Raw genomic sequence first — 55,813 nt, 5'->3', positions numbered from 1 at the left:
AACGCGCCGCGTGGCGGTATCCACCGTCGAGTTAAAAGAAAGGAGCGTTTTCACGCCGGGTGTTTCCAGAATGCGCGCCTGAATGGCGAGCTGATAAATCTCCGGTTTCTGTTTCCCGAGCACATTCTGACGCCAGGGCGTGCCTTGTGTGGTATCGAGGAACCACTCGCCGGACCAGAGTTCAAAGCGGGTTTTCACCGCCTGGGCGACGGCTTCCGGCGAACTCACAAGCCAGGTGTTTTCGCCCCGTCCGAAGGTGTAATCACCTTCATTATCTTCACGTCGGTATCTCATTGTGCTCTCCCCGTGTTGCTGCCGCCCGACTGCACCCCTGGGTGCGTATGGCTGACAAGGCTAATGCCTGCGGCTTTGACATCGGTCTGCACGCTCATCGGCCCTTTCAACGTCGCGCCGCCGCCGTTATCGCCCATCCCCTGGGTCAGGCTGCCGTTAATAGTGACGTTGCCGTTGAGGATGATAGAAGGTGACGTAATCACGGTGCCGCCCTGCGCGCTGGCGGTAAGCCTGCCGGGCGTGCGCAGCGAGATGTCATGCCCCACGGCCAGTTCAATGACCGCCGCGCCGTCATCAGTACGTAGCTGCGTCGCACTAACGCTGATATTGCTGATTTTTCGCTGTTGCGACATCGGCCCCACCAGCGCGAACGCATCGGAAAGATCGTGCATACGCGGGTCGACGGGTTCCTGAACGTCGCCGCTCTGCCACCAGAAATCGATACAGCGGTCGGCGAATATCACCAGGCATTCATCGCCGGCTGCGACCGGAAACGTCAGCGTGCAGCCGCCGCCGCGAGGAAACACCACTGGTACATCCACCAGCAGCGGCAGCTTCACGCTACGCTCGCTGCCATCGTCGTCGCTGCGTTTGCCGCGGATAGCGGGCTGCACCACGCAGGTTACCGCCTGCGGGTTAAAAGACTGAATAATGCCGGGCAGCGCCACGCGCAGCCCGGCGCTGATATAATGCGCCAGCGCGGCGGCAAACTCCTGCTGGCCGCCAAGCCGCGCTTCTGTTGAAACAGGCATAAAGACTCCAGGTGCCGCCGCCCGCAGGCGAACGGCGAGAAAAAGAAGAAAGGAGAAATGTGCTGGGAGGTATTAGCCGTTTTGCAGTTCACGCGCGCCGCGCGGCTCGCACGTCAGTTTCATATACCAGTCCTGACCACGGGTATCGCCTTGCCACTCGATAGCCTTAACGATATACACGCCGTCGGCGGCAAGCGCGGCAGGCTGTGTGACCGGTTGAGTGAAAGCGCCGTCGCGCGTAATGACCCCGTCGCGTTCCACTTCACGAAGCGGTCCCTTGCTTGCGCCGAGCGTTGATTCTTCATACGCGACGCGCTGTACTGACGCCTGATCGAGCTGCACCAAACCGTTTAAACGAATGTTGGGGTTAATCAGGCATTGCACATCAACACCGTCTTTCAGGGTCTGCTGTGCCGCGCCGATAAGCCCGGTGCGGCTGTTGAGCAGCACCGCCTCATGCACGTAGTTTGCCTCTGGCACCATCCGTAGTTGCCCGTCACTCAGTTGCCAGGAAGCGTCGCACTGCCCCGCCACATTTTCCATGACCTGCCGCGCCGGTAGCCACAGCGTACGGCCACGCGGAAACGCCATACCAGGCATATCACCGGTCGCTCCCGTCGATATGCCATATTGACCAAAACTCTGCGCCGCCAGTTGATGCACATCGCGGACGCGATACCCCGCCGCCAGCGTTTTTTCTACAGTGGCGTAGAGATACGCCTGATGACCGCTTACCGCTTGTATTTTCACCCAACTGTCGACCTGCGCCGTTTTACCGGTCAGCGAAAACCGAATATCACCGGCGAAAATCATTTCACTGCCTGGCGCGTCGTCGTGAGCCTGATAACCAGCAAAAAGCCTGATTTGACTGAACTCTCTGAGCAGGATCCGGTTGCGGGTATGCGGATGCAGATTGTAAATAGTGACGTTGGCGACAGACGTCGCCGCCGTCGCTTTACTGCTCACCATGAACTCCACTTTAAAATCGTTAAGCTGCAACCCGCGTCCTTCTTCCGTCAGCAGTTGAAGTTCAAAATAACGCATCCAGTTTCGGGTCATAGTGGCTCCGTCAGTACATAGAGGCGACTGGTGATGCCCAGCGTATTTTCGCCAGGCGGCGCGCCGTCATCGCTGACGACACGCAGCGCAAAGCCAAACGCCAGGTGGCTGTGCTGCGCCAGGAGATCGACGCCCGGCAACAGCGGCAGCCCGTTTAACCGCCGTTGTCCGGCGGTGTCCTCAATGTCCATAATCCAGGCGCCGTCACGCCAGATAAGCCGCAACTGGTACGTCGAACCGTTAAGGTCGATGGAAAAGTGCTGGTTATCAGGCGTAAGCGGAATTTCATAGTTCCCCATCTAGCCTCCTGTCGCCGCATTCAGGCGGCCAGCGCTGACCGGCACCGTCGATTTAACGCCGTTGTTGCTCACCCCTGTTGTCGAAACGCCTGTTTTCATTTGCGACTTTGTCGCCACCTGCACATTTTCCCGGTGCGAAATGATCACCTCGGTCAGGGTCAGCGTGCAGGAGAGGACATATTCGGTGGTGGCATCGGTCGCTACATCAATACCGGTCAGCAGCATGTTCTGGTAGATGCGCTTACCGGTGACGACATCCAGCAGCGCAGGTGGATCGAGCAGATCCCGCAGCGCCTGGTAGATCTCCTGAGGGCTTTTGCCAGACTGGTGCCACGCCGTAGCGTCGCTGGCGAAATCCAGCAGCGCGCCGCCGCTGCCGAAACCGCATTTCATGGTCAGCGTCGCGGGAGAGCGCCAGGCGTGATCGGCAATTGCCGCGCCGAACTCGACGGGGTGGGTGGTGACGTTAAGCGTATCTTTATGGGTTTCCGAAATAACCACATCCGGAACCAGCACGCCAATACGCCGTTGATTGTTGCGAAGTAACGTTGAGAGAAAATCCATTAGCGCACCCCCGTTGACAGGGTCTGAACCAGGCGGCCGTTAACATCATTCATCTGACGGGCGACTTCTTCGCCGAGTCGGGCTGCGTCGCCTGTGCCGTAGACGTTGATATGCGTCGTCTGGTTAAGGTTCGCGCCCTCGCGCGTTAACGCACCTGAGCCGTTGCCGGATGGAAGCGCTGCCCAGTCCATGAGTAGCGGAGAGCCCATCGTCTGCTGCTTCTGCTCAAGGTCCCAGACGCCGAATGGCATCTCGTCTGGCTCCAGTTTGCCGGACAGCCAGCGCGAGGCCTCAAGCCCCTTATTCATCAGCGCGTAGACGGCTTTTTGCTGCAACTGCATCACCGGATGCTGAGCAAAGGCTACCGCCGCCTCCTGGAGCGATTCCCACGCGCCGGAAAAATCGCCCTGTGTCACTTTCGTGAGCGCATCCAGCAGCGATCCCAGCGTGCGAATACTGCTGCGCACGCCTTCAATGATCTGATCGAAAAGCCATTTCGCGTTGAATGTTGACGTGTCGATATTAAGAAACTGCATGAAGGCGGAAAACGCCTTCCCCAGCGCGGTGCCTAGCGCCACGATTTTGTCGGTGAGGAACTGAAAATCCATTTTCAGGCTGCCGATGCCTTTCAGCGCGTCCTGTATGCCCGGCGCCCATGTCGACCAGTCAATCAAGCTGTCGCCGCCACTTTTCCATTTCTGATAGTCATCCCAGAGCAGCGCCAGCGCGCTGACAAGCCCAAGGATCATACCAAGTGGTGTGGCGAGAAAGCCTGCGTTAAGTACACGCCACGCCGTCAGCAACCCGCCGAGCACGCTTATCACTATCTGGCTTTGTGAATCGAGCTGACCCCAGAGGGTGATAATGCCGCCCACCGCGTCCAGCACATTACCGACGATGGTAATGAGCTTATCCAGCGCGATAACGATCCCATCGGCCGCCTTGCCCGTCAGCGTCATGATTTGCGGCAGGTTATCCATCACTTTGCCGAGCAGTTTTTCAAGCGGCCCGGCAAGACCTGCCGCGAGATCTCCGCCAACCTTTTGGGTCACGATATTCTGCACGGTTGTCAGGCCATTAACCGCCGTCATATAGCGGTGTCCGGCCGGGGCAGAGGCACCTGCGTCGAACCCCACCTGCGAAGCCATTTTGCGATAATCCTGCAGATAGCCGCTAAACCCCTGTCGCATGGCGTTCAACGTGTCGCCGTCGATACCCAGCGCTTTTGAAAGCTTTTGCGCCTTATCCAGCGGTAGCGCGGCCAGCTTCTGGCTGAGCGCGTCGAAAACCTCTACGGTATCGCGCAGATTGCCCTGCGCGTCGCGCGCGTTAATACCGAGTGAGCCCAACAACCCGCCCGCCCCGGTTGCGTTTTGCATCAGTTTGCCGACGTTTTCGAGCGATGCCTGGACATTTCCGGCATCCACGCCTGTCTGCTGAAACGCATAGCCCAGCGCGCTTATTCCTTCAGCGGAAGCGCCGCTGCGCTGGCTGGCGCGCCAGAGCTCATCCAGCCCCCGCGCCGTCTGTGTCGTAAAAGTCAGTACGTTCGCGATGGCGGGCGCGACGGCAAGGCTTAACCTGCGCATGCCCGCCGCCACGTCCGTCGCTACCTGACCTATGTTTCGCAGGCCCGTCTCATCAAGGCGGGCAGCGACATCGGTATTGGCGTGCGCCAGTTCTGTGGCCATTAATTTTCCCTCCAGCGTTCGAGGCGCGCCTGGTTATCCGCTTTCAAATCCAGCCAGTCGTTCATCAGCGCGATATCGCACAGATCCACCGCGCCGGATTTCAGATCGCTCCAGGCGATTCGGAAGGCCTCCGCCGGGCGGAGAATGAATTCCTCCCCGCCTGGCAAGATATCCAGCGTTACGCCGCAGCAGCCCCGGGCGTCGGCGCGCCGGGGAGTTCTTGCAAAAAATTTCCCAGCGAATCGGCCACCACCCGGGCCGCCAGTTGCAGCAGCGTCATCAGGCAAATATCGTCAAACGCCAGCTCGCCCTGTCGGAACACCGGTACCCAGGCTTTCATATGGTCGCGCGACACCGCTGCGAGACAGGGGTGAAGTATGGCGTTGCAGTCTTCATCACTCAGCGCGCTGACGGCTTCGGCTATCTTCGGCAGTAGCGCGGTAAACAGCGCGCCTTCGCCAGCAGCCGATGACTGGACGTCGCGAAAATCCGCCGCCATGCCAGCGAGCACCGGGAGCAGTTTGCGGGAGACTCTCAACTGGTCGAAAACGCTGAGCTTAGCGATACGGTAATTCGCGCCTTTAATCGTGATTTCCATGGCTTAAAACTCCCCCAGCACCTGATCGATTTTGCCGCAATCAAATTTCCACTCGACCACGCCCGCGTCTTTGGCATTCGCGTACTCCGGCATCTGCTGAAAGGCGACAGAACGCGCGGTGGTAATATCACCGGAAGCGGCATTACGAATAACGATGACGTTGTTGCCCCAGAGCGTTGAGGATTGCGTCTGTGCGTTATACGCCAGCGACAACTTTTTATTGGCAGGCGACGTTTTCAGCAGTTTGACGCTAATCGTGCCGCTTTTACCTGGGCGCAGGCTGTGCATGACCTCGCCATCGGCACCTTCGGTCATGGTGTTTTTCGCGCCGGTCATGGTGACCGTGATCCCCTCTTCCGCGACGGAAGAACCGCTACCGAGATCAATAACGCCGGTCGGGCCGGCAAGCGTTGCAGTGACATCAAGAAATGAATAACCAGACATAATGGCTCCTTAGCGAACGACGTTAATCAGGACATCGGCGTAGTGCACCGCACCCGCCAGTTTGCAGCCCACCTGAATGACCGGGGCTTTGCGCGCTTCACGTTCCGACGGCGCCTGGTCGGCGACCGGCGCGGCGTAGACGTAATAGCCTTTAGTCAGGGTATCGCCGGAGGCCAGCTCGCCGACGTCGCCGCCATTCCAGACACCCGGTGCGATAAGCCCACTGGACAGCGCCTGATCCAGCGACTGCTCGACATTCGCCAGCAAGCGCGTAACACCCGCGTCGGTCTGCGGGATTTTGGTGGTACTGGTGTACAGAAGGTTAAAAAGGTTGGTCTGCACGTAGTTTTGCAGCCAGTCGAGGCCGTGGCGTTCGTCGATGAAATCGCCGTTGCTCATTACGCCTTCCTGAATGATGGCGGTGTCATTGTTGTAGTTAACAAAGACGTTGCAGTTTTTACTGCGCAGCGCGCTGGCCGCGTTCTGCGACAGATTCTCGGCCGTAATGCCCGGTTCCTGTTTGAATTTCAGCGTAATGGCCGTGTTATTGCCGTTGAAATTAACCGTAAAGACGCGACCAAACAGAGAGGCGGCCGCGAACGGTTTACTGCTGGAGTACTGGATAAATGTCCGGGCGAACTTTGCGGCTTTAAGCTTCGAGGCCAGATCGGCCTGGCTTGCGGCATCCAGTACACGGGTGTCGGCAATCGTGTGTCCGAAAATACGCGAGACGGAATCCGTCTCGATCACGTCCGCCACTGCCAGTACGTCTTCAGATGTCACGTCGGTATCTGCGGCCACCAGGCCGTACCAGTCGCCGGAACGCGCGGCCAGCGTGCTGACACACTGCGCCAGCGTTTCGTTGTTCTGGCCTGCCACTATCGTGGCGCCTGCGCTTTCGCTAAGCCCAAGAAGTACGGCAAGATCGTTGCCGGTCGCGGGCGCTTTGGCAAAGCCAACGGCGCTGCTTTCACCCGTAGTGGTTGAAGCCATAACAAAGCGACCTGCGCTGGGGTCCCAGCGAATAACCGCGCCGGTCAGCGCCTGCTGAATACGTGCGGCAACGCCGGACAGCGTAGTTTCTTTCGTAAGATCGATACTGCTAAGCGTTTTGTCTTTACCATCCACCGTCAGCGTCATGCCACCAGCCGAGATCGCGGTAAAACGCGCCAGCGTTTGTTGCTCTGGCGTCAGGATAGCGCCACGCAACCGGGCAGCGGCGGCGGTTTTCAGCCAGCGGCCGATCCACAGACGCGTCGGGCGCGGCGCCTGCTGGAAGTAGAGGCTGGCGGCCTGATATTCCGGCGTCTCCAGACCAAAATCGGCACTCACGCCGCTGATATCGGAATAGGCGCGCAGACGCTCACCGCTGTCGATAACGTCGCTCGCGCCGACAACCAGAAGCGCGCCGAAGCTGCGGGTCTGTGCCGCGCGCGCGGCCATGCTCACCGTCACATTGACGATGTCAGAAACAGGTAAACCCTGTGACATAGTTTTATTCTCCAAAGAAAGCGACCGGAGCGGTCGCCAGGGATTTGATGTGATACGTGCGGGTATAAATGCGGCTCAGGGTGACCGTAATCCGGTAACGCCGATGCCAGTGGTTATCGATAAGCTCAGGAACACAAATGACGGGCGTACACGCGCAGACCGCGAGCCCCGACCGGTTAAGCTCATCCTGATTCTGCGTGACCGCCAGACCGTCGCGAAACTGCGTGGCGAAGGCGGGCGCGCCTGCGCCTGAAAAAAGACACTGCACCTGAAGCTGCTCACTGACGGTAAGCAGATCGTCATCGGCATTGAGTGGCGCCCAATATGGCGGCGCGGCGTGGATCTCCGTAATGCCGAAGGCGCAGCCTGGCGTGTCTGCAAGCGCAGCGGTGTCTTGCCATAACGGCGTTACCGCCGCCTCTGACAGGCCGCTGACGCCCGCGATCCATCGCGTCAGTTCCCGATTAAGCGTGCTCTCCCAGGCGGGCGGCGAGCCGGTGGGCGTCAACCATCCCGCAGCAGTGGTATCATTGCTCACTTACTGCTCCTTTTGTGAGGTAACCGGGCATTCCCGCCTGACATACTCCTGAAGGCCGCCGAGCTGGCGCGTGACGACGGCGATGGCGGTTCTGAGACGGAAATAATCCCGTTCAGCGGCGTCAGTAAGTCGGGGGCTGGCGCCATCATCCACGCGGGTGGCGGCGCCGGAGGCACGCAGGCAGGTGGCGTTGAGGCGCAGCCGCTGACGACCAACAGCCACATCGCGCTCAAGCGTATCAATCGTTTCCCGGGCATGGTTAAGTTCTCTGGTGTAGCGAGTATCGAGCTGCGCCGTCTGACGCAGGCTCTGCTGAGTGTGTGAAAGCTGGCGTTGCGCAAGAGAAAGCGCGACGCGGGACTGTATTAGCTCGCTGCGGGCATGATGTAAGGCAAGCAGCAAACTTCCCACCAGCGCCAGGAGCGTAAACCAGGGAAACAGCCGACTCGTCAGGGCGCGCCATAACATAGCTGCCGCTCCATTTCCCGACGCGTGATAAGCCCCTGCCACTGGCGCCCTCCCGCCCAGGTCCAGCGGCGCAGCTCGTCGCAGGCGCCGGTCAGATCGTGACGATTAAGTTTCGCAAGCAGCGTGGAACGACGAAATGCGCTGACGCCGACGTTGTACGTAAACGAATAGAGCGCGGCTTTCTGGTAATCGTTAAGCGTTACCCGAACCCCGCGGTTTACCGCCTCGACAGCAGGCTGCATATGCTTTGCCAGTAGTACCCTACATTCACGCTCGCTGTAGGTTTTGCCGGTGATGACATCCACACTTGTTATACCGGCGCAGATCGTCGGAATGCCCACCGGGTCCCGATAAGGCGTAAGCGACACGCCCTCTTGCTGCTCAATAAATGCGCTGGCTATCGCCACTGGCCCGCCAACCGAGGCAGCAATCAACGCCTTGCGAAGCGCTTCAGGCATTTTCATCGCGATCCTCCGTGCGCTCTGCGCCCTCGTTAAAGATGGAAGCTATCGCCCGGCGATCCGCCGCCAGGGGCTGCGCTGCGCTTTTCAGATACTGCCTCAGGAGCGCGGTTCGTTTACGCTCCTCCGCCAGCCGCGCCTGTTGTGCCCGGCGTCTGGCGTTATAGGTCTTAATAGTGAAAAAAGCAGAGAGCGCAGCCCCCAGAGTGAAAACGTAGTCCTGAAGCGAAAGCACAGAGAAAAAGCCGAGCAGCACGCTCCACCCATACGTCAGGGCGTGCCCTTCTCCTGGATTCATTAATGCCTCCCTTCATGGGAAGAAAAGATAAGAGATCGCTACAGCCACATTCGGTGCTGGTAGCGGTTGTCAACCTGGGGAGCCCGACGGGTTTCGGGAAGCAGCACCGCGACCACCCAGTGCAGGTAGTCGGCGCTCAGCTGCCGGACGGTTTCTACCCGCCGCGCGTGGTATAAAGAAATAAGGTCATCAGCCTGCTGGCTGGTCAGATCATGGTAATAAAACCACGTTTTACGCATGTGTCCCCCTTGCGCCCTTTGCCGGGCGTGCTGGTGATTTGAAGGCGCAGACGCGCCACTCAACCGAAAGCGAGGGGAAAAGTGAAACCTGCGCCTTCGGAAAACCCGATAAAAGGCGGCAGGGGGAGGAACACTCCGGGCAGCCCGTAGCGGGTATTTACGCCAGATTCATCGTGTGTGAAATCAGGCGTATGGCTTCTCAGCCACGTTTAATACCGCGTTGTCGGCGGCCCGGATTGTTAAAGAGCGGTGTCGTGTTGAAGAGGCTTTATAAACGCTCTTTCGCAGCGACAAATTCACTCTATCAATCGCTTTATCGATTTGCAATCGCTTTTTCTATTGATTGTCAAAAAATCGCTCAGGCGATACACTGAAGTCAGAAGCCACGAGGATCTGACAATGAATTTTTCCGAGCGCCTTGCGAAAGCGATGGCCGACGCAGGGTATACACAAGGCGCGCTGGCGAAGGCTGTCGGCATGGCGCAAAGTAGCGTCAATAAACTGCTCAATGGGGCGAACGGCTCGCGTAACACTGTCGCGCTGGCGAGGATACTGGGCGTTAGCCCCGAGTGGCTCGCTGATGGGCAAGGCCTGATGCGTCCGCTTACGACAGAGCGCAAAAGCGCCGCCGCATCGGGTGCTGATGTTTATCGCGTGGAAGTGTTTGATGTCCGTGCCAGCGCGGGTAGCGGCGTGATGATTCGTGACGAGTTTATCGAGACGATTAAGTCGATTGAGTATTCTTCAGAAGAGGCTCGCTCGTTGTTCGGCAGCCGTCCGGCTGACCACATTAAGATGATTGCCGTGAATGGCGATTCGATGTCAGGCACCTTTGAGCCACGCGATCAGATCTTTGTCGACGTAAGCGTCGATTTTTTCGACGGTGACGGAATCTATATCTTTACGCTGGATAATTATGTTTATATCAAACGCTTACAGCTTCAGCATAAGCGTCTGGCGGTTATCTCGGATAACAAAAAATATGAAACCTGGTACATCACAGATATTGATGAGTCAGGGCTAAATATTCGCGCTAAAGTGCTGGTGAGCCAGTCCCGCGCGTATAAATTTCACGGCTAACCCCTGCTCACGCCGGAGACCCTTTTTTCTTCGGTGCTCTCCATCGCTCTGATTACGCCATCAACCCGCGCCAGTCGGGTGTCAATCACTTTATCTGCAATATATCATCGCTTTTACGATTGAAACCGGTAATCGCCTTATCTATATTTACTGAATATATATACAGTAAATCGGCGCATAACGCGCCTGTAATTCAAAAAGGAGGGTTGAATGGCAGAGATTCATTTTGGCGCAAGCGTGAATGCAGATAACGCACGGGCACGCAGGCATCAGCGACGTCGTCTGGCGGCGCAGGAAAAAGAAACGATGGAAAGGATCATGGATGAGATTTTTGGCGCAATACAGCCGCCACTGGCGTATACCACGGCGCGGCAACCGGTAAACCGGATAGATAAAGCGACTCGCCTGCCCACTTTGCGCGAAATGCGCAGCCAACCATCGTCCGTCGAATCGCAGCGTAAGGTCAGGCGAACGTCCGGGACGAGCACAGGCAGAGCGCATGAAAAACGCCAGCGTTTCAGCCGGCCGCTGGTTTGACACAGCTCCGTTTTAATGAGTACAGAAATGGCTAAAGGCTTTTCAGGCGTTGTTAAGAGGCGGTGCTACCACATTCTTCATCGATAATCGTCTGAACGTAGAGCGATAACCTGAGGGTATTCTGGAGCGGGCAAAGCATAATCTTCCTGCTCCAGCGCTTTCGTTATCTTACAGCCCAGAAAAAGGTCAGACATATTGCAGCAAAATTTGCAGGTGGAATGGCAACGTTTTCAAATGTGTATTCGTTAAAAATGCCAATAACGTACGCTCACTATTTTTGACAAGCCATACATTTACCTGGAACTAACAAATAAGGTAGGGCTTCAATTGATTCAGCCCCTGAAGCGTGCCGCACAGGGCAAAAACCGGGGCATTTTCCGCACGATAAAAAGCGCCTCGCGGGAAAGCGTCGCCAGAGGGTCGTTTATTGACATCAGATTGTTTATTCTCAGCGGTTCAACGCCAAAAGGAGAGGCTTTATAGCTGGAATATTCTACGTTAATGGAATTGATACGAAATTGAGTTACCAGGGAACCGGGAGGCTTGCCGACAACGTTCTTATTATCTCTGCCAATGCTCAACCGTTTGGGAAACACGACCTTCACTGTGATCTTTCGAATCCAACACTTTCAAAGTGTTACTATTATCAGACCAGCCCGCAACCGGAACCCGTAAAAGCAAACATAACAATTACCTGGCGGGATGAGAAATTTATTGAGTTAATCTGGACTGAAAATGCAACCAGATGGGAAATTGAGGGAGGATTGCCTGACGCTGTTACGTCTGAAAATAGATCAAGTGGACAGCGCAGGTTGACCTTATCCCTCTCAGAATCGGAGCCCGGAATTACCGCGGCAGCAAGAGCGGATTATCCGTTTTTGCTGCATCTTGCGAGCCTGGATTGCATTCCTCTTTAGTTCCCGGAAGATAAAAATTGCCGTTCTCATCAGGATCCGTTCCTCCGGGACATCCTGCGCGCCCCGATGAATGATTGGTACTGCCGCCATCCGAACCATTTCCGCCATCGGCACCCTTTGCAGCACTGGCGGAAACAGCAAATAGCGCGAAAAAGCAGATCAAAATGTGTTTACTCATGTGTGCATCTCCCTGGTTGAATCTCTGTCGCCTGTATCTGTGTAGGTATACTCTGCTACGTAGCGTGACAGCATTACTTTGGTTCAGAAGCACGCCCTAAAACTATTAAAGGAGATGTTCCCTGAAAACCGTCGAAATACTGCAATACACCTTACGCAAAGGCACAGGTCGTGCTTTTCACACCATCATGCAGGATAGTAGCGTTCCTCTCCATCAGCGGCACGGCATCGATGTGGTGAGGTTTGGTCATTCATTGCATGACCCGGACTGCTACTGTCTGATTCGCGCCTTTTCCGATCAGGAAAACATGGCGGCGGCGCTGGAAGCCTTTTATGCCAGCGATGCGTGGCGCCATGGGCCGCGAGAAGCGATTGTGAATAGCATAGAAACCAGCCACAGAACGCTAATGACATTGCCCGCCGCAAGTGTCGAAGGGCTCCGTAACGTGTAGCTGGCGTTGCAGGCTCTGTATCACATGTCGGGGGAAGCAAATGTCGGCAACGTTAGAACGCTTCGGCGCGCAGCCGGAAACGCGCCCTTCATTTATTCAGCGGGCGCGTAAAAACCCAGGAGAGTGAGATAAAAAATTGATACCTCTGGCGTGATTCGTATGGCTCTGGACTCCTGATGGCGCCGTTAATTATTCAGCATTAGTCTGATGCCGCAGTAAATTATTCAGCATTAGAATGGCTACCGAAATCCCCCCCACTTCCCAGAGAAACGCTATGAACACCAGGACACTGCTTGTAGGTTTTTTTCTGTTTGCTGGCTCGCTGAATAACGCGATAGCAGACAACTGCAGGGCCAATATTTATGGCGGAGAGGATTGCCGCTATGACAATGGAACCACATCAAGCAGCAGAGCCAACATTTTCGGCGGGCAGAACACCAAATATAGCGACGGCAGAAGCTCAAGCAGCCGTCCCAATATTTTCGGCGGAGAGGATACCCGAAACAGCGATGGCAGCTCTTCAAGTAGCCGCGCCAATATCTTTGATGGTCAGGAAACGCAGTACAGCGACGGCCGCTCTTCCAGCAGCCGCGCCAATATCTTCGACGGCCTGGACACGCAATACAGCGACGGCCGCTCTTCCAGCAGCCGTGCGAATATCTTCGACAGCCAGGACACCATAAATAATTAATCGCTATTGGGCATCAGCGCTGACAGGCGATGGCCGCCTCTCTGCTGGTGCCGCGAGCTTAATCAAGCCGCAGCGATGGCGAACTCATGCGCTATACAACGTCATTGCATAATGATGTGGCGGGGATTATTACGTACGAACGGAAAGTTAGAGAGATTCTGGAGCGGGCGAAGGGAATCGAACCCTCGTATAGAGCTTGGGAAGCTCTCGTTCTACCATTGAACTACGCCCGCGATGAGGTGCGTTAAGCATTATAGGCCTTAACCCATTGCTGGCAAGCCCCTGGCTCGTTAACTGACGGATTTATAAGCAACCGCCCGCACGCAGGCGGGCGGTATAACGTTAACAGGAAGGCGATTTGCCCTGCGGCGGCAGGTAACGCAGCGGATCGATAGCGGTCGCACGGTAGCGCAACTGGAAGTGCAGACCGACGGAATCCGAGCCGGTGCTGCCCATCGTCGCGATTTTCTGCCCCGCCTTCACCTGCTGGCCGTTGTTCACCAGCATCGTGTCGTTGTGCGCGTAAGCGGTAATGTACTCTTCATTATGTTTAATCATAATGAGATTCCCGTAACCGCGCAGCTGGTTGCCGACATAAACCACCCTGCCCGCCGCTGAGGCGTAAATCGGCTGACCACGGCTCCCGGCGATATCAATCCCTTTATTGCCGCCGTCGGCCGTTGAATACCCCATCACCACTCTACCGCTGGCTGGCCAGCGCCAGCAGCGTTGGCCCGGCGGCGGCGCGTCCACTTTCGGTAGCGAAGCGGTTTTGCGCGCAGGCGTTGTCTGTCGGGAGGCGGTTTTACGCGAGGAGGATGCGCCGGAAGTATTGCTGACGCGCAGCCGCTGCCCGACCTCAATCGTATAAGGCGCAGAGATGCCGTTCAGACGCGCCAGGTCGCTGACGCTGGTACCCGTAATGCGGGAAATGCGATAGAGGGTGTCGCCTCGTTTCACCGTATAGACAGAGCCGCTGTAGCCGCCTTTTGTCGCGTCCGAAACGCCCGCCTTGTTGCTGGAACAGGCGGTCAGAAACAGGCAGAACAATAAACACAGCGTGTTAAATATCGTGCGGGCGGGCGGCCAGTCCGTGTTCAAAACGGCTCCTTAATTCAGTGACACCTCGAAATAACGGCGCTTATCTTAACAGCTCCCTCCGGATGACCCAAACCCGTATCCATAAAAGAAAAGCCGCGCCCCCTGATAGAGAGCGCGGCTTTAACGGTTACGCCAGACGGCTTATTTTACCGGACGCATGGCCGGGAAGAGGATCACGTCGCGGATGGTGTGGCTGTTGGTAAACAGCATGACCATACGATCGATGCCGATGCCGAGGCCTGCGGTCGGCGGCAGGCCGTGTTCCAGCGCGGTCACGTAGTCTTCGTCGTAGAACATCGCTTCGTCGTCGCCTGCATCTTTCGCGGCAACCTGATCCTGGAAGCGCTGCGCCTGATCTTCAGCGTCGTTCAGCTCGCTAAAGCCGTTGCCGATTTCGCGGCCGCCGATGAAGAATTCAAAGCGGTCGGTGATTTCCGGGTTTTCATCATTGCGGCGCGCCAGCGGAGAAACTTCTGCCGGGTATTCGGTAATGAAGGTGGGCTGAATCAGGTGCGCTTCGGCCACTTCTTCGAAGATCTCGGTCACAACGCGGCCCAGGCCCCAGCTTTTCTCGATTTTAATGCCGACCGCCTGGGCAATGCCTTTTGCCTTCTCGAAATCATCCAGATCCGCCATATCGGTTTCCGGGCGATATTTCTTGATGGCTTCGCGCATGGTCAGTTTTTCAAACGGCTTGCCGAAATCAAACGTCTCTTCGCCGTAAGGCACTTGCGTGGTGCCGAGCACCTCTTGCGCCAGGGTGCGGAACAGAGATTCTGTCAGCTCGATCAGATCTTTGTAATCTGCATACGCCATATAGAGTTCCATCATGGTGAACTCAGGGTTATGACGTACAGAGATGCCTTCGTTACGGAAGTTACGGTTGATCTCAAACACGCGCTCGAAACCGCCCACCACCAGACGTTTGAGGTACAGCTCCGGCGCGATACGCAGGTACATGTCGAGATCCAGCGCGTTGTGGTGCGTCACGAACGGACGCGCGGACGCGCCGCCCGGGATCACCTGCATCATCGGGGTTTCAACTTCCATAAAGCCGCGGCCGACCATGAACTGACGGATACCCGCCAGGATCTGCGAACGCGCTTTAAAGGTCTTGCGGGATTCATCGTTAGCGATGAGATCAAGGTAGCGCTGGCGGTAGCGCGCTTCCTGATCCTGCAGGCCGTGGAATTTATCCGGCAGCGGGCGCAGCGCTTTGGTCAGCAGACGCAGCTCGGTGCAGTGAATGGAAAGCTCGCCGGTTTTGGTTTTAAACAGTTTACCGCGGGCGCCCAGGATATCGCCGAGATCCCATTTTTTGAACTGTTCGTTGTAGACGCCTTCCGGCAGATCGTCGCGCGCCACGTAGAGTTGAATACGGCCGCCAACATCCTGCAGCGTAACGAAAGACGCTTTACCCATAATACGACGGGTCATCATACGGCCTGCCACGCAGACCTCGATGTTCAGCGCTTCCAGCTCTTCGTTTTCTTTACCATCGAAGTCAGCGTGCAGTTGGTCTGAGGTATGGTCGCGACGAAAATCGTTCGGAAACGCGACGCCGTGTTCGCGAAGCGCAGCCAGCTTCTCGCGACGCGTTTTCAGTTCGTTATTAAGATCGACCGCCGCTTCTGCGCCTTGTGCTTGTTGTTCAGACATGTTGGTTCCTCATAACCCTGCTTTCAGACTTGCTTCGATGAATTTATCCAGATCGCCGTCCAGCACCGCCTGTGTGTTGCGGGTTTCAACGCCGGTGCGCAGATCTTTGATACGGGAATCGTCCAGCACGTAGGAGCGGATCTGGCTGCCCCAGCCGATGTCGGACTTGTTATCTTCCAGCGCCTGCTTCTCAGCATTTTTCTTCTGCATTTCCAGCTCGTACAGCTTCGCCTTCATCTGCTTCATGGCCTGGTCTTTGTTTTTGTGCTGAGAACGGTCGTTCTGGCACTGCGTGACCGTACCGGTCGGAATGTGAGTAATACGCACCGCGGATTCCGTACGGTTAACGTGCTGACCACCCGCACCTGACGCGCGGTACACGTCGATACGCAGATCCGCCGGGTTGATTTCGATATCAATATCGTCTTCCACTTCCGGGTAGACAAACGCGGAGCTGAAAGAGGTGTGGCGACGGCCGCCGGAGTCGAACGGGCTCTTACGGACCAGACGGTGTACGCCGGTTTCCGTGCGCAGCCAGCCAAACGCGTAATCGCCGGAGATTTTAATGGTGGCGGATTTCAGGCCAGCCACTTCGCCTTCGGACTCTTCAATGATTTCTGTCTTAAAGCCGCGCGCTTCGGCCCAGCGCAGATACATACGCAGCAGCATGCTAGCCCAGTCCTGCGCTTCGGTGCCGCCGGAGCCCGCCTGGATGTCCAGGTAACAGTCGGCGCTGTCATATTCGCCGGAGAACATGCGGCGGAATTCAAGCTGCGCGAGTTTGGCTTCCAGCTGGTCCAGCTCGACCACGGCTTCATTGAAGGTTTCTTCATCGTCCGCTTCAACGGCAAGTTCAAGCAGGCCCGCTACGTCATCAAGCCCCTGAGACATTTGATCCAGCGTCTCGACGATAGCTTCAAGGGATGAACGCTCTTTACCCAGCGCTTGCGCGCGTTCGGGCTCGTTCCAGACGTCCGGCTGTTCCAGCTCGGCGTTTACTTCTTCAAGACGCTCTTTCTTAGCATCGTAGTCAAAGATACCCCCTAAGAACGTCTGAGCGCTCCGTGAGGTCCTGAATGCGGTTCTTTACCGGGTTAATTTCAAACATGGCTGTAGAATCTTTTAGTGATGAAGATGGGCAAAATGCGGTCGTAAAACGGAAAGTTTACCGGATTTACGCCGCCTTTTATAGTTTATCCTGGCGCTAAACGGGCCAGAGATGGTCGATAATTAATTGCAGGCTGCGGTTGCCGCGAAACTCATTCACATCAAGCTTATAGGCAAGCTCCACTTCGCGCACGCCAGGGTCGGGCCAGCAGGTGGTATCGACGTTAAATGCGATGCCGTCAAGCAGCGGCCCGCCGCCGACCGGCTCCAGCATCAGCTTGAGGTGACGCTCGCCGACCAGTCGCTGTTGCAGAATGCGAAAACGCCCGTCAAACAGCGGCTCCGGGAACATCTGCCCCCACGGGCCCGCGTCGCGCAGCATTTCCGCCACTTCCAGGGTCATCTCCTGCGGCGCAAGCGCGCCGTCGGACCAGATTTCGCCCTGCAGCATCGCCGGATCTAACCAGTCGTTAACAAGCTCCGCAAAGCGCGCCTGAAACTCCGGGAAACGCGCCTCTTCAAGGGAGAGCCCCGCCGCCATCGCATGGCCGCCGAACTTCAGCATCATGCCAGGATAGAGCGTGTCGAGGCGCTCCAGCGCGTCGCGCATATGCAGGCCTTGCACCGAACGCCCCGAGCCTTTGAGTATTCCCTCGCCTGCGGGCGCGAACGCGATAACCGGACGATGAAAACGCTCTTTGATACGCGAGGCGAGAATGCCAACCACGCCCTGATGCCATTCGGGATGGAAAATCGCAACGCCGCTTGGCAACGCTTCACCGCTGCGTTCAAGCTGCTGGCAGAGCGTTAATGCTTCCGCCTGCATCCCCTGCTCAATCTCTTTGCGGGTCTGGTTCAGCGCGTCCAGCTCGTTTGCCAGCATGCGCGCTTCGCCGATGTTGTCGCACAGCAGCAGCGCGACGCCGACGGACATATCATCCAGCCTGCCTGCCGCGTTAAGCCGCGGCCCCAGCGCGAAGCCGAGATCGCTTGCCGTCAGGCGGTGCGCCTCTCGGTTGGCTATCTCAAGCAGCGCGCGAATGCCGGGACGGCATTTCCCGGCCCGGATGCGGCTCAGCCCCTGCCAGATAAGAATGCGGTTATTGGCATCCAGCGGCACCACGTCTGCGACGGTGCCGAGCGACACCAGATCGAGAAACTCCGCGAGATTCGGCTCCGGGATACCCTTTTCAGTAAACCAGCCGACGCTTCGCAAATGCGCGCGCAGCGCCAGCATCAGATAAAACGCGACGCCGACGCCTGCGAGCGATTTCGATGGAAACGTACACTCCGCGAGATTCGGGTTGATGATAGCGCCCGCGGCCGGGAGCGTATCGCCGGGTAAATGGTGATCGGTAACGAGCACCGGAATGCCCAGCTCATGCGCGCGCGTAACGCCCGCGTGGGAGGAGATGCCGTTATCGACGGTCAGGATCATCTGCGCGCCGCGCGCGTGGGCCTGATCGACCACTTCCGGGCTAAGACCATAGCCATCATCAAACCGGTTAGGCACCAGGTACGCTACGTTGCTGCCGCCCAGCGCGCGAAGCGCCAGCACGCTCAGCGCGGTGCTGGTAGCGCCGTCAGCATCGAAATCGCCGACCACGATAATGCGCAGCCCTTCGCGCAACGCGTCGTGCAGCATCGCCACCGCGTCATCAATACCGCAGAGTTGCTGCCAGGGCAGCAGGCCTTTTACGCTGCGCTCAAGCTCCTGCGCGCCGCGCACGCCGCGGCTGGCATAGAGCCTGCGGAGCAGCGGCGGTAAGGTATCCGGCAGCGTAATGGATTCATCCGGGGAGCGCCTGCGAAGTTGTGTCTGTTTGCTCACCCGTTACTTTCCGCTCGCCTGAAGCTGTTTTTGATGCTCATCCAGGAATGCCTTCATCTCTTTGGGCCCCTGATAACCCGGCACCATCGCGCCGTTGCTCAGCACAATCGCTGGCGTGCCCTGTACGCCAAACTGCACGCCGAGCTCGTAATGTTTCGCGGTGTCAACATCACAGCTTGCCGCCGCGACTTTGCCGCCGCCCATCGCGTTATCGAAGGCTTTATTGCGGTCTTTCGCGCACCAGATAGCCTGCATATCTTTCGCAGGCTCGCTGCGCGGCCCCTGACGCGGGAAGGCCAGATAGCGCACGGTGATGCCCAACGCGTTGTAGTCTTTCATCTCTTCATGCAGCTTATGGCAGTAGCCGCAGGTGATATCGGTAAAAACGGTGATGACATGTTTTTCCTGCGGCGCTTTATAGACGATCATCTCTTTTTCGAGCGCGTTGAGTTTGGTCATCAGCATCTGATTGGTCACGTTGACAGGCTGGCCGCCGCTGACGTCATACAGCGGGCCCTGGATGATATGTTTGCCGTCCTCGGTGACATAAATTACGCCGCTTTCGGTCAGCACGGTTTTCATGCCTGCCAGCGGAGAGGGCTGAATCTCGGCATTCGCCACACCCAATTTGGTCAGCGACCGCTTGATAGCCGCGTCATCCGCCTGGGCAAATCCTGAGAAAGCCGCCAGCGTAACGGAGAGCAGCGCAATAGTTTTTTTCATAACGTGTCCTTAAATTCTGCACTCACGCTCTGGGGTGGTGCTGTTGATGAAGTTGCCGCAACCGTTCCGTCGCCACGTGAGTGTAGATCTGCGTGGTGGAAAGATCGCTATGGCCTAAGAGCATCTGTACCACGCGCAAATCGGCGCCATGATTTAACAGATGCGTGGCGAACGCATGGCGTAAAACGTGCGGCGAAAGCTTTTCACTATCGATGCCCGCCAGTTGAGCATAATGTTTGATGCGATGCCAGAAGGTCTGACGGGTCATTTGTCGGGCGCGGTTGCTCGGAAAGAGGATATCCAGCGACTGCCCGTTAAGCAGCCATGGGCGGCCGTGCGTCAGGTATTGCTCAACCCAGTAAACGGCCTCTTCGCCAAGCGGCACCAGCCGCTCTTTATTGCCCTTACCGATAACGCGTACCACGCCCTGTCGCAGGCTCACGTCGCTCATGGTCAACCCAACCAGCTCAGAAACGCGCAACCCGGTGGCGTACAGCACTTCCAGCATGGCTTTATCGCGCAGTTCGATAGGCTCTTCAACCGTCGGCGCCTGCAGGAGCCTGTCTACCTGAGCCTCGCTTAAATCCTTCGGCAAACGCTGCGGCAACTTTGGCGACGCCAGCAGCGCGCTCGGATCGTCATCGCGAATTTTTTCACGGTAGAGATGCTGAAACAACCGACGCACGGCGCTGAGCATTCGTGCGGTGCTGGTCGCTTTGTAGCCGCCCTCGACGCGCTCTGCGAGCAACGTCTGGAGGTCGCCACTCTGTACCGTCGCAAGGGACAACCCGCGATGGTGCAACCACTCCACGACCATGCTGAGATCCCGCCGGTACGCGCTCAGGCTGTTCTCGGCCAGGTTGCGCTCAAGCCAGAGCGCATCGAGAAATTGTTCGATACGGGCTAAATCCTGTTCCACTGCCACCTCACTGACGTTCTCGTCGCTGCATTATGCCTGACTGGAAGCGGGATCTGATACACTGGCGCTTCTGCACAATAGGAAATGAGACGTTATCGTTATGAACATTGGTCTTTTTTATGGTTCCAGCACCTGTTACACCGAAATGGCGGCTGAAAAAATCCGCGATATTATTGGTTCCGAACTGGTCACGCTGCATAACCTTAAAGACGACTCGCCGACGCTCATGGAACAGTATGATGTGCTGATCCTCGGCATTCCTACCTGGGATTTCGGCGAACTCCAGGAGGACTGGGAGGCCATCTGGGAACAGCTGGATGCGCTCAACCTCGACGGAAAAATCGTGGCGCTGTACGGCATGGGCGACCAGTTGGGTTATGGCGAATGGTTCCTTGACGCGCTCGGCATGCTTCACGATAAATTGAGCCCTAAAGGCGTGAAGTTTGTCGGCTACTGGCCTACAGAAGGCTATGAGTTTACCAGCGCGAAACCCGTTATCGCAGATGGCGAGCTGTTCGTCGGCCTCGCGCTGGATGAAACCAATCAATATGATCTGAGCGACGCGCGTATCGAAAGCTGGTGCGAGCAAATCCTTGGCGAAATGGCGGCGCACTTCTCCTGAGTTTGCCAGGGCTTCGTCAGCGGTTGTCGCCTACGGGCTGTTGCAGCAACAGCCGACGTAAATCGCGCCACTCCGCCGCCGTCATACTGTCTGACGCCAGCCACACATGATGGCTGCGCGTCGTTTTCGGATGACGCAGCCGCAGCATCATTCCACTACGCAGCATCCAGGGCGTGGCGCAGATATGCCAGTCGACGCCCTGCCAGCGCAACTGATAATCAGCTGTCAGGCTGACCTCTCCCTGAAACGCATTGATACGCCGCTGGCTGCGCACGCAGTCAAACACTACCAGAGACAGCAACAGCATCCAGACTGGCAGATACCGCAGCGGCCACGGGAGCAGTAAAATAATAACGGCCACGGCGCCATGCAGCAGCAGCGATACCCACTGCGAGCGCCATGACACGCGAAGATCAGAGTGCCACAGGACCACGTGCCTGATTCCGCTGTTGGATCAATTCCACCATCCGCGCCAGTTCCGCATCGGCAGGTTTACCGTGATTCATTAGCCAGTTGAATAAATCAGGATCATCACACTCCAGCAGGCGGACGAAGACGCGCTTGTCTTCCTCGCTGAGGGAGTCGTAGTCGTGCTCAAAGAAAGGCATGATGGAAATATCCAGCTCGCGCATACCTCTGCGACATGCCCAGTGAATACGGGCTTTATTATTAATATCCATGTCTCTTACCTGCTAAACCACCATTGAATGACGATGGGTAGTGTAACCCGTTTTTCATGCATCCTTCAGCCCAATATGAGTATTTGCGAGGCGTTATCCTGAATATGACTTTCCCTGTGCAACCGACATTTTTTCTTTCGAGCCGTCTCGAAGAATGCGTTAACGGCACAAAAGGGGATGCTAAAAGGCTTGCAAACTCCGCTGGCTCTTTAACAATATGAAGCTATCTCTCCACTCGCGTGGACCATTATTGCGATAGCACACTGGGACTTTATTTATGGCATTCACTCCATTTCCTCCCCGTCAGCCAGCCGCCAGCGCGCGTCTGCCGCTGACGCTCATTTCGCTGGAAGACTGGGCGCTGGCGACGATAACCGGCCCGGACAGCGAAAAGTATCTGCAAGGCCAGGTGACGGCGGACGTTACCGAACTCGGCGAGAATCAGCATCTGCTGGTAGCGCACTGCGATGCCAAAGGCAAAATGTGGAGCAACCTGCGCCTGTTCCGTCACGACGACGGTTTCGCCTGGATTGAACGTCGTAGCGTGCGTGACACCCAACTCGCGGAAATGAAAAAGTACGCGGTTTTCTCAAAAGTGGCCATCGCGCCGGACGACAACGCCGTGCTGCTGGGCGTCGCGGGTTTCCAGGCGCGCGCGGCGCTGGCGAACCACTTTACTACACTCCCGGATGAGCAAAACCCGCGTGTGGTGGACGGCGCTACCACGCTTCTGTGGTTCGGCCTGCCGGCAGAGCGCTTTATGGTGATTACCGATGCTGACACCGCAAGCCAGCTTACGGAACAACTGCGTGGCGAAGCACAGCTCAATGCCAGCGCGCAGTGGCTGGCGCTGGACATCGAAGCCGGTTTCCCGGTAATTGACGCGCCTAACAGCAACCAGTTCATTCCGCAGGCCACCAACATTCAGGCGCTGGGCGGTATCAGCTTCAAAAAAGGCTGTTATGCAGGCCAGGAGATGGTGGCGCGGGCGAAATTCCGTGGCGCTAATAAGCGCGCGCTCTGGTATCTGGCGGGGCATGGCAGCCGCGTGCCGCAGCCTGGCGAAGATATTGAAATGCAGATGGGCGAAAACTGGCGTCGTACTGGTACGGTGCTGGCGGCCGTGCAGCTGGATGATGGCCATCTGCTGGCGCAGGTGGTCATGAATAACGATCTGGAGGCCGGTACGCTCTTCCGAGTCCGTGAAGAGACCGGCGCGCATACATTACACATTGAGCCGCTGCCCTACTCGCTCGAAGAGGCATAACCGCCTTATGCCTGTATAAGGGCAGTCACGCCGCCAGGTGGCATCAGCCGCCTGGCGGACAGTTTGTGAAGAAAGCAGAAGTCAGTGACAACGGTTAGCGCGGCGCGCAAGCCTCAGCGAATGTAGAGGTAGATGGCCAGAAAGTGACAGACGCTACCGCCCAGTACGAAACCGTGCCAGATGGCGTGGTTATATGGGATCCGTTTGCAGACGTAAAAAATGACGCCCAGCGAATAGATGATGCCCCCGGCGGCAAGCAGCGTCACGCTGGCAGGCGCAAGCTTCATCACCATCTGATAAATCACAACCAGCGACAGCCAGCCCATCAAAAGATACGTCACCAGCGACAGCACCTTAAAGCGATGCGCGATGGTGAGCTTAAACAGGATGCCGAGCAGCGCCAGGCCCCAGATAACGACCATCAATCCATGCGCCAGCGGAGATTTGAGCCCCACCAGCAAGAACGGGGTATACGTGCCTGCAATCAATAAGTAAATCGCGCAGTGGTCAAACTTTTTAAGCCAGATTTTGGCGCGCGCGTGCGGTATAGCGTGGTACAGGGTAGAGGCGAGGAACAGCAAGATCATGCTGCCGCCATAGAGGCTATAACTGGTAATGGCGATGGCGCTGGCATTGCTGTCCACGGCCTGGATGAGTAACAGGACCAGCCCGACTATCCCGAACACCAGCCCTATCCCGTGACTGATGCTGTTGGCTATTTCCTCAGCCAGTGAATATCCCTGCGCAAGTAATGGTTTACGAACCATGTGGCGACTCCGGTAAAACTGAATAAAAAAAACGCAGCCCACATAGCCTAACTGAGAATGATTCCAGTGAACACCTGTTCGCTAAAATAAATCTGTGGCAGTCCGTAAACCTCTGGCGCACCGGCTATCGCCGCCCTGCTTACCGCCTGCCGCTGATCGATAATTCACTCAGCAACCTTTTTAAAAGCAATCACATAGAAATCGTTAAGCCCAGGGTAAATCGCTGTGATGACATGTTTAAGTTCAGCCAGCGTCATGTTCTCCTGACGCGCGTGTTCATCGTTCAGCTCAGCAAGGGTGACCGGCGTCACGCTCAGCACCTCAAGGGTGCAGAAATAGCCGTTATCTTCATAGCGCCCGGTGCGCAGCCGCTGGCCTGGGGTGAAGTGCGCTTCACTGCCGTCACGAATGGTGATCGTTTTGGTCCCGGCGAGGATATCCTGCTGGAAACGGGTATAGAAAGTGATGTCGTTTTTCATCATGCGTCCCTTAAAAGTAACGGCTCATCATAAGCCTGACGCCGCACGGGCGCTATCCGCAGACACCCCCAACACGCATAAAGAGTGGCGCACGTCGGTGTGATTTATGGCAGCATGAGCGAGCCGATGCCGCTGACGCCAGCGCCGGAGCCCGAACGCATTAACCAAAGGATGTTGTGCCGTGACGATGTTTACCCATTCCGCTGTCGCCAGCCTCAATAATCTTGAGATGATGGTTTACAATTTTGTGGTCAAAAACCGCGATAAGGTGATGTACATGACCATTCGCGAACTGGCGGATGCGGCGGGTGTATCCACTACCACCGTGCTGCGTTTTTGCCGCAAGATGAATTGCGAGGGGTACTCCGAATTCCGCGTGCGCTTTAAATTATATCTGGAACAAAATGAACCGCAGCAGGCAAATTTTGGCGCCAGCGAAATAATTAGTTTTTTCCGAAGCGTGAATAATGACGAATTTGATGCACTACTGGAGCAGGCGGCGGAAATAATTTTACAGTCTGAACGTATTATTTTTGTCGGCGCAGGAACATCCGGCGCGCTGGCAAAATATGGCGCAAGGTTTTTCTCAAACGTCGGAAAATTCAGTAACCATATTGACGATCCTTATTTTCCGGTAACCAGCGACATGGCTAAAAATGCGCTGGCGATTGTGCTGTCAGTTTCCGGTGAGACGGAAGAGATCCTGCGTTTCGCCAGCCAGTTCAGCCTGCACAACTGTAAAGTACTCTCTGTGACCAGCCACGAGAACTCATCACTGGCGAAGCTTGCTGACTTCAATCTCTCCTGGCATATCCCGCAAACGCGCATTGCGGGCGTGTATGATATTACCACGCAGATCCCCGTCATCTATATTCTCGAAACACTGGGACGCAAGCTGGCGAAAAAACTGGCATAAAAAAACATCCTGTTTTTCATTTGTAACAAGTCACGCCATACGCTATTTGTTATAGCGTGACTTTTCACTTCCCTTTGTTAGACTCGCAGCCAGCCTCAATTAATTTATCGTTATTATTCCCCTTTACTATTTCTGTTAATGAGATGACACGATGAAAAAACTTACATTACCGAAAGACTTTTTATGGGGCGGCGCGGTTGCGGCGCATCAGGTAGAAGGCGGCTGGAACCAGGGCGGCAAAGGGCCGAGCATTTGTGACGTGCTGACCGGCGGCGCGCATGGCGTACCGCGTGAAATTACGCAGAGCGTCGTGCCGGGCAAATATTACCCGAACCATGAAGCCGTCGATTTTTACGGACATTATAAAGAAGACATTAAACTCTTCGCCGAAATGGGCTTTAAGTGTTTCCGCACGTCGATCGCCTGGACGCGGATTTTCCCCAACGGCGATGAGACGCAGCCCAATGAAGCGGGGCTCCAGTTCTATGACGATATGTTCGATGAGTTGCTGAAATACAACATTGAGCCGGTGATTACCCTCTCTCACTTTGAAATGCCGCTGCATCTGGTGCAGCAGTATGGCGGCTGGACGAACCGCAAAGTGGTGGATTTCTTTGTCCGCTTCGCCGAGGTGGTGTTCGAGCGCTACAAAAATAAGGTCAAATACTGGATGACCTTTAATGAGATCAATAACCAGCGCAACTGGCGCGCGCCGCTGTTTGGCTACTGCTGCTCCGGCGTCGTCTACACCGAGCACGACAACCCTGAAGAGACGATGTACCAGGTGCTACATCATCAGTTCGTGGCAAGCGCCATGGCGGTGAAAATCGGCCATCGCATTAACCCGGCGATGAAAATCGGCTGCATGCTGGCGATGGTGCCGCTCTACCCGTTCTCGTGCAAGCCGGAAGACGTGATGTATGCGCAGGAATCGATGCGCGAGCGTTATGTGTTTACCGATGTTCAGTTGCGTGGCTATTACCCGTCTTACGTGCTGAACGAATGGGAGCGTCGCGGCTTTAACATCAAGATGGAAGCCGGCGATGATGCGGTTCTGCGTGAAGGCTGCTGCGATTATCTGGGTTTTAGCTATTACATGACCAACGCGGTCAAAGCCGAAGGCGGCAGCGGCGATGCGCTCAGCGGTTTTCAGGGTAGCGTGCCGAACCCGCATGTGAAAGCGTCTGACTGGGGCTGGCAGATTGACCCGGTCGGCCTGCGTTACGCGTTGTGTGAGCTCTACGAGCGTTATCAGAAGCCACTGTTCATCGTGGAAAATGGCTTTGGCGCTTATGACACCGTGGAAGCGGACGGCAGCATTAACGACGATTACCGCATCGATTACCTGCGCGCCCACATTGAACAGATGATGAAAGCGGTGACGTATGACGGCGTCGATCTGCTGGGCTACACGCCGTGGGGCTGCATCGACTGCGTTTCTTTCACCACCGGTCAGTACAGCAAACGTTACGGCTTTATTTATGTGAACAAACACGACGACGGCACGGGCGATATGTCACGTTCGCGCAAGAAGAGTTTTGCCTGGTACAAAGCGGTGATTGCAAGCAACGGCGAGACGCTCTGAGTCCCCTATCCCCTGATATTCGCGCCCGGTTTGCCGCCGTGGCGCGGGTATCTGGCGGGCGCGCTGCGCTTACCCGAAACACCCCGGCAGCGCCCCTATTTCCCGCCCGCCAGATCGAGAAAACTCCCCGTCACGTACGAGGCTTTGTCGCTCAAAAGCCAGGCGATCGCTTCTGCGACCTCTTCCGGTTGTCCGCCGCGCTGCATCGGCAAGGCGGATTTCACACGGTCAACGCGCCCGGGCTCGCCGCCGCTGGCGTGAATATCGGTATAGATAAGTCCCGGACGCACGCCGTTAACGCGAATACCCTGCGCCGCAACCTCCAGCGACAGCCCAATCGTCAACGAATCCACCGCTCCTTTTGATGCCGCGTAATCGACATATTCGCCAGGCGCGCCAAGCCGCGAGGCGGCAGACGACACATTCACAATCGCGCCACCCTGCCCGCCGTGATGATGCGCCATTCGCTTCACCGCCTCACGGCAGCACAGAAAATAGCCCGTCACGTTGGTAGCAAGCACCTTGTTGATACGCTCCGCGGTCAGATTCTCCGTCATGCATTGGGTAAACAGAACGCCCGCGTTATTGACCAACGCGCAGAGCGGCTCGTCCTGCTCGTCAATCGCCCTGAACATCGCCATCACCTGCTGCTCGTCACTGATGTCGGCCTGAATGGCAAATGCGCGACCGCCGCTGGCCGAGATCCGCGCCACTACCTCCTGCGCCGCCGCGGCGTTATGCAGATAATTCACCGCCACGGTGTAGCCCTGCGCGCCCAGCAGGAGCGCCGTCGCTTTGCCAATGCCGCGGCTCGCGCCGGTGATAAGTGCAACGGACATACTTCTCTCCTTTTCATCGTGTGGGATACAGAAAGCTTGCAGTACCTTACCCATCCGCGTGACACAGGGACACTCTACCAATCAGGTAGTGTGGCTATAAAAGCGGGCAGCGCGTAATAAAAAAGGGCGCCGAAGCGCCCTTTGTGATGTGACTTCTTGTGCCTGATGTTACTGGTATTCGCTCATCGGCACACAGGAGCAGAAGAGATTACGGTCGCCGTAGACATCATCGAGACGCTTCACGGTCGGCCAGTATTTATTCTCAAAGCCCGCCGGGAAGGCCGCCAGCTCGCGGCTGTAAGCATGGTCCCACGCCTGCGCCAGTTCGCGCTGTACATGCGGCGCGTTTACCAGCGGGTTGTCGTCCTGCGGCCACTCGCCCTGCGCCACGCGGTCGATTTCACTGCGGATCGAAAGCATCGCGTCGATAAAGCGGTCCAGCTCGGTTTTGCTTTCCGATTCCGTCGGCTCGACCATCAGCGTGCCCGCCACAGGGAAGGACATGGTCGGCGCGTGGAAACCGTAGTCGATAAGGCGCTTGGCGATATCCAGCTCGCTGATACCGGTCGTCTCTTTCAGCGGACGAATATCCAGAATGCATTCGTGCGCCACGCGGCCATCGCGGCCGGTGTAGAGCACCGGATAGGCGTCTTTCAGGCGGCTGGCGATGTAGTTCGCATTGAGAATGGCCGTCTGGCTCGCTTTTTTCAGCCCCTGCGCGCCCATCATGCGGATATACATCCAGCTTATCGGCAGGATCGACGCGCTGCCGAACGGTGCGGCGGAAACCGCGCCCTGCGAAGTCAGCATGCCCTCAATCTGCACCACGCTGTGGCCCGGTACGAACGGCGCCAGATGCGCTTTCACGCCAATCGGGCCCATGCCCGGACCGCCGCCGCCGTGCGGAATGCAGAACGTTTTATGCAGGTTAAGGTGCGACACATCCGCGCCGATGTAGCCCGGCGAGGTGATGCCCACCTGGGCGTTCATGTTGGCGCCGTCGAGGTAAACCTGGCCGCCGTATTGATGCACGATGTTACACACTTCGCGGATGGTTTCTTCATACACGCCGTGGGTGGACGGGTAGGTCACCATGATGCAGGAGAGCTTATCGCCCGCCGTTTCAGCTTTGGCGCGCAGATCGGCGAGATCGATATTGCCCTGCTTATCACAGGCGACCACCACCACCTGCATCCCCGCCATCTGCGCCGACGCCGGGTTGGTGCCGTGCGCGGAGCTCGGGATAAGGCAGATATCGCGATGGCCTTCGTTGCGGCTCTCGTGATAATGGCGAATCGCCAGCAGGCCCGCGTATTCACCCTGCGCGCCGGAGTTTGGCTGCATGCAGAGCGCGTCGTAGCCGGTGAGTTTCACCAGCCAGTCGGAGAGCTGGCTAATCATTTGCAGATACCCTTCCGCCTGATCCGCCGGACAGAACGGATGCAGCTCGGCGAATTCCGGCCAGGTGATGGGGATCATTTCCGCCGCCGCGTTAAGTTTCATGGTGCAGGAGCCAAGCGGGATCATCGCCTGATTCAGCGCCAGATCTTTACGCTCCAGGCTGTGCATATAGCGCATCATCTCGGTTTCGCTGTGGTAGCGGTTAAAGACCGGATGCGTCAGGATCGCGTCGTCGCGAAGCATCGCGGGCGGAATCGAGCGGCTGTCATGCGCCACGTCTTTATCCAGCGCGTCGATATCCACCGCCGCGTCGTCGCCCGCGATCGCGCGAAGCAGCGCCAGCACGTCGGCGCGGGTGGTGGTTTCATCAAGCGTGATGCCCACCGCGCCCGGAATATCGCTGCGCAGGTTGATTTCACTGGCTTGCGCGCGCGCCAGCACAGCGGCTTTATCCGCCACGTCAACGCACAGGGTATCGAACCAGGTGGCGTGACGCAGCTTCAGCCCTTTCTGTTGCAGGCCCGCGGCCAGGATATCGGCGAAACGGTGAATGCGGCTGGCGATGCGCTTCAGCCCTGCCGGGCCGTGGAATACGGCATAGAGGCTCGCGATATTGGCCAGCAGCACCTGAGAGGTACAGATGTTGGAGTTCGCTTTCTCGCGGCGAATGTGCTGCTCGCGCGTCTGCATCGCCATACGCAGCGCGGTGCGTCCGGCGGCGTCTTTCGACACGCCGATAATGCGCCCGGGCATAGAGCGTTTAAATTCATCGCTGGCGGCAAAGAACGCGGCATGCGGGCCGCCGTAGCCCATCGGTACGCCGAAACGCTGGGCGGAGCCGAAGACGATATCGGCGCCCTGTTTACCAGGCGCGGTCAGGAGCACCAGCGCCATAAAATCGGCCGCCACGCTCACAATCACTTTGCGGGATTTCAGCTCGCTTATCAGTTCGCGGTAGTCATGCACTTCACCGGTAGTGCCGACCTGCTGCAACAGCACGCCGAAGAGATCCTGATGATCGAGCGCCTTTGGCGCGTCATCGACGATCACCTCAAAGCCGAACGTTTCGGCGCGGGTGCGGACTACATCCAGCGTCTGCGGATGCACATCGGCGGCCACGAAGAAACGGTTGGCGTTTTTCAGTTTGCTGACGCGTTTGGCCATCGCCATGGCTTCCGCCGCCGCGGTGGCTTCATCCAGCAGCGAGGCGGAGGCGATATCCAGCCCCGTCAGATCCAGCGTTACCTGCTGGAAATTCAGCAGCGCTTCAAGACGCCCCTGCGACACCTCTGGCTGATACGGCGTATAGGCCGTGTACCAGCCCGGATTCTCCAGCATATTGCGCAGGATAACCGGCGGCGTGTGCACCGCGGTGTAGCCCATGCCGATATAGTTTTTAAAGCGCTTGTTGCGCCCGGCGATGGCTTTGAGCTCCGCCAGCGCGGCGAATTCGGTGGCGGCGTCGCCGACATCGGGCGGCGTCTCAAGCTGGATATCCGCAGGAACGATTTGCGAAATCAGCGCATCCAGCGAGTCCGCGCCAACGGTGCGCAGCATCTCCTGCTGCTGGTCAACACCCGGTCCGATATGGCGCTCGATAAAAGCGTCGCGATTTTCCAGGTGGCTCAGGGTCTGGGTCATGGGCGATATTTCCTGAAACGTGCAGTGAGGCAAATAAATGCGATGGTAAGTCGTGCTCCCGCCGGGAGCGGCGCGGGCGAATGCGGTGCCCGCGCGTGCCCCTGACGTTACGCAGGGGCGTGGTCCCGTGAATTACTCGTCTTCTAACAGCGCTTCATACGCGCTGGCATCCAGCAGCGCGGCCACTTGGGTCTCATCGCTGGCTTTGATTTTGAAAATCCAGCCCTGGCCGTACGGCTCGCTATTGACCAGCTCGGGTGAATCGCTCAGCGCGTCGTTGACGGCCACGATCTCGCCGCTGACCGGCGCGTAGATGTCGGAAGCGGCTTTGACGGATTCCGCGACAGCGCAGTCGTCGCCCGCGTTAACGGTCGTGCCCACATCCGGCAGGTCGACAAACACCATGTCGCCCAGCAGCTCCTGCGCGTGCTCGGTGATCCCGACGGTGTAAGTGCCGTCAGCTTCTTTACGCAGCCATTCGTGTTCTTTGCTGTATTTCAGTTCGTTTGGCACATTGCTCATTGCTTCTCTCCTGATAACAAAACTTACTGCGTGACCGGCTTCCCGGCGCGCACGAAAACGGGTTTAGTGACTTTCACGGGCATTTCGCGGTTGCGGATCTGCACAATGGCAGTATCGCCGATACCCGCAGGAACGCGAGCCAGCGCAATGCTGTAGCCAAGCGTCGGCGAGAAGGTGCCGCTGGTGATAATGCCTTCGCGGGCGTTGCCCTGGTCATCGGTGAAACGCACCGGCAGTTCGCCGCGCAGCACGCCTTTTTCCGTCATCACCAGACCAACCAGCTGTTCGGTGCCGTTTTCACGCTGGGCTTCCAGCGCGTCGCGGCCGATAAATGCGCGATCTTCTGGTTGCCAGGCGATTGTCCAGCCCATGTTGGCGGCGAGCGGCGAAACGCCTTCGTCCATCTCCTGGCCGTAAAGATTCATGCCCGCCTCAAGACGCAGCGTATCGCGCGCGCCAAGGCCGCACGGTTTTACGCCCGCTTCCACCAGCTGGCTCCAGAATCCGGCCGCTTTTTCATTCGGCATCGCGATTTCATAGCCCGCCTCGCCGGTGTAGCCGGTAGTGGCGATAAACAGGTCATCCGCCTGCACGCCAAAGAAGGGCTTCATGCCGTCTGTCGCTTTACGCTGCGCGTCGTTAAAGAGTGTGGCGGCTTTCGCCTTCGCGTTCGGCCCCTGGACGGCAATAAGGGAGAGATCGTCGCGCACGGTCACGGAAACGCCATACGGTTCGGCGTGCTCATTGATCCAGGCGAGATCTTTTTCACGGGTGGCGGAGTTCACCACCAGGCGGAAATAGTCTTCTGTCATGAAATAAACAATCAGATCGTCAATCACGCCGCCGGAGGCGTTGAGCATGCCGGTGTAGAGCGCTTTGCCCGGCTGGGTCAGCTTCGCCACATCGTTCGCCAGCAAGTAGCGCAGGAATTCGCGGGTACGCGCGCCGCGCAGGTCGACAATGGTCATGTGGGAGACATCAAACATCCCCGCGTCGTTACGTACCGCATGGTGTTCATCAATCTGCGAGCCGTAATGCAGCGGCATCATCCAGCCGTGGAAATCCACCATGCGCGCGCCGCAGAGGTTGTGCTGTTCATACAACGGGGTTTGTTGAGCCATCTTTTCCTCATCCTGTCAGCCGGGTTGGTGTGGGTTTCAGACGGCGCAACGCCCTGAATGAAACCCGGCGTCGACGCCGATCCCGGCGGCAACGCAAACGTTATCTTGCGTCTGAACTTATCACCGAACGGGGGCGTAAACCATAAGGCACGCTGGGCCATCAGATTAGCTTATGACCAGAAATCGTTTTACATCCCGCAGCATGAAACACTGCCTGAAAGGTTTCAGGCGCGACCAAAACGCTAACGCTTTACCGTGTTTTCAAAATAAGCGGGCAGAAATCGCTGTTTTGAGGGGAAATTCATGGAAGAAAAAATTTCGAGAGATTAAAAAAACTAATCCGAAAAAGAGAGTGAAATTAGAATATTTCAAACGGGGAGAGACTTCTCTTTCCGGGGACCGGAAAGAGAAGTGTGACGTAGTTAACGCAACCACTCCGGCAGATCGTTAAGCCCCATCGCCTGGCGAATCAACTGTGGTTTAACACCTGGCAGTTTATCGGCAAGCGTTAAGCCCAGATCGCGCAGGAGCTTTTTCGCAGGATTCGTGCCGGAGAAAAGCTCGCGGAAACCCTGCATACCCGCCAGCATCATCGCGGCGGCGTGCTTGCGGCTGCGTTCGTAGCGGCGCAGATAAAGATGCTGCCCGATATCTTTGCCCTGCTGATGCAGACGGCGCAGTTCGCTTATCAACTCCGCGGCATCCATAAAGCCGAGGTTAACGCCCTGCCCGGCCAGCGGATGAATGGTGTGCGCCGCGTCGCCGACCAGCGCCAGACGGTGCGCGGCGAACTGGCGCGCGTAGCGGCCGGTAAGCGGAAAGACCTGCCGCTCACGCTCAAGCGCGCATAAGCCGAGGCGATTATCGAACGCCACGCAGAGCGCCTGATTAAACGCCGACACCGGGGCCTGCTGCATCCGGTCGGCTTCCTGAGGAGAAAGCGACCAGACGATAGAACAGAGATGCGGGTCGCTGAGCGGCAGAAACGCCAGAATGCCGTCGCCGTGGAACGCCTGGCGCGCCACGCCGCCATGTGGTTCATCGGTGCGGATCGTGGCGACCAGCGCGTGATGCTGGTAATCCCAGGACGTCAGCGGGATTTCCGCCTTCGCGCGCAGCCAGGAGTTTGCGCCATCGGCGCCGACAACCAGACGCGCCGTCAGCATGTTGCCGTCTTCCAGCGTGATAAAGGCTTCGTTTTCGCCCCAGGCGACCTGTTGCAGCGTCGCGGGCGCCATCAGCGTCACCGATTTGCACTGCTGCGCTTTTTGCCACAGTGCGTAGTGAATCACCTGATTTTCGATAATGTGCCCGAGATGGCTGAAGCCGAACGCCTCGTCATTAAACGCGATGCGCCCGAAGCTGTCTTTTTCCCAGACTTCCATGCCGTGGTACGGCGCGGCGCGCTGGCGAATAATGGCGTCCCAGACGTCGAGCCGTTTGAGCAGGGCTTCACTGGCGGCGTTAATTGCCGACACGCGCAGCGCCGGAGGCGCGCTCGCGTCCAGCGGTTCCGGCGCGCGCTGCTCCAGCACCGCGACGCGCAGCCCGCTGCCTTCCAGCCCGCAGGCCACCGCCAGCCCGACCATGCCGCCGCCGACAATCGCTACATCTACACTTTGCACATTCGACTCCTTAGCGCGGCACCCAACCGAGGGTGCGTCTGGCCAGCGCGTCACGCGCCGGGGTAAATAAATCCATGGCCATCAGGCCAAGGTTGCGCCCGACCACCAGCGGCGACCAGCGGTTGGCGAACAGCTGCACCAGCCCGTCGGTAACGCCGATCGTCGCGGCTTTATCCTGCTCGCGGCGTTGTTGATACGCGCCAAGCACCGGATACGCGCCGATATCCTCGCCGCGCGCGAAAGCCTGCGACAGCGTCTCGGCGAGCGTCATCACATCGCGCAGCCCAAGGTTAAACCCCTGCCCAGCAATCGGGTGCAGCGTCTGGGCGGCGTTGCCGACCAGCGCCGTGCGGTGCGAAATCACGCGCGACGCGAGGCTTAACGCGAGCGGATAACCGCTGCGCGCGCCCGCGTGTGTGATACGCCCCAGCCGCCAGCCAAAGGCGGCCTGGAGTTCCTGGCAAAAACGCGCATCGCTCCAGCCAAGCACTTCAGCCTGTTTGTCGAGAGGATGGCACCAGACGAGCGAACTGCGACCGCCCGACATCGGCAGCAATGCCAGCGGGCCGTGTTCGGTAAAACGCTCAAAGGCGCGCCCCTGATGCGGCAGCGCAGTCGCGACATTCGCAATGATTGCCGCCTGATGGTAAGGCTGCTGGCGCCATTCGATGCCGCACTGCGCGCCAATCGAGGAGCGCGAACCGTCGGCCGCGACCAGCAGTTGCCCTTCCAGGGTGTCGCCGTTATCAAGCTGTACGGTGACTGCTTCTTCACGACGGGTAATGCTCGTCACGCGCGCCGGGCAGTGCAGATGAACGCCCGGCGCCTTGCGCAGCAGGTTGAAAAGCCGCTGACCGGCGTCGTGCAGCTCCACGACATTCCCCAGCGCCTGTGTCTGGTAGTCGCGCGCGTTCAGCGTCACAAAACCGGCGTGACCGCGATCGCTGACATGAACGGTGGTGATAGGCGTAGCGCAGGGCGCGAGCGCCTGCCAGACGCCAACGCGCGCCAGCTCGCGGCAGGTGCCGTCGGCAAGCGCGATGGCGCGAGCGTCAAACCCTGGATGCGCGGCGGATTCCGGCGCGCTGGCTTCCACCAGATGCACCGGCAGCGCGCCATGGGTAAAGCGGGAGATCGCCAGCGCAAGCGTCGCGCCAGCCATACCGCCGCCAGCGATAATCACGCTCATGAGCGCGGCGCTGCCGCCATCAGCGCTTCGATATCGTCCGCCGATTTCACCACGCTGGCGGTCAGGTTTTCATTGCCGGTTTCCGTGATGACGATGTCGTCTTCGATACGAATACCGATACCGCGGTATTCTTCAGGCACGTCGGCGTCCGGCGCGATATAAAGCCCCGGCTCAACGGTGATGACCATGCCTGGCGCCAGGATACGCGAGCGATCCGGGCCGTAGAAGCCGACATCATGCACATCCAGCCCCAGCCAGTGGCTGAGCCCGTGCATAAAGTACGGACGATGCGCGTTTTCCGCGACCAGCTGCTCTACGTCGCCTTTGAGAATGCCAAGCCCAACGAGCCCTTTCACCATCACGCGCACCACGTCGCCGGTCACATCCTGAATAGAGGTGCCTGGACGGAAGAGACGCAGCGCCGTTTCCAGCGATTCCAGCACGATGTCATACACCGCACGCTGGGCAGGCGTGAATTTACCGTTGACCGGAAACGTGCGGGTGATGTCGCCCGCGTAGCCTTTGTATTCGCAGCCCGCGTCGATCAGGACCAGGTCGCCGTCGCGCAGCTGGCTTTCGTTTTCGGTGTAATGCAGGATGCAGCCATTTTCGCCGCCGCCCACGATGGTGTTGTAGGAAGGAAAGCGCGCGCCGTGGCGGGTGAATTCATGCAGAATTTCGCCTTCCAGCTGGTATTCATACATGCCCGGACGGCACGTCTGCATGGCGCGTATATGCGCCAGCGCGCTGATTTCACCGGCGCGGCGCATGACGGCCAGCTCTTCCGGGGATTTAAACAGGCGCATTTCATGTACCCAGGGGCGCCAGTCGGTGAGCGTGGCGGGCGCGGATAGATTCTGACGTGCGCCGCGGCGCAGTTTATCCAGCGCAGTGAACACGATGGCGTCGGCGTAGGGGTATTCGCCCTGCGCGTGGTAGACCACATCCAGCCCGTTCAGCAACTGATAAAGCTGCTCGTCGATTTCGTTGAACGCCAGCGCCCGGTCGACGCCAAGCTTCGCCGGGGCCGCCTCCTGGCCGAGACGACGGCCAAACCAGATCTCCGCGGTTTTATCGCGCAGACGGTTGAAGATAACGCTATGACTGTGCGTTTCATCGCTTTTGATAAGCACCAGCACCGCTTCGGGTTCATTGAAGCCGGTGAAGTACCAGAAATCGCTGCTCTGGCGGTAAGGGTATTCGCTGTCGGCGCTGCGCGTCGCTTCCGGCGCGGCGAAAATCAGCGCCGCGCTGGCCGGGGCCATTTTCGCCAGCAACGCCTGACGGCGTCGCAGAAACTCTTGCTGTGTCATTGCACCTCCTGAGTAAACGAATTTTAGTGAAGCGTGGGCTTTTTCACTTCCGGCGCGGTCGGTGACTGGCGCGTAAAGGTGTCGTGGCAGAGCAGCGCCGCGACGCGCACATACTCGATGATCTCCTCAAGCGACATCTCCAGTTCCTCCTGATCTTCGCCTTCGTCATAGCCGAGCTGGGCGATGTTGCGCAGATCGTCGATGGCTTCGCCGGTTTCGCCAGTGATTTTGTCGAGCTTCGGCTGCGTCACGCCGAGGCCCAGCAGGAAATGGTTCACCCAACCTGCCAGCGCGTCAGCGCGATCAAAGACCGACACGTCGTCGCCGTCCGGCAGCCAGAGCTGGAACATAAAACCGTCATCCTCCAGCGTATCGCTGGTGGCGGCGTGCAGCTGACGCAGCGCCTGAGCGAGCTGCTGGCCGAATGCCAGCCCCTCGTTGGTCAGGTCGTGCAGCAGCGGTTGCCAACTGCTGTCATGATTGCCGCCGCACAGGATTCCACTGATAAGGCCGTGCATTTCTGCGGGGGTCAGGCCCACGCCTTGCTGATTGAGCAACTGGCCGACCTCGTCGTAACCAGGCATTTCGTTCTGTATAGACATGCGCATTCGTCGTCGTTGGGAGGAGGAGTTCGTGTTATGCTACCACTTCGTGCCCTGGTGATACCAGAAAAGGGCTTGTGTCTTCATATCAGGGTAGCTATAGTGTCGCCCCTTCGCAGCCCCGGCGCGAATGGTTGGCGAGTCAACAGCAGGAAAGTGGAATGTCTGCACAACCAGTCGATATCCAAATTTTTGGGCGTTCACTGCGGGTGAATTGCCCGCCTGAACAGCGAGATGCACTGAATCAGGCTGCGGACGAGCTGAATCAACGGTTGCAAGATCTGAAAGTTCGCACTAGAGTCACCAATACTGAGCAGTTAGTTTTCATCGCAGCATTAAACATCTGTTATGAACTGGCTCAGGAAAAAGTGAAAACCCGTGACTACGCGGCCAACATGGAACAGCGTATCCGGATGCTCCAGCAGACCATTGAACAAGCATTACTTGAGCAAGGTCGCATAAGCGAAAGAGCGGAGCCAAAGTTTGAATAACGCTTCAGGGTTTACTATGGTAGAGTGACCGTGAAGTAAAAAATTTCTCTGAGATGTTCGCAAGCGGGCCAGTCCCCTGAGCCGATATTTCAAAAAAACAGAATGTGACGCTCCACGGTTGGTGAGCATGCTCGGTTCGTCCGAGAAGCCTGAAAACCGTGACGACGCATTCACCTTGAACCACGGGTTCAAGGGTTACAGCCTGCGGCGGCATCTCGGAGATTCCTCCTTCTTTTACTACCATGACACAACGTCCCGTTACTTCAGACCTTCGTCAGAAAATCCGTAAAGAAATCCGCGATAAGCGCCGTGCGCTGACGGCCGACCAACAGGCGCATTTCGCCGAACAGGCTGCCGCGCGTATGCTGGGCTTCGCCCCCGTGGTGGAAGCGAAAAGCGTCGCGGTGTTTCTCTCTTTTGATGGCGAGCTCGATACCCGCCCGCTGATTGAAGGATTATGGCGCGCCGGAAAACAGGTTTGCCTGCCCGTGCTTCACCCTTTCAGCCCCGGCAATTTGCTGTTTCTGCGTTATCTGCCGGACAGCCTGCTCGCCACAAATCGTCTGAAAATCCTTGAGCCTGCGCTGGATGTGCGCCATGTGCTGCCTTTAGACCGCCTCGACGTGCTGATAACCCCGCTGGTCGCGTTTGACCGCGCAGGACAGCGCCTCGGCATGGGCGGCGGCTTTTACGATCGCACGTTGCAAAACTGGCGCGCGCACGGATTCTTGCCGGTCGGCTACGCGCACGATTGTCAGCAGGTGGAAAGCCTCCCGGTGCAGGAGTGGGATATTCCGCTGCCCGCGATGGTGACGCCGACGAAAACCTGGCGCTGGTGAAATAAAAAACCGGGTCGCTTACGCTAACCCGGTTCAAAATGTGTTTCAGCAGGCCGGATAAAATTCCCGGCCATGTAACATCAGTAAAGCAGGCGCGCGCGGATCGTACCCTGAATCGCCTTCATGCTTTGCAGCGCGTTGTACGCGATATCTTCCGGCGCATCCACATCAATCACCACATAGCCCATCTGCGGCGTGGTTTGCAGATACTGCGCCGCGATGTTAATGCCCTGCTCGGCGAAAATCTGGTTGATGGCAGTCAGCACGCCAGGACGGTTTTCGTGAATGTGCAGCAGACGGCTGACGCTGCCGCCGTGCAGCGGCAAAGAAACTTCCGGGAAATTGACCGCTGAGAGCGTCGAGCCGTTGTCGGAGTATTTCGCGAGTTTGCCCGCCACTTCCAGACCGATATTTTCCTGCGCCTCCTGGGTTGAACCGCCGATGTGCGGCGTCAGGATCACGTTATCGAACTCGCACAGCGGCGAATTAAACGGATCGCTGTTGGTCGCAGGCTCAACCGGGAAGACGTCAATCGCCGCGCCCGCCAGATGTTTGCTGGAAAGCGCTTCGCACAGCGCCGGGATATCCACCACCGTACCGCGTGCGGCGTTGATGAGCAGCGCGCCGGGCTTCATCAGCGCCAGCTCTTCCGCGCTAATCATGTTTTTGGTCGAGGCGTTTTCCGGCACGTGCAGGCTCACCACATCACTCATGTTAAGCAGATCGGAGAGATGCTGGACCTGGGTGGCGTTGCCGAGCGGCAGCTTGCTTTCGATATCGTAGAAAAACACGTTCATCCCGAGTGATTCCGCGAGGATACCGAGCTGGGTACCGATATGGCCGTAGCCGATAATGCCCAGTTTCTTACCGCGCGCTTCAAACGAACCCGTCGCCAGTTTATTCCAGATGCCGCGATGCGCTTTGGCGTTCGCTTCCGGAATACCGCGCAGCAGCAGCAGCAATTCGCCGATCACCAGCTCGGCCACTGAGCGAGTGTTGGAGAATGGCGCGTTAAAGACCGGAATGCCGCGCTTCGCCGCCGCGTTCAGATCCACCTGGTTGGTGCCGATGCAGAAGCAGCCGACCGCGACCAGTTTTTCCGCCGCGGCAAAAATCTCTTCAGTCAGATGAGTACGGGATCGCAGGCCGATAAAGTGCGCATCGCGGATGGACGCTTTCAGCTGTTCGCTGTCGAGCGCGCCCTTGTGATATTCAATGTTGGTATAACCTGCAGCGCGCAGATTATCGATGGCTTTCTGGTGAACCCCTTCCACCAGCAAGAATTTAATTTTGTCTTTCTCCAGCGATACTTTTGCCATTTCCCGACCCTGTCTTGTCTGAACTGTTATGAAGCTGAAATAAGCCAGCCTTCTGCCAACATATCAAAATTTGCGTTTCCGGCAATATGAACGTTTGCGTCGCGACGTTGAAGAAACATCACGCAGAGATAAAAGGCAGGAGAAAATGTTGCATGGCAGAAATATGACGGAAGGATTAACAGGATGGAAACAAAAATGTGAGAGATGTCACCAAATTCAGGCGGGGAATTTTTTTTAACCGCAGGGGCGCCGAAGCGCCCCGGTCAGATCATTTCACGATGGTTTTCACGCCGTCGGCGGTGCCGATCAGCGCCACGTCCGCGCCGCGGTTCGCAAAAAGCCCAACGGTGACAACGCCCGGAATGCCGTTAATGGCATTCTCCAGCGCAATCGGATCGAGAATGGCCATACCGTAGACATCGAGAATCACGTTGCCGTTATCGGTCACCACGCCCTGACGATACTCCGGACGCCCGCCGAGCTTCACGAGCTGACGCGCGACCGCGCTACGGGCCATCGGGATCACTTCCACCGGTAGCGGGAAGTTGCCGAGCACATCCACCTGCTTGGACGCATCCGCAATACAGATGAACTTTTTCGCCACCGACGCGATGATTTTCTCGCGGGTCAGCGCCGCGCCGCCGCCTTTGATCATCTGCATCTGGCCGTTGATCTCATCAGCGCCATCCACATAGATGCCGAGAGAATCCACCTCGTTAAGATCGAAAACGGTAATGCCTAAGCTTTTGAGCTTTTCGGTAGAGGCGTCAGAGCTCGAAACCGCTCCTTCAATCTCGTTTTTCATGGTGCCCAGCGCGTCGATAAAATGCGCAGCGGTGGAGCCTGTGCCTACGCCGACAATCGTGCCCGGCTCGACATACTGAAGTGCGGCCCAGCCGACGGCTTTTTTAAGTTCATCCTGCGTCATGAGAATTTTGCCTGTGGTGTAAAAACTGTGACGCATTATAAAACAACCCGTCACGCAATGGGCGAGTCATTCTGCGGCACAGCTCCGATGTTTGCGTTTGGGTCTGTATCCGGTGCAAATTTATGTCATAGTGCGAAACATAACGAGACAGGGAGCACACCACAGAGATGAAACGCCCGGACTACAGAACACTACAGGCGCTGGATGCGGTGATAAGAGAGCGCGGGTTTGAGCGCGCCGCACAAAAGCTGTGTATTACGCAGTCCGCTGTATCGCAACGTATTAAACAACTGGAAAATACGTTCGGTCAGCCGTTGCTGGTGCGTACTGTGCCGCCGCGACCCACCGAGCAGGGGCAAAAGTTGCTGGCCCTGCTGCGCCAGGTCGAGCTGCTGGAAGAAGAGTGGCTGGGCGATGAACAGACCGGCTCGACGCCGCTGCTGCTGTCGCTCGCGGTTAACGCCGACAGTCTCGCGACCTGGCTCCTGCCCGCGCTGGCACCCGTGCTGGCGGATTCGCCGGTACGCCTCAATTTGCAGGTCGAAGATGAAACCCGCACCCAGGAGCGGCTGCGCCGCGGCGAAGTGGTGGGCGCGGTGAGTATTCAGCCTCAGGCGTTGCCGAGCTGTCTTGTCGATCAACTGGGCGCGCTGGACTATCTCTTCGTCGCCTCTAAACCCTTTGCCGATCGCTACTTCCCGAACGGCGTAACGCGCGCGTCGCTCCTGAAAGCGCCCGCTGTCGCCTTCGACCACCTGGATGATATGCATCAGGCGTTTTTACAGCAGAATTTCGATCTGCCGCCGGGCAGCGTGCCCTGCCACATCGTTAACTCGTCGGAAGCCTTCGTACAGCTGGCCCGCCAGGGCACGACGTGCTGTATGATCCCGCATCTGCAGATTGAAAAAGAGCTGCAAAGCGGCGAGCTTATCGACCTGACGCCCGGGCTTTACCAGCGCCGGATGCTCTTCTGGCACCGCTTCGCGCCGGAGAGCCGTATGATGCGCAAGGTCACCGACGCGCTGCTGGATTACGGGCGCAAGGTACTGCGTCAGGATTAAAAAACCCGCCAGGTGGCGGGTTTTTCGTTTACTGCTGCTGTGATGGCGCGTTGGTCGCCGCAGGCGCGGTACCCGGGTTCGCCGTACCGTTCTGCGCCTGAGAAGGCTGGAGTTCAAACACCACATCCACCTGATCGTCAAACTGGATAGTCTGCTGATCGTAAGTGTCCTGCGCGGAGGCCGGCGCCGCCGCTTCGGCTTTCATCATGCGCATCACCGGGGTCGGCTGGTAGTTAGAAACGTGGTAGCGCACGCTGTAAACCGGACCAAGCTTGCTATTAAAGCCGCTCGCCAGTTGCTGCGCCTGACGCACCGCGTCGTCAATAGCCGCTTTGCGCGCTTTATCTTTATATTCATCCGGATGCGCCACGCCCAGGGAAACCGAGCGGATTTCATTGAGGCCCGCTTTCAGCGCGCCATCCAGCAGCTCGTTCAGTTTATCGAGTTTGCGCAACGTCACGTCAACGGTGCGTACCGCGCGATACCCCTTCAGCTGGGTTTTGCCATCCTTGAGATACTCATATTCCGGCTGGGTACGCAGGTTGGCGGCGTTCACGTCTTTTTTCTCGACGCCGTTGTTCTGCAGGTAAGTCAGATACTGCGCCACGCGATCGTCCGCCTGTTTTTTCGCGGATGCCGCGTCTTTCGCAGAGACGTTGACCTCAATAGACAGCGTCGCGATATCCGGTACCGCATCCACGCTCGCCGTGCCGGAGGTGACAATATGCGGGCCGTTGGGCAGTTCATTCGCCTGAACGGACGTCACGCCAAAACCAATCATTGCCGCAAGGGCCATCACTTTAAACTTCACTGTTCTTCCTCCATGCTGCGTGCAAGTAAAACCGCCCGCCAGAGAGAGTCGGGCATCTGCCTGCAAGCTTAGCGGCTCAACGCCGAATGTCCATCAGAGAAGGCTTAGAGGCCGAGCGCGGACAGATGATGTATCCCTTCGCGCGCCAGCTGGAAGGCGATAATCCACATGACCAGGCCCACCAGCAGATTAATCGTCCGTTGCGCTCTTGCGGTGCGAAGACGCGGCGCAAGCCAGGCGGCAAGCAGCGCAAGGCTGAAAAACCAGATAACCGACGCGCTGATGGTGCCGAGCGCAAAGGCGCGTTTCGGAATGGCGTCAAGCTGTCCGCCAAGGCTGCCGAGCACCACAAAGGTGTCGAGATAAACATGCGGATTAAGCCAGGTCACCGCGAGCATCGTGGTGATAATACGCAGCCTGCCCTGGTTGAGAATTTCCGCTGATGCCAGCTCCGGGTTGCCCGCCAACGCGGTTTTCAGCGCCCCGAAACCGTACCATAGTAAAAACGCCACGCCGCCCCACGTCACCAGCGCCAGCAGCCACGGCGACTGCATCAGGATAGCGCTGCCGCCGAAAATTCCGGCGCAGATTAATACGATATCGCTCAACGCGCAGAGCGAGGCGATCATCAGATGATACTGGCGGCGAATGCCCTGGTTCAGGACAAAAGCGTTTTGCGGGCCAAGCGGTAAAATCATCGCCGATCCCAGGGCAAGCCCCTGAAAATAAAAGCTTAACACGTTGCGTTTCCCAAGCGTTATCGTGACAGGCGCTCAGTGTAAGGGCTGCGGTTCATTAGCAAAAACGAATAATTTTAATCACCAATAAGCAATGCTAATAAAGAAGAATAAAAAAACGGCCTGCACCAGGCAGACCGTATTGAGCTTACTGGCCGTCGGCCGGTTTTTCCTTTGGCGCATCAGGCTGCGTAATAATGGCAGACTGCGGCGGCTGTGCTTTTTCTTCAGCCGCGTTGTTGACCGGCTTGTAATGCACATCCATCTGCGGGTAAGGAATACCGATGCCGTTGGCGTCCAGCGTTTTCTTGATACGCGCCAGCACGTCCCAGTAAACTTCCTGCAGATCGCTGCTCTTGCTCCAGACGCGGATCACGAAGTTCACGGACGACGCGCCCAGCTCGTTCATACGCACGGTCATTTCACGATCTTTCAGGATGCGGTCTTCGGACTGAATAATCTCCGTCAGCAGCGCGCGCACTTTATCAATATCCGCATCGTAAGAGACGCCGATGATAAATTCGTTACGGCGTACCGGTTCGCGCGAAAAGTTGATAATGTTGCCCGCGATGATTTTCCCGTTCGGCACCACGACAATACGTCCATCCGGCGTGCGCAGCGTGGTGGAGAAGATCTGAACCTGCAGCACGGAACCGGCGACGCCGCCGAGATCGACATATTCACCGGCGCGGAACGGACGGAAAGTGACCAGCAGTACGCCCGCCGCAAGATTTGAGAGCGACCCCTGCAGAGCCAGACCGACGGCCAGACCGGCGGCACCGAGTACCGCGATGACGGACGCCGTCTGCACGCCGACGCGGCCCAGCGCGGCAATCAGCGTAAAAGCGATGATCCCATAGCGCACCAGGGCTGACAGGAAATCGGCCACGGTGGCGTCGATATGACGGGCGACCATGACGCGGTTTAGCGCATTGGAAATGGCGCGCGCCACAATCATCCCGACGATAATAATGGCGATGGCCGCCACAATATTGACGGCATAGCTGATAAGCAGCGCCTGGTTACGCACCAGCCAGCCGCCGGCGTTATTGATGCTGTCTATTACGTGTAAATCATCCATTCGACATCCTTTCCCCTGGTCGGGTGATTAATAAACTGCCCGGTTTACGGCAGCGCCAGTTGTTAAAGGGTAAACAAAACCCCGGCGCTCTGCCAGTCGGCCACCCGCGAATCAGATTCCGGTATGTTGCTATTCCCAAAAAGAAAAGCCCACCAAAAGGTGGGCTTTTTCCGGCGATGCTGTAAAAAAGCTTACAGTACGTCTACCGCGTTCAGCTCTTTGAACGCCTGCTCCAGACGAGTCACCATGCTCGCCTGCGCAGCGCGCAGCCACACGCGCGGATCGTAGTATTTCTTGTTCGGCTGATCTTCGCCTTTCGGGTTGCCCAGCTGACCCTGCAGGTAAGCTTCGTTTTCTTTGTAGTACTTCAGGATACCTTCCCAGGTTGCCCACTGGGTGTCGGTATCGATGTTCATTTTGATAACGCCGTAGCTGACGGAATCTTTGATTTCCTGAGCAGAAGAACCGGAACCGCCGTGGAACACGAAGTTCAGGCTGTTGTGCGGCAGGTTATGTTTCTTACAAACATATTCCTGAGAGTCGCGCAGGATGGTCGGGGTCAGTTTCACGTTACCCGGCTTGTAAACGCCGTGTACGTTACCGAAGGACGCCGCGATGGTGAAACGGTGGCTGATCGCGTTCAGTTTGGTGTACGCGTAGTCAACGTCTTCCGGCTGGGTGTAGAGTGCGGAAGCGTCCATATGGCTGTTGTCCACGCCATCTTCTTCACCGCCGGTGCAGCCCAGTTCGATTTCCAGAGTCATGCCCATTTTGGACATGCGCTCCAGGTATTTGGAGCAGATTTCAATGTTCTCTTCCAGAGACTCTTCAGACAGGTCGATCATGTGAGAAGAGAACAGCGGTTTGCCGGTAGCGGCAAAGTGTTTTTCACCCGCGTCCAGCAGACCGTCGATCCACGGCAGCAGTTTCTTCGCGCAGTGGTCAGTGTGCAGGATAACCGGCACGCCGTAGTGTTCAGCCATCTGGTGAACGTGATGCGCGCCGGAGATAGCGCCCAGAATGGCTGCCTGCTGGCCTTCGCCTTTGAAGCCTTTGCCTGCGATAAACGCGGCGCCGCCGTTAGAGAACTGAACGATAACCGGCGCTTTTACTTTCGCAGCGGTTTCCAGAACGGCGTTAATGGAATCGGTACCCACGCAGTTAACTGCCGGCAGCGCAAAGTTGTTCTCTTTAGCTACCTGGAATACTTTCTGTACGTCGTCGCCAGTGATGACGCCCGGTTTTACGAAATCAAAAATTTTAGACATATTAACGTTGTCCTGTATGTGTATCTTCGACCGTTGGAAAGGGTAAGCGAGCTGTCAGGCGCGCTGAAAAACAGGCGGGATGCCCCGCCTGCTTACATTATTTCTTCGCGCGCTCTTCGAGCATCGCAACTGCCGGCAGAACTTTGCCTTCCACGAATTCGAGGAATGCGCCGCCGCCAGTGGAGATGTAGGAGATCTTGTCGGCGATGCCGAACATATCGATAGCGGCCAGGGTGTCGCCGCCGCCAGCGATGGAGAACGCGTCGCTTTCTGCGATTGCGCGAGCCACGATTTCGGTGCCTTTACGGAAGTTCGGGAATTCGAACACGCCCACCGGGCCGTTCCACAGAATCGTTTTGGCGTTTTTCAGGATTTCAGCCAGTTTCTCAGCGGAAACGTCGCCCATATCCAGAATCTGCTCTTCATCTTTGATCTCAGTAACAGACTTCAGGGTAGCCGGCGCGGTTTCAGAGAACTCGGTCGCTACGCGAACGTCAGTCGGGACCGGGATATCGCAAGTCGTCAGCAGACGTTTCGCTTCATCAACCAGATCGGCTTCGTACAGGGATTTACCGACGTTGTGGCCCTGGGCTGCAACGAAGGTGTTGGCGATACCGCCGCCGACGATCAGCTGATCAGCGATTTTAGACAGGGAATCCAGTACGGTCAGCTTGGTAGAGACTTTAGAACCCCCTACGATAGCAACCATCGGGCGAGCCGGCTCTTTCAGCGCTTTACCCAGCGCGTCCAGTTCTTCTGCCAGCAGCGGGCCTGCGCACGCCACGTCAGCGAATTTCGCGACGCCATGAGTGGAAGCCTGCGCGCGGTGCGCGGTACCAAATGCGTCCATGACAAACACGTCACACAGAGAAGCGTATTTTTTCGCCAGCGTCTCGTCGTCTTTCTTTTCGCCTTTGTTAAAGCGAACGTTTTCCAGCACCACCAGCTCGCCTTCAGCCACTTCGACGCCGTCGAGGTAGTCTTTCGCCAGGCGAACCGGCGAGTTCAGTTTGTCTTTCAGGTAGTTAACTACCGGCAGCAGAGAGAATTCTTCGTTGTATTCGCCTTCGGTCGGGCGGCCCAGGTGGGACGTCACCATCACTTTAGCGCCCTGTTTCAGAGCCAGTTCGATGGTCGGCAGGGAGGCGCGGATACGCGCGTCAGAGGTGACTTTCCCCTCTTTTACCGGAACGTTGAGATCGGCGCGGATCAGAACGCGTTTACCTGCCAGATCCAGATCGGTCATCTTAATTACAGACATGGTGAATCCTCTCGTTGATTCTTAAAGTTTTGCAGACCCCATACATCGTGGCCTAAGCCGTAATGCATGAAATCTTACCTGAAACCAATAGCTGCCATCGCTAACGTGGTGTCGAGCATCCGGTTAGCGAAGCCCCATTCGTTATCGCACCAGACCAGTGTTTTAATCAGGTGCGCACCACTCACCCGTGTCTGGGTGCCGTCCACAATGGCGCTGTGCGGATCGTGGTTAAAATCTGTTGAGACCAACGGTAATTCCGTATAGTCAACTATACCATGAAATGCACCCTGTGCCGCTTTTTGCAGCAACAGGTTGACTTCATGGGCTTTTACCGGTTTCTGTACCGTCACGCTTAAATCAATGGCCGTCACGTTAATGGTAGGCACGCGTACTGCAATTGCCTCAAAGCGGTCATGAAATTTAGGAAAAATACGCGTTATACCCGCGGCAAGCTTGGTATCGACCGGAATGATGGACTGACTGGCCGCGCGCGTGCGCCGCAGGTCTGGATGATAGGCGTCGATAACCTGTTGATCGTGCATGGCGGAATGGATAGTCGTCACGGTGCCGGATTCAATTCCGAACGCGTCGTCCATCAGCTTGATAATGGGGATAATGCAGTTGGTGGTGCAGGAGGCGTTAGACACAATGCGATGTTCAGCGCGCAGTGCCGCTTCATTGACGCCGTACACAACGGTAGCGTCGAGATCGTTGCCGCCTGGATGTGAGAACAGCACTTTGCGCGCGCCCGCTTCCAGATGGGCGACGCCATCGGCGCGGCTGCCGTAAACGCCGGTGCAGTCGAGCACAATGTCTACATCCAGCGCTTTCCAGGGCAGCGCGATAATATCGCGCTCATGCAGCAGACGAATGACATCATTGCCAATCCAGAGCTGCTCACCTTCCTGACGGACATCCCATGCGAAGCGGCCATGGCTGGTGTCATATTTCAGCAAATGCGCCATGCCCGCAGCGTCGGCCAGCTCATTGATGGCGACCACACTGATTTCCGCGCGACGGCCGGACTCATACAACGCACGAACTACGTTGCGCCCGATGCGACCGAAGCCATTAATCGCTACGCGTAAGGTCATATATCTCCTGCCAGAATCCCGGATGTGAAGAAGCTGACAGAGTAATGCAGCCATCTTCGAAGGGGAATCCTCGCCCGTCACAAACTACAACCGTTTGATGGATTGTCGAACAATCAGTCGACTGAAACGCTTCAGCAAGAATAAGCGAATCATGGAATAAAAGGAATGATTCCGCGGCGAAATGACACTAACTTCTGACCTGCGTCACATTTTTTCTGGAATAAATTCCACTATTGCATGAGCCGTGATGAATAACGGCTGCATAAATCCCGTCAGGTAGATCATTATCGACGTTACGCGCCTGCCGCCGCGCTCTACAATGGTGGCGACTCCACAGTAACAAAGGGACAGTGATGGCGTATCCAGAAGAGTACGAAAACGGTGCCGGTCTGGCTCCTTTACGGGCGCGCTTTCGCGGCTGCCTGCTTGGCGGCGCGGTGGGCGATGCGCTCGGCGCCCCGGTGGAATTTTTAGGCCGGGCGGAAATCACCGCACGCTGGGGTGCGCAGGGCATCACGGATTTTGAGCACGCCTGGGGCGGCGCCGGGAAAATCACGGACGATACGCAGATGACGCTCTTTACCGCCGAAGGTTTGCTGCGGGCCTGGACGCGTGCGGCGATGCGCGGCATCGGCCCGTCATTTACCTCCGTGACCGCGCATGCTTATCTGCGCTGGCTGCTGACGCAGGGCGAACGCAACTGCCACGGTCTGCTTGATACCACTGAGCTTTCCGGCTGGCTTATCCGGCATAAGGCCCTGTTCCATGCCCGCGCCCCGGGCAACACCTGCCTCACGGCGCTGCGCGAGATGCGCGCCTGCGGCGAACCGGCCCGTAATAACAGCAAGGGCTGCGGCGGCGTCATGCGCGTGGCCCCGGTGGGGCTTTTTTACGTGCGATACCCGGGCGGTGATGTATTGAAAGCGGCGTTCGACACGGGCTGTCAGCTCGCCGCGCTGACGCACGGTCACCCGACGGGCGTTCTCACCGGCGGCGTGCTGGCGGCGCTGGTCTTACAGCTCGCTCAGGGGGGCTCCCTTCCTGCCGCGCTGGCGCGTTCTCTGGATTTACTGAAAAGCGCGCCCGATCACGATGAAACAGAACGCGCGCTTGAACATGCGTGCTTACTCGCCGCTTCGCCGCTTGCCCCACAGGAGGCGATCCAAAAACTGGGTGAAGGCTGGGTCGCCGAAGAGGCGCTCGCCATCGCCCTTTATTGCGCGCTGCGCGCCCGCTCGTTTGCAGAAGGCGTGCTGATGGCGGTCAATCACGACGGCGATTCCGACTCTACGGGCGCGATAGCCGGTCATGTTCTCGGGGCGATACACGGGGTAGCGGCCATACCGCAAACGTGGCGGGCGCGGCTTGAGCTTAACGCCGTGATTAAGGAAATGGCGGACGACTTGCTGGACTACCGCGACTGGCCAATATCAGACTACGACAACTCACCGTTTGCCATCGCGATGCGTGAGAAATATCCGGGCGACTGAGCCAAAAAAAACGGGAGGCGCATGGCCTCCCGTTCATTTTATTACGCGTGATGTGCGGTTACAGCAGCGCTTTCGCCTTGCTCACCACGTTATCCACGGTAAAGCCGAACTCTTCAAACAGCTGCTCTGCCGGGGCGGATTCGCCGAACGTGGTCATGCCCACGATAGCGCCGTTCAGGCCAACATATTTGAACCAGTAGTCGGCGATGCCAGCTTCGATAGCCACGCGCGCGCTGACGGCTTTCGGCAGCACGGCTTCGCGGTAAGCGGCATCCTGTTTGTCAAAGACGTCGGTAGACGGCATGGAGACGACACGCGCTTTCACGCCTTCCGCAGCCAGTTTATCGGCAGCGGCGACAGCCAGTTCAACTTCAGAGCCGGTGGCGATGAAGATGATCTGCGGCTGACCGTCGCAGTCTTTCAGGACGTAGGCGCCGCGGGCGATATCCGCCAGCTGCTGCTCGCTACGTTCCTGCTGCGCCAGATTCTGACGAGAGAAAATCAGCGCCGTCGGGCCATCATGGCGCTCGACCGCGTATTTCCACGCGACTGCTGATTCCACCTGGTCGCACGGACGCCATGTGCTCATGTTCGGGGTCACACGCAGCGCCGCCAGCTGTTCAACCGGCTGGTGGGTCGGGCCGTCTTCGCCAAGACCGATAGAATCGTGGGTATAAACCATCACCTGACGCTGTTTCATCAGCGCGGCCATACGCACCGCGTTGCGGGCATATTCCACAAACATCAGGAAGGTCGAGGTATACGGCAGGAAACCGCCGTGCAGCGCGAGGCCGTTCGCGATAGCGGTCATGCCGAACTCGCGCACGCCGTAGTGAATGTAGTTGCCTGCGGCATCTTCATTAATCGCTTTAGAGCCAGACCAGATGGTCAGGTTGCTCGGCGCGAGATCCGCAGAGCCGCCCAGGAATTCCGGCAGCAGTTTGCCGAAGGCTTCAATGGCGTTCTGAGACGCTTTGCGGCTGGCGATTTTCGCCGGGTTCGCCTGCAGGTTCGCGATGAACTCCTGCGCTTTCGCGGCGAAATCCGCTGGCATCTCGCCTTTCATACGGCGAGTAAATTCAGCGGCTTCCTGCGGGAATGCTTTCGCATAGGCGGCGAATTTTTCGTTCCAGGCGCTTTCTTTTACCTGGCCCATCTCTTTGGCATCCCACTGCGCATAGATTTCTTGCGGGATCACAAACGGCTCATATTTCCAGCCCAGCTGTTCGCGGGTGGCGGCCACTTCGGCTTCGCCCAGCGGCGCGCCGTGGGAATCATGGGTGCCTGCTTTGTTCGGCGAGCCAAAACCGATAACGGTTTTGCACATCAGCAGAGACGGTTTGTCGGTGACTGCGCGCGCTTCTTCAATCGCGCGTTTGATGGCGTCGGCGTCATGACCGTCCACGCCGCGCACAACGTGCCAGCCGTAAGCTTCAAAGCGTTTTGCGGTATCGTCAGTGAACCAGCCTTCAACGTGGCCGTCGATGGAGATGCCGTTGTCATCGTAGAACGCCACCAGCTTGCCGAGGCCCAGCGTGCCTGCCAGCGAGCAAACTTCGTGGGAGATGCCTTCCATCATGCAGCCGTCACCCAGGAAGGTGTAGGTGTAGTGGTCGACAATGTCATGCCCTGGGCGGTTGAACTGCGCCGCCAGCGTGCGCTCTGCGATAGCCATACCCACAGCGTTCGCAATCCCCTGCCCCAGCGGACCGGTGGTAGTTTCCACGCCCGGCGTATAACCGACTTCCGGGTGACCCGGCGTTCTGGAATGCAACTGACGGAAGTTTTTCAGTTCTTCCATCGGCAGATCGTAACCGGTGAGGTGCAGGAGGCTGTAAATCAGCATGGAGCCGTGACCATTGGACAGCACGAAGCGGTCGCGGTCGGCCCAGGACGGGTTCTGCGGGTTATGGTTCAGGAAATCACGCCACAGGACTTCGGCAATGTCAGCCATGCCCATCGGGGCACCCGGATGGCCGGATTTGGCTTTTTGTACTGCGTCCATGCTGAGCGCACGAATAGCATTGGCAAGCTCTTTACGAGAGGACATTTTGACTCCAGATCGGATAGTTGAAGGCCACGCCTTGTTAACGGCTTGACTACTACGCGTTATGGGCTACGCCCGAAAAATTGTCCCACAATGTAACCCAAGCGGCTGGGCATGTACATGGAGCATCCTTTTGTCCGCTAAGAAATCTCTGGAAGCCGCTCGCAGTTTGCGCAACCTGCTCGCCGGACGTGCGCAAACCTCTTTATACTTAGCCGCACGTCAACGAAGCCGCGTCGCGGCGACAATAATGAAAACCTCAATGGAGCGTGGAAGCATAACGATGAAAATGCGCGCGATAGTACTGAGCATGACCGCGGCAGCCCTGCTGAGCGGTTGCCAAAACATGAATTCCAACGGCCTGCTGAGCTCAGGCGCCGAAGCATTCCAGGCTTACACCTTAAGCGACGCGCAGGTTAAAGCGCTGAGCGACGAGGCCTGTAAGTCGCAGGACAGCAAAGCGAAAATCGCCCCTGCGAACAGCCAGTATACGCAGCGCCTGAATAAAATCGCCGCGGCGCTCGGCGATAACATCAACGGCCAGCCGGTGAACTACAAGGTTTATGAAGAGAAGGACGTTAACGCCTTCGCGATGGCCAACGGCTGCATCCGCGTTTACAGCGGGCTGATGGACATGATGAGCGATAACGAAGTGGAAGCGGTGATTGGCCATGAAATGGGCCACGTCGCGCTGGGCCACGTGAAACGCGGGATGCAGGTAGCGCTTGGCACCAACGCGGTGCGTGGCGCGGCCGCTTCCGCAGGCGGTATCGTCGGCAGCCTGTCGCAGTCCGATTTAGGCGAGCTTGGCGAAAAACTGGTTAACGCGCAGTTCTCGCAGCGTCAGGAATCCGAAGCGGATGACTACTCCTACGATCTGCTGCGTAAACGCGGCATCAACCCATCGGGCCTTGCCACCAGCTTTGAGAAACTGGCGAAGCTTGAGAAAGGCCGTCAAAGCTCAATGTTTGACGATCACCCGGCCTCTGAAGCGCGCGCGCAGCATATTCGCGATCGCATGAAGGCCGATGGCATTAAATAAACGTAGCCAGTAATAAAAAATGCCGGACAGGGCTTCACCTTGTCCGGCATTTTGAGTGCCGCCGTCAGGCCCGGTAGCATCGCACTACCGGGCCACGCGCAAATTACTCGCCTTTTTTCGCGGCCTGGATGTAGAGCATTTCCAGCGCCAGCGTCGCCGCCGCCAGAGCGGTGATATCAGACTGGTCGTAAGCCGGCGCCACTTCCACAATATCCATACCAACGATATTCAGATCCTGAATGCCGCGCAGCAGCTTCAGCGCGCGATCGGACGTCAGGCCGCCAATCACCGGCGTACCGGTGCCTGGTGCGAATGCCGGATCCAGGCAGTCGATATCAAACGTCAGATATACCGGCATATCGCCGACGATCTGTTTCACCTGCGCGACCACGTCGTCAACGGTGCGGTCATTCACCTGCGGCGCGTCCAGCACGGTAAAGCCGTTGTCTTTGTCGAACTCGGTACGGATGCCTATCTGCACGGAGCGGGTCGGATCGATCAGGCCTTCGTTCGGCGCGGTGTAGAACATGGTGCCGTGGTCAAATTCACAGCCATTCGCGTAGGTATCGGTATGCGCGTCGAAATGCACCAGCGCCATTTTGCCGAAGTGCTTCGCGTGGGCGCGCAGCAGCGGCAGCGTCACGAAGTGGTCGCCGCCGAAAGAGAGCATACGCTTACCGGCCGCCAGCAGTCGCTCTGCATGCGCCTGCAGCTTCTCACTCATCTCGCGGGCATCGCCGAAAGCGTAAACCAGATCGCCACAGTCCACGACGTTCAGGCGCTTACGCATGTCGAAGTTCCACGGGAAGCGGTTGCCTTCCCATGCGAGGTTGGTGGACACCTGGCGGATAGCGGCAGGTCCGAAGCGGCTACCCGCGCGCCCTGAGGTCGCCATGTCGAACGGAATACCGGTGATCACCCACTCGGCGTCGCTGTCATACGGCATGAAATTCAACGGCAGGCGTAAAAAACCAAAGGCGTTGGAAACCAGGGAGTTGTCGTACTGATGGCCTAAGGTGTTCATGAATCTGACCTCTTATTGAAGGTTGAGATGTGAGATAAAAAAAATCCCCTCCGCGTCGTTAAACCCGACGAGGAAGGGATGGATTCGTTTACAACTTGTTGGCGCGGATTATCGCCACATTTTCGTTCAGGTTCAATAGCGCGTGGAGCATGCTCGTCAGTATAGAACAGGAAATACCGCTGCGCGTTTTTTAGCCTCCCGACCGGCAGGAGGCCGAAACCCGATTACTCGTCTTCGAGATAGGTGTAGCCGTACAGGCCGCTCTCGAACTCTTCCAGGAACTGCTGTTGCAGCGCGGCATCCAGATCGGTCTGTTTGACCTGATCGCGGAAATGCGTCAGCAGCGTATCCGGGTCGAGCTGTACGTAGCGCAGCATATCCGCCACGGTATCGCCTTCATCGGAAAGCTCCACTTCCACGCTGCCATCCGGGAACACAAATACGTCTACCGCTTCGGTATCGCCGAAGAGGTTATGCATATTGCCCAGGATCTCCTGGTACGCGCCGACCATAAAGAAGCCCAGCGGCGGCGGGTTTTCCGGATCGTATTCCGGCAGCGGCATGGTGGTCGCGATGCCGTCGCCATCAACGTAGTGATCGATAGTGCCATCGGAATCACAGGTGATGTCGAGCAGCACGCCACGGCGCGTCGGCGCGTGGTTCAGGCCTTCCAGCGGCAGCACCGGGAAGAGCTGATCGATACCCCAGGCGTCCGGCATCGACTGGAAGAGGGAGAAGTTGACGTAAATCTTATCCGCCATGCGCTCCTGCAGTTCGTCGATAATCGGGCGATGCGCGCGGTTTTGCGGATCGAGCTGTTTCTGCACTTCCTGGCACAGGCTCAGATAGAGCTGCTCAGCCCAGGCGCGGTCCTGCAGCGTGTAGGAGCCTGAGGAGTAGCCGATATGAATATCGTGCAGATCCATCTGGCTGTCGTGCAGCCATTCGCGCAGCGAACGGCGCGTGCCCGGTTCATGCATCTCCTGCCAGGTTTCCCACATGCTTTGCAGCGGGCGCGGCGCGTCTTCAGACGGCGCGGTCGGCTCGGTGTATTCGTTACGCTCAACGCCGATGATATTGGAGACCAGTACGGTGTGGTGCGCGGTTACGGCGCGGCCCGATTCGGTGATCACCGTCGGATGCGGCAAACCGTTCTCTTCGCACGCGTCGCCGATAGCCCAGATAATGTTGTTCGCGTATTCATTCAGGCCATAGTTGACCGAGCAGTCAGACTGCGAACGCGTCCCTTCATAATCCACGCCGAGGCCGCCGCCCACGTCGAAGCACTCGATATTCACGCCAAGCTTGTGCAGCTCCACATAGAAGCGGGCGGATTCGCGCACGCCGGTGGCGATATCGCGGATGTTCGCCATCTGGGAGCCCAGGTGGAAGTGCAGCAGTTGCAGGCTGTCGAGACGATCCGCCTCGCGCAGCATCTCAACCAGTTGCAGCACCTGCGTTGCCGCCAGGCCGAATTTCGATTTTTCACCGCCGGAAGACTGCCATTTACCGGAGCCCTGCGAGGCGAGACGCGCACGCACGCCGAGGCGCGGGATCACGTTCAGGCGTTCCGCTTCTTCCAGCACGATTTTGATTTCCGACATCTTTTCGATGACCAGATAGACCTTGTGGCCCATCTTCTCGCCGATCAGCGCCAGACGAATGTATTCACGGTCTTTATAACCGTTACAGACGATAACGCTACGGGTCATACCCGCATGCGCCAGCACCGCCATCAGCTCCGCTTTGGAGCCCGCTTCAAGACCCAGCGGTTCGCCGGAGTGGATCAGCGATTCGATGACGCGACGATGCTGGTTCACCTTAATCGGGTAAACCAGGAAGTAGTCGCCGTTATAGCCGTAAGACTCACGGGCGCGCTTAAACGCCGCGTTAATGGAACGCAGGCGATGTTGCAGGATCTGCGGGAAGCAGAACAATGCAGGCAGGCGCTGGCCCTGAGCTTCACGCTCCTTCACCAGCCTCGCGAGATCGACGCGCGCTTCGGGGACATCCGGATCGGGGCATACGCTGATATGGCCCAGTTCGTTGACGTCGTAGTAGTTATTGCCCCACCAGGCAATATTGTAAGTGCGCAGCATCTTGCTGGCTTCCTGGGAGCTCATTGCAACCTCCTGCATGGAACGTAGTACACCCTGTTCGCCCGCTGACGAAGGCGAAGATGAAAAGATGTCGTCAGACATAGCGAACCTCAAATTTTGTCGAAAGTGTAAAACAGTTAACTACTATCGCAGCGTTACACTGTGATAACAACCCATAAACAGCAGAGTTATCCAGCACATAGTGCTGACCACCCTGCCGCGCGACCGGTTTCTTATTCATATCATTGTAAAACACGTAACC

At 57.5% G+C, this 55,813-nt stretch carries 59 protein-coding genes, 1 tRNA gene, 1 other RNA gene and 1 pseudogene (1 of these 62 cut by a window edge); 14 read left to right on the top strand and 48 right to left on the bottom strand.

The window, feature by feature from the left end; translation table 11 throughout:
• The 16 genes and pseudogenes from AB8W27_RS03875 to AB8W27_RS03800 form a co-directional block, all read right to left on the bottom strand.
• A protein-coding gene (locus tag AB8W27_RS03875) for a hypothetical protein (protein WP_015742367.1) crosses the window boundary here: on the bottom strand, positions 1-294 show its 5' portion. Its footprint begins 60 nt before the window's first position; 294 of the gene's 354 nt are visible here — the first part of the coding sequence; it begins with the start codon at positions 292-294; its stop codon lies off the left edge, out of view.
• A complete protein-coding gene (locus tag AB8W27_RS03870; RefSeq protein ID WP_015742368.1) occupies positions 291-1,046 on the bottom strand; it encodes a Gp138 family membrane-puncturing spike protein in 756 nt (251 codons plus the stop codon). The genes AB8W27_RS03875 and AB8W27_RS03870 overlap by 4 nt, the downstream gene beginning before the upstream one ends.
• A 72-nt stretch (positions 1,047-1,118) precedes the next feature.
• On the bottom strand, positions 1,119-2,105 hold the full coding sequence (locus AB8W27_RS03865) for a hypothetical protein (protein WP_015742369.1): 987 nt from the start codon (positions 2,103-2,105) through the stop codon (positions 1,119-1,121).
• Positions 2,102-2,404 (bottom strand): hypothetical protein, encoded by a 303-nt coding sequence (locus AB8W27_RS03860; RefSeq protein WP_015742370.1) that lies wholly within the window; start codon positions 2,402-2,404, stop codon positions 2,102-2,104. The genes AB8W27_RS03865 and AB8W27_RS03860 overlap by 4 nt, the downstream gene beginning before the upstream one ends.
• Complete coding sequence (locus AB8W27_RS03855; RefSeq protein WP_015742371.1) at positions 2,405-2,968, bottom strand: phage baseplate protein; 564 nt, start codon at positions 2,966-2,968, stop codon at positions 2,405-2,407.
• Complete coding sequence (locus AB8W27_RS03850; RefSeq protein ID WP_049787159.1) at positions 2,968-4,659, bottom strand: hypothetical protein; 1,692 nt, start codon at positions 4,657-4,659, stop codon at positions 2,968-2,970. Before AB8W27_RS03850 ends, AB8W27_RS03855 begins: the two co-directional genes overlap by 1 nt.
• Entirely contained in the window at positions 4,659-4,826 is a 168-nt protein-coding gene (locus AB8W27_RS03845; protein ID WP_015742373.1) for a hypothetical protein, read from the bottom strand. Before AB8W27_RS03845 ends, AB8W27_RS03850 begins: the two co-directional genes overlap by 1 nt.
• Before the next feature lie 11 nt (positions 4,827-4,837).
• Positions 4,838-5,257 carry a phage tail assembly chaperone gene (locus tag AB8W27_RS03840; RefSeq protein ID WP_015742374.1) on the bottom strand — a complete coding sequence of 140 codons (420 nt, stop codon included), beginning with the start codon at positions 5,255-5,257 and terminating at the stop codon, positions 4,838-4,840.
• 3 nt (positions 5,258-5,260) lie between these two features.
• On the bottom strand, positions 5,261-5,701 hold the full coding sequence (locus AB8W27_RS03835; RefSeq protein ID WP_015742375.1) for a phage protein: 441 nt from the start codon (positions 5,699-5,701) through the stop codon (positions 5,261-5,263).
• 9 nt (positions 5,702-5,710) lie between these two features.
• A complete protein-coding gene (locus AB8W27_RS03830) occupies positions 5,711-7,192 on the bottom strand; it encodes a DUF3383 domain-containing protein (RefSeq protein ID WP_015742376.1) in 1,482 nt (493 codons plus the stop codon).
• Between the two features lie 4 nt (positions 7,193-7,196).
• The gene (locus AB8W27_RS03825; protein ID WP_015742377.1) at positions 7,197-7,730 is read right to left on the bottom strand and encodes a hypothetical protein; all 534 of its coding nucleotides are present in this window, start codon (positions 7,728-7,730) and stop codon (positions 7,197-7,199) included.
• On the bottom strand, positions 7,727-7,879 hold the full coding sequence (locus AB8W27_RS03820; protein WP_282913973.1) for a hypothetical protein: 153 nt from the start codon (positions 7,877-7,879) through the stop codon (positions 7,727-7,729). Before AB8W27_RS03820 ends, AB8W27_RS03825 begins: the two co-directional genes overlap by 4 nt.
• Positions 7,818-8,198 (bottom strand): annotated as a pseudogene (locus tag AB8W27_RS03815) (lysis system i-spanin subunit Rz); the annotation flags it as partial. The pseudogene AB8W27_RS03815 and the gene AB8W27_RS03820, both read right to left, overlap by 62 nt.
• Positions 8,180-8,662: a lysozyme gene (locus AB8W27_RS03810; protein WP_369832996.1), complete on the bottom strand. Its 483-nt coding sequence runs from the start codon at positions 8,660-8,662 to the stop codon at positions 8,180-8,182. The gene AB8W27_RS03810 and the pseudogene AB8W27_RS03815, both read right to left, overlap by 19 nt.
• Positions 8,649-8,957, bottom strand: coding sequence for a hypothetical protein (locus AB8W27_RS03805; protein ID WP_015742380.1), 309 nt, complete (start codon positions 8,955-8,957; stop codon positions 8,649-8,651). The genes AB8W27_RS03810 and AB8W27_RS03805 overlap by 14 nt, the downstream gene beginning before the upstream one ends.
• Positions 8,958-8,995: 38 nt before the next feature.
• Entirely contained in the window at positions 8,996-9,196 is a 201-nt protein-coding gene (locus AB8W27_RS03800) for a hypothetical protein (protein WP_015742381.1), read from the bottom strand.
• 399 nt (positions 9,197-9,595) lie between these two features.
• Between AB8W27_RS03800 and AB8W27_RS03795 the strand changes: the two genes are divergently transcribed.
• Together AB8W27_RS03795 and AB8W27_RS03790 are read left to right on the top strand one after the other, a co-directional pair.
• Complete coding sequence (locus tag AB8W27_RS03795) at positions 9,596-10,276, top strand: S24 family peptidase (RefSeq protein WP_041923892.1); 681 nt, start codon at positions 9,596-9,598, stop codon at positions 10,274-10,276.
• Positions 10,277-10,486: 210 nt separating this feature from the next.
• Positions 10,487-10,813 carry a hypothetical protein gene (locus AB8W27_RS03790; protein ID WP_015742384.1) on the top strand — a complete coding sequence of 109 codons (327 nt, stop codon included), beginning with the start codon at positions 10,487-10,489 and terminating at the stop codon, positions 10,811-10,813.
• 846 nt (positions 10,814-11,659) lie between these two features.
• Here AB8W27_RS03790 and AB8W27_RS03785 read toward each other — a convergent pair.
• Complete coding sequence (locus tag AB8W27_RS03785) at positions 11,660-11,908, bottom strand: hypothetical protein (RefSeq protein ID WP_071820315.1); 249 nt, start codon at positions 11,906-11,908, stop codon at positions 11,660-11,662.
• A 121-nt stretch (positions 11,909-12,029) separates the two neighbouring features.
• Here AB8W27_RS03785 and AB8W27_RS03780 point away from each other — a divergent pair, with 121 nt between their 5' ends.
• Entirely contained in the window at positions 12,030-12,359 is a 330-nt protein-coding gene (locus AB8W27_RS03780; RefSeq protein ID WP_015742387.1) for an NIPSNAP family protein, read from the top strand.
• 274 nt (positions 12,360-12,633) lie between these two features.
• Positions 12,634-13,050: a hypothetical protein gene (locus tag AB8W27_RS03775; RefSeq protein ID WP_015742388.1), complete on the top strand. Its 417-nt coding sequence runs from the start codon at positions 12,634-12,636 to the stop codon at positions 13,048-13,050.
• A 159-nt stretch (positions 13,051-13,209) separates the two neighbouring features.
• Here the strand turns inward: AB8W27_RS03775 and AB8W27_RS03770 are convergent.
• The 7 genes from AB8W27_RS03770 to xerD form a co-directional block, all read right to left on the bottom strand.
• Positions 13,210-13,283 (bottom strand) — tRNA-Gly (locus AB8W27_RS03770).
• Positions 13,284-13,392: 109 nt separating this feature from the next.
• Positions 13,393-14,151 carry an amidase activator ActS gene (gene actS, locus AB8W27_RS03765; protein ID WP_041923893.1) on the bottom strand — a complete coding sequence of 253 codons (759 nt, stop codon included), beginning with the start codon at positions 14,149-14,151 and terminating at the stop codon, positions 13,393-13,395.
• Between the two features lie 141 nt (positions 14,152-14,292).
• Entirely contained in the window at positions 14,293-15,810 is a 1,518-nt protein-coding gene (gene lysS / locus AB8W27_RS03760; protein ID WP_015742390.1) for a lysine--tRNA ligase, read from the bottom strand.
• A 9-nt stretch (positions 15,811-15,819) separates the two neighbouring features.
• A protein-coding gene (gene prfB / locus AB8W27_RS03755; RefSeq protein WP_105539046.1) for a peptide chain release factor 2 occupies positions 15,820-16,918 on the bottom strand; the annotation gives its coding sequence in 2 pieces (ribosomal slippage) (positions 15,820-16,842 and positions 16,844-16,918; 1,098 coding nt in all).
• Between the two features lie 96 nt (positions 16,919-17,014).
• A complete protein-coding gene (recJ, locus tag AB8W27_RS03750; protein WP_041923894.1) occupies positions 17,015-18,748 on the bottom strand; it encodes a single-stranded-DNA-specific exonuclease RecJ in 1,734 nt (577 codons plus the stop codon).
• A 3-nt stretch (positions 18,749-18,751) separates the two neighbouring features.
• The gene (dsbC, locus tag AB8W27_RS03745; RefSeq protein ID WP_015742393.1) at positions 18,752-19,471 is read right to left on the bottom strand and encodes a bifunctional protein-disulfide isomerase/oxidoreductase DsbC; all 720 of its coding nucleotides are present in this window, start codon (positions 19,469-19,471) and stop codon (positions 18,752-18,754) included.
• Positions 19,472-19,493: 22 nt separating this feature from the next.
• The gene (gene xerD, locus AB8W27_RS03740) at positions 19,494-20,390 is read right to left on the bottom strand and encodes a site-specific tyrosine recombinase XerD (protein WP_007763875.1); all 897 of its coding nucleotides are present in this window, start codon (positions 20,388-20,390) and stop codon (positions 19,494-19,496) included.
• 100 nt (positions 20,391-20,490) lie between these two features.
• On the opposite strand from xerD, the gene fldB reads away from it, so the two are divergent.
• Complete coding sequence (gene fldB, locus AB8W27_RS03735; protein ID WP_015742394.1) at positions 20,491-21,012, top strand: flavodoxin FldB; 522 nt, start codon at positions 20,491-20,493, stop codon at positions 21,010-21,012.
• 16 nt (positions 21,013-21,028) lie between these two features.
• Here fldB and AB8W27_RS03730 read toward each other — a convergent pair whose 3' ends face one another.
• Both AB8W27_RS03730 and sdhE read right to left on the bottom strand, forming a co-directional pair.
• Positions 21,029-21,445, bottom strand: a complete 417-nt coding sequence (locus AB8W27_RS03730; RefSeq protein ID WP_015742395.1) for a protein YgfX — start codon at positions 21,443-21,445, stop codon at positions 21,029-21,031.
• Complete coding sequence (sdhE, locus tag AB8W27_RS03725; protein ID WP_041923895.1) at positions 21,426-21,692, bottom strand: FAD assembly factor SdhE; 267 nt, start codon at positions 21,690-21,692, stop codon at positions 21,426-21,428. The genes AB8W27_RS03730 and sdhE overlap by 20 nt, the downstream gene beginning before the upstream one ends.
• A 277-nt stretch (positions 21,693-21,969) precedes the next feature.
• On the opposite strand from sdhE, the gene ygfZ reads away from it, so the two are divergent.
• Positions 21,970-22,959 (top strand): tRNA-modifying protein YgfZ, encoded by a 990-nt coding sequence (gene ygfZ, locus AB8W27_RS03720; RefSeq protein ID WP_015742397.1) that lies wholly within the window; start codon positions 21,970-21,972, stop codon positions 22,957-22,959.
• Between the two features lie 113 nt (positions 22,960-23,072).
• Here the strand turns inward: ygfZ and AB8W27_RS03715 are convergent, their stop codons facing one another.
• Positions 23,073-23,726 carry a hemolysin III family protein gene (locus AB8W27_RS03715; protein WP_015742398.1) on the bottom strand — a complete coding sequence of 218 codons (654 nt, stop codon included), beginning with the start codon at positions 23,724-23,726 and terminating at the stop codon, positions 23,073-23,075.
• 164 nt (positions 23,727-23,890) lie between these two features.
• Positions 23,891-24,205 (bottom strand): N(4)-acetylcytidine aminohydrolase, encoded by a 315-nt coding sequence (gene yqfB / locus AB8W27_RS03710; RefSeq protein ID WP_041923896.1) that lies wholly within the window; start codon positions 24,203-24,205, stop codon positions 23,891-23,893.
• Between the two features lie 187 nt (positions 24,206-24,392).
• On the opposite strand from yqfB, the gene AB8W27_RS03705 reads away from it, so the two are divergent.
• Together AB8W27_RS03705 and AB8W27_RS03700 are read left to right on the top strand one after the other, a co-directional pair.
• Positions 24,393-25,121, top strand: a complete 729-nt coding sequence (locus AB8W27_RS03705; protein WP_032807505.1) for a MurR/RpiR family transcriptional regulator — start codon at positions 24,393-24,395, stop codon at positions 25,119-25,121.
• Positions 25,122-25,272: 151 nt separating this feature from the next.
• Positions 25,273-26,706: a 6-phospho-beta-glucosidase gene (locus tag AB8W27_RS03700; RefSeq protein WP_015742400.1), complete on the top strand. Its 1,434-nt coding sequence runs from the start codon at positions 25,273-25,275 to the stop codon at positions 26,704-26,706.
• 95 nt (positions 26,707-26,801) lie between these two features.
• Here the strand turns inward: AB8W27_RS03700 and AB8W27_RS03695 are convergent, their stop codons facing one another.
• The 8 genes from AB8W27_RS03695 to AB8W27_RS03660 all read right to left on the bottom strand — a co-directional run bounded on the left by AB8W27_RS03695 (position 26,802) and on the right by AB8W27_RS03660 (position 36,959).
• Positions 26,802-27,545, bottom strand: a complete 744-nt coding sequence (locus tag AB8W27_RS03695; RefSeq protein ID WP_015742401.1) for an SDR family oxidoreductase — start codon at positions 27,543-27,545, stop codon at positions 26,802-26,804.
• A gap of 168 nt (positions 27,546-27,713) precedes the next feature.
• Positions 27,714-30,587 (bottom strand): aminomethyl-transferring glycine dehydrogenase, encoded by a 2,874-nt coding sequence (gene gcvP / locus AB8W27_RS03690; protein WP_041923897.1) that lies wholly within the window; start codon positions 30,585-30,587, stop codon positions 27,714-27,716.
• Between the two features lie 132 nt (positions 30,588-30,719).
• Entirely contained in the window at positions 30,720-31,109 is a 390-nt protein-coding gene (gene gcvH, locus AB8W27_RS03685) for a glycine cleavage system protein GcvH (protein ID WP_015742403.1), read from the bottom strand.
• Positions 31,110-31,132: 23 nt separating this feature from the next.
• Entirely contained in the window at positions 31,133-32,230 is a 1,098-nt protein-coding gene (gene gcvT, locus AB8W27_RS03680) for a glycine cleavage system aminomethyltransferase GcvT (RefSeq protein WP_015742404.1), read from the bottom strand.
• A gap of 422 nt (positions 32,231-32,652) precedes the next feature.
• Entirely contained in the window at positions 32,653-33,855 is a 1,203-nt protein-coding gene (gene ubiI, locus AB8W27_RS03675) for an FAD-dependent 2-octaprenylphenol hydroxylase (protein ID WP_015742406.1), read from the bottom strand.
• A gap of 10 nt (positions 33,856-33,865) precedes the next feature.
• Positions 33,866-35,044, bottom strand: coding sequence for a 2-octaprenyl-6-methoxyphenyl hydroxylase (ubiH, locus tag AB8W27_RS03670; RefSeq protein ID WP_041923898.1), 1,179 nt, complete (start codon positions 35,042-35,044; stop codon positions 33,866-33,868).
• Positions 35,041-36,357 (bottom strand): Xaa-Pro aminopeptidase, encoded by a 1,317-nt coding sequence (gene pepP / locus AB8W27_RS03665; protein ID WP_015742408.1) that lies wholly within the window; start codon positions 36,355-36,357, stop codon positions 35,041-35,043. Before pepP ends, ubiH begins: the two co-directional genes overlap by 4 nt.
• Before the next feature lie 23 nt (positions 36,358-36,380).
• Positions 36,381-36,959, bottom strand: a complete 579-nt coding sequence (locus tag AB8W27_RS03660) for a YecA family protein (RefSeq protein WP_007701424.1) — start codon at positions 36,957-36,959, stop codon at positions 36,381-36,383.
• Positions 36,960-37,120: 161 nt separating this feature from the next.
• Here AB8W27_RS03660 and zapA point away from each other — a divergent pair, with 161 nt between their 5' ends.
• The 3 genes from zapA (at position 37,121) to AB8W27_RS03645 (ending at position 38,289) form a co-directional block, all read left to right on the top strand.
• Positions 37,121-37,450: a cell division protein ZapA gene (gene zapA, locus AB8W27_RS03655; protein ID WP_004385658.1), complete on the top strand. Its 330-nt coding sequence runs from the start codon at positions 37,121-37,123 to the stop codon at positions 37,448-37,450.
• A 42-nt stretch (positions 37,451-37,492) separates the two neighbouring features.
• Positions 37,493-37,676, top strand: a non-coding RNA gene (gene ssrS / locus AB8W27_RS03650) — 6S RNA.
• A 16-nt stretch (positions 37,677-37,692) separates the two neighbouring features.
• A complete protein-coding gene (locus AB8W27_RS03645) occupies positions 37,693-38,289 on the top strand; it encodes a 5-formyltetrahydrofolate cyclo-ligase (protein WP_041923899.1) in 597 nt (198 codons plus the stop codon).
• An 80-nt stretch (positions 38,290-38,369) separates the two neighbouring features.
• On the opposite strand, the gene serA is transcribed toward AB8W27_RS03645, so the two are convergent.
• Both serA and rpiA read right to left on the bottom strand, forming a co-directional pair.
• A complete protein-coding gene (gene serA, locus AB8W27_RS03640; RefSeq protein WP_041923900.1) occupies positions 38,370-39,608 on the bottom strand; it encodes a phosphoglycerate dehydrogenase in 1,239 nt (412 codons plus the stop codon).
• Between the two features lie 268 nt (positions 39,609-39,876).
• A complete protein-coding gene (rpiA, locus tag AB8W27_RS03635) occupies positions 39,877-40,536 on the bottom strand; it encodes a ribose-5-phosphate isomerase RpiA (RefSeq protein WP_041924207.1) in 660 nt (219 codons plus the stop codon).
• 167 nt (positions 40,537-40,703) lie between these two features.
• Between rpiA and argP the strand changes: the two genes are divergently transcribed.
• Complete coding sequence (argP, locus tag AB8W27_RS03630; RefSeq protein WP_007701437.1) at positions 40,704-41,597, top strand: DNA-binding transcriptional regulator ArgP; 894 nt, start codon at positions 40,704-40,706, stop codon at positions 41,595-41,597.
• Positions 41,598-41,625: 28 nt separating this feature from the next.
• Here argP and AB8W27_RS03625 read toward each other — a convergent pair whose 3' ends face one another.
• From AB8W27_RS03625 to epd, 6 genes are all read right to left on the bottom strand, one after another.
• The gene (locus AB8W27_RS03625; protein ID WP_015742412.1) at positions 41,626-42,408 is read right to left on the bottom strand and encodes an oxidative stress defense protein; all 783 of its coding nucleotides are present in this window, start codon (positions 42,406-42,408) and stop codon (positions 41,626-41,628) included.
• A gap of 104 nt (positions 42,409-42,512) precedes the next feature.
• Entirely contained in the window at positions 42,513-43,148 is a 636-nt protein-coding gene (gene argO, locus AB8W27_RS03620) for an arginine exporter ArgO (RefSeq protein ID WP_041923901.1), read from the bottom strand.
• A gap of 145 nt (positions 43,149-43,293) precedes the next feature.
• Positions 43,294-44,226 (bottom strand): small-conductance mechanosensitive channel MscS, encoded by a 933-nt coding sequence (locus AB8W27_RS03615; protein WP_015742414.1) that lies wholly within the window; start codon positions 44,224-44,226, stop codon positions 43,294-43,296.
• Positions 44,227-44,417: 191 nt separating this feature from the next.
• Entirely contained in the window at positions 44,418-45,494 is a 1,077-nt protein-coding gene (gene fbaA / locus AB8W27_RS03610) for a class II fructose-bisphosphate aldolase (protein ID WP_007763951.1), read from the bottom strand.
• A 97-nt stretch (positions 45,495-45,591) separates the two neighbouring features.
• A complete protein-coding gene (gene pgk, locus AB8W27_RS03605) occupies positions 45,592-46,755 on the bottom strand; it encodes a phosphoglycerate kinase (protein ID WP_015742415.1) in 1,164 nt (387 codons plus the stop codon).
• Between the two features lie 74 nt (positions 46,756-46,829).
• Positions 46,830-47,849, bottom strand: coding sequence for an erythrose-4-phosphate dehydrogenase (gene epd / locus AB8W27_RS03600; RefSeq protein WP_015742416.1), 1,020 nt, complete (start codon positions 47,847-47,849; stop codon positions 46,830-46,832).
• 353 nt (positions 47,850-48,202) lie between these two features.
• On the opposite strand from epd, the gene AB8W27_RS03595 reads away from it, so the two are divergent.
• Entirely contained in the window at positions 48,203-49,339 is a 1,137-nt protein-coding gene (locus tag AB8W27_RS03595; protein ID WP_041923902.1) for an ADP-ribosylglycohydrolase family protein, read from the top strand.
• 58 nt (positions 49,340-49,397) lie between these two features.
• Here the strand turns inward: AB8W27_RS03595 and tkt are convergent, their stop codons facing one another.
• Positions 49,398-51,389 carry a transketolase gene (gene tkt / locus AB8W27_RS03590; RefSeq protein ID WP_041923903.1) on the bottom strand — a complete coding sequence of 664 codons (1,992 nt, stop codon included), beginning with the start codon at positions 51,387-51,389 and terminating at the stop codon, positions 49,398-49,400.
• Between the two features lie 280 nt (positions 51,390-51,669).
• On the opposite strand from tkt, the gene AB8W27_RS03585 reads away from it, so the two are divergent.
• Positions 51,670-52,428 carry a M48 family metallopeptidase gene (locus AB8W27_RS03585; RefSeq protein WP_041923904.1) on the top strand — a complete coding sequence of 253 codons (759 nt, stop codon included), beginning with the start codon at positions 51,670-51,672 and terminating at the stop codon, positions 52,426-52,428.
• A gap of 103 nt (positions 52,429-52,531) precedes the next feature.
• Here AB8W27_RS03585 and speB read toward each other — a convergent pair whose 3' ends face one another.
• The 3 genes from speB to yqgB form a co-directional block, all read right to left on the bottom strand.
• A complete protein-coding gene (gene speB / locus AB8W27_RS03580; protein WP_007763971.1) occupies positions 52,532-53,452 on the bottom strand; it encodes an agmatinase in 921 nt (306 codons plus the stop codon).
• A 224-nt stretch (positions 53,453-53,676) separates the two neighbouring features.
• The gene (gene speA / locus AB8W27_RS03575; protein ID WP_041923905.1) at positions 53,677-55,653 is read right to left on the bottom strand and encodes a biosynthetic arginine decarboxylase; all 1,977 of its coding nucleotides are present in this window, start codon (positions 55,651-55,653) and stop codon (positions 53,677-53,679) included.
• The gene (yqgB, locus tag AB8W27_RS03570) at positions 55,646-55,792 is read right to left on the bottom strand and encodes an acid stress response protein YqgB (protein ID WP_004385639.1); all 147 of its coding nucleotides are present in this window, start codon (positions 55,790-55,792) and stop codon (positions 55,646-55,648) included. The genes speA and yqgB overlap by 8 nt, the downstream gene beginning before the upstream one ends.
• Positions 55,793-55,813: the final 21 nt, after the last annotated feature.

Origin of the sequence: Cronobacter turicensis (assembly GCF_041222865.1) — a bacterium.
GTDB classification, from domain to species: Bacteria; Pseudomonadota; Gammaproteobacteria; order Enterobacterales; family Enterobacteriaceae; genus Cronobacter; species Cronobacter turicensis.
Note: the sequence above shows the minus strand (reverse complement) of the source record. Positions and strands in the feature narration are given on the sequence as shown.

Coding starts and splice junctions, on each gene's coding strand:
- AB8W27_RS03695 (WP_015742401.1), bottom strand. CDS start 27,545: ATGTCCGTTGCACTTATCACCGGCGCGAGCCGCGGCATTGGCAAAGCG.
- pepP (WP_015742408.1), bottom strand. CDS start 36,357: ATGACACAGCAAGAGTTTCTGCGACGCCGTCAGGCGTTGCTGGCGAAA.
- AB8W27_RS03785 (WP_071820315.1), bottom strand. CDS start 11,908: ATGAGTAAACACATTTTGATCTGCTTTTTCGCGCTATTTGCTGTTTCC.
- AB8W27_RS03810 (WP_369832996.1), bottom strand. CDS start 8,662: ATGAAAATGCCTGAAGCGCTTCGCAAGGCGTTGATTGCTGCCTCGGTT.
- AB8W27_RS03595 (WP_041923902.1), top strand. CDS start 48,203: ATGGCGTATCCAGAAGAGTACGAAAACGGTGCCGGTCTGGCTCCTTTA.
- AB8W27_RS03585 (WP_041923904.1), top strand. CDS start 51,670: ATGAAAATGCGCGCGATAGTACTGAGCATGACCGCGGCAGCCCTGCTG.
- AB8W27_RS03715 (WP_015742398.1), bottom strand. CDS start 23,726: ATGGTTCGTAAACCATTACTTGCGCAGGGATATTCACTGGCTGAGGAA.
- AB8W27_RS03820 (WP_282913973.1), bottom strand. CDS start 7,879: ATGATGGCGCCAGCCCCCGACTTACTGACGCCGCTGAACGGGATTATT.
- AB8W27_RS03660 (WP_007701424.1), bottom strand. CDS start 36,959: ATGTCTATACAGAACGAAATGCCTGGTTACGACGAGGTCGGCCAGTTG.
- AB8W27_RS03830 (WP_015742376.1), bottom strand. CDS start 7,192: ATGTCACAGGGTTTACCTGTTTCTGACATCGTCAATGTGACGGTGAGC.
- AB8W27_RS03840 (WP_015742374.1), bottom strand. CDS start 5,257: ATGGAAATCACGATTAAAGGCGCGAATTACCGTATCGCTAAGCTCAGC.
- dsbC (WP_015742393.1), bottom strand. CDS start 19,471: ATGAAAAAAACTATTGCGCTGCTCTCCGTTACGCTGGCGGCTTTCTCA.
- rpiA (WP_041924207.1), bottom strand. CDS start 40,536: ATGACGCAGGATGAACTTAAAAAAGCCGTCGGCTGGGCCGCACTTCAG.
- AB8W27_RS03795 (WP_041923892.1), top strand. CDS start 9,596: ATGAATTTTTCCGAGCGCCTTGCGAAAGCGATGGCCGACGCAGGGTAT.
- AB8W27_RS03800 (WP_015742381.1), bottom strand. CDS start 9,196: ATGCGTAAAACGTGGTTTTATTACCATGATCTGACCAGCCAGCAGGCT.
- AB8W27_RS03860 (WP_015742370.1), bottom strand. CDS start 2,404: ATGGGGAACTATGAAATTCCGCTTACGCCTGATAACCAGCACTTTTCC.
- AB8W27_RS03645 (WP_041923899.1), top strand. CDS start 37,693: ATGACACAACGTCCCGTTACTTCAGACCTTCGTCAGAAAATCCGTAAA.
- AB8W27_RS03700 (WP_015742400.1), top strand. CDS start 25,273: ATGAAAAAACTTACATTACCGAAAGACTTTTTATGGGGCGGCGCGGTT.
- AB8W27_RS03775 (WP_015742388.1), top strand. CDS start 12,634: ATGAACACCAGGACACTGCTTGTAGGTTTTTTTCTGTTTGCTGGCTCG.
- AB8W27_RS03865 (WP_015742369.1), bottom strand. CDS start 2,105: ATGACCCGAAACTGGATGCGTTATTTTGAACTTCAACTGCTGACGGAA.
- AB8W27_RS03855 (WP_015742371.1), bottom strand. CDS start 2,968: ATGGATTTTCTCTCAACGTTACTTCGCAACAATCAACGGCGTATTGGC.
- pgk (WP_015742415.1), bottom strand. CDS start 46,755: ATGTCTGTAATTAAGATGACCGATCTGGATCTGGCAGGTAAACGCGTT.
- fldB (WP_015742394.1), top strand. CDS start 20,491: ATGAACATTGGTCTTTTTTATGGTTCCAGCACCTGTTACACCGAAATG.
- sdhE (WP_041923895.1), bottom strand. CDS start 21,692: ATGGATATTAATAATAAAGCCCGTATTCACTGGGCATGTCGCAGAGGT.
- fbaA (WP_007763951.1), bottom strand. CDS start 45,494: ATGTCTAAAATTTTTGATTTCGTAAAACCGGGCGTCATCACTGGCGAC.
- AB8W27_RS03805 (WP_015742380.1), bottom strand. CDS start 8,957: ATGAATCCAGGAGAAGGGCACGCCCTGACGTATGGGTGGAGCGTGCTG.
- lysS (WP_015742390.1), bottom strand. CDS start 15,810: ATGTCTGAACAACAAGCACAAGGCGCAGAAGCGGCGGTCGATCTTAAT.
- argP (WP_007701437.1), top strand. CDS start 40,704: ATGAAACGCCCGGACTACAGAACACTACAGGCGCTGGATGCGGTGATA.
- AB8W27_RS03870 (WP_015742368.1), bottom strand. CDS start 1,046: ATGCCTGTTTCAACAGAAGCGCGGCTTGGCGGCCAGCAGGAGTTTGCC.
- yqgB (WP_004385639.1), bottom strand. CDS start 55,792: ATGAATAAGAAACCGGTCGCGCGGCAGGGTGGTCAGCACTATGTGCTG.
- zapA (WP_004385658.1), top strand. CDS start 37,121: ATGTCTGCACAACCAGTCGATATCCAAATTTTTGGGCGTTCACTGCGG.
- ubiH (WP_041923898.1), bottom strand. CDS start 35,044: ATGAGCGTGATTATCGCTGGCGGCGGTATGGCTGGCGCGACGCTTGCG.
- AB8W27_RS03835 (WP_015742375.1), bottom strand. CDS start 5,701: ATGTCTGGTTATTCATTTCTTGATGTCACTGCAACGCTTGCCGGCCCG.
- AB8W27_RS03615 (WP_015742414.1), bottom strand. CDS start 44,226: ATGGATGATTTACACGTAATAGACAGCATCAATAACGCCGGCGGCTGG.
- gcvP (WP_041923897.1), bottom strand. CDS start 30,587: ATGACCCAGACCCTGAGCCACCTGGAAAATCGCGACGCTTTTATCGAG.
- serA (WP_041923900.1), bottom strand. CDS start 39,608: ATGGCAAAAGTATCGCTGGAGAAAGACAAAATTAAATTCTTGCTGGTG.
- AB8W27_RS03790 (WP_015742384.1), top strand. CDS start 10,487: ATGGCAGAGATTCATTTTGGCGCAAGCGTGAATGCAGATAACGCACGG.
- gcvH (WP_015742403.1), bottom strand. CDS start 31,109: ATGAGCAATGTGCCAAACGAACTGAAATACAGCAAAGAACACGAATGG.
- AB8W27_RS03850 (WP_049787159.1), bottom strand. CDS start 4,659: ATGGCCACAGAACTGGCGCACGCCAATACCGATGTCGCTGCCCGCCTT.
- gcvT (WP_015742404.1), bottom strand. CDS start 32,230: ATGGCTCAACAAACCCCGTTGTATGAACAGCACAACCTCTGCGGCGCG.
- ygfZ (WP_015742397.1), top strand. CDS start 21,970: ATGGCATTCACTCCATTTCCTCCCCGTCAGCCAGCCGCCAGCGCGCGT.
- yqfB (WP_041923896.1), bottom strand. CDS start 24,205: ATGAAAAACGACATCACTTTCTATACCCGTTTCCAGCAGGATATCCTC.
- speA (WP_041923905.1), bottom strand. CDS start 55,653: ATGTCTGACGACATCTTTTCATCTTCGCCTTCGTCAGCGGGCGAACAG.
- epd (WP_015742416.1), bottom strand. CDS start 47,849: ATGACCTTACGCGTAGCGATTAATGGCTTCGGTCGCATCGGGCGCAAC.
- tkt (WP_041923903.1), bottom strand. CDS start 51,389: ATGTCCTCTCGTAAAGAGCTTGCCAATGCTATTCGTGCGCTCAGCATG.
- AB8W27_RS03705 (WP_032807505.1), top strand. CDS start 24,393: ATGTTTACCCATTCCGCTGTCGCCAGCCTCAATAATCTTGAGATGATG.
- speB (WP_007763971.1), bottom strand. CDS start 53,452: ATGAACACCTTAGGCCATCAGTACGACAACTCCCTGGTTTCCAACGCC.